The sequence below is a fragment of the Desulfovibrio sp. 6_1_46AFAA genome (assembly GCF_000224635.1).
In the GTDB taxonomy this organism is placed as follows: Bacteria; Desulfobacterota; Desulfovibrionia; order Desulfovibrionales; family Desulfovibrionaceae; genus Desulfovibrio; species Desulfovibrio fairfieldensis.
Map to the genome: position 1 here is coordinate 252,180 of NZ_JH114302.1, position 57,671 is coordinate 309,850.

44 protein-coding genes (2 of these 44 cut by a window edge) are annotated in these 57,671 nt (G+C 62.4%); 27 read left to right on the forward strand and 17 right to left on the reverse strand.

Translation table 11 applies throughout. The features are described from left to right. The 4 genes from cutA to HMPREF1022_RS07880 all read left to right on the forward strand — a co-directional run. Positions 1–303 carry the 3' portion of a divalent-cation tolerance protein CutA gene (cutA, locus tag HMPREF1022_RS07865; RefSeq protein WP_008683299.1) on the forward strand. The gene continues 21 nt to the left of window position 1, outside the view, so 303 of the gene's 324 nt are visible here — the last part of the coding sequence; its start codon lies beyond the left edge, outside the window; the stop codon is at positions 301–303. Positions 304–398: 95 nt separating this feature from the next. Beyond that, entirely contained in the window at positions 399–1,352 is a 954-nt protein-coding gene (locus tag HMPREF1022_RS07870; protein WP_009302695.1) for a carbohydrate kinase family protein, read from the forward strand. A gap of 493 nt (positions 1,353–1,845) precedes the next feature. After that, complete coding sequence (locus HMPREF1022_RS07875) at positions 1,846–2,274, forward strand: DMT family transporter (RefSeq protein ID WP_009302696.1); 429 nt, start codon at positions 1,846–1,848, stop codon at positions 2,272–2,274. A 390-nt stretch (positions 2,275–2,664) separates the two neighbouring features. Further along, on the forward strand, positions 2,665–3,129 hold the full coding sequence (locus HMPREF1022_RS07880) for a YbaK/EbsC family protein (RefSeq protein ID WP_008683307.1): 465 nt from the start codon (positions 2,665–2,667) through the stop codon (positions 3,127–3,129). Between the two features lie 576 nt (positions 3,130–3,705). On the opposite strand, the gene HMPREF1022_RS07885 is transcribed toward HMPREF1022_RS07880, so the two are convergent. From HMPREF1022_RS07885 to HMPREF1022_RS07895, 3 genes are all read right to left on the reverse strand, one after another. After that, positions 3,706–5,310: an NFACT RNA binding domain-containing protein gene (locus tag HMPREF1022_RS07885; protein WP_009302698.1), complete on the reverse strand. Its 1,605-nt coding sequence runs from the start codon at positions 5,308–5,310 to the stop codon at positions 3,706–3,708. A 298-nt stretch (positions 5,311–5,608) separates the two neighbouring features. Then, the gene (gene dksA, locus HMPREF1022_RS07890; protein ID WP_008683311.1) at positions 5,609–5,971 is read right to left on the reverse strand and encodes an RNA polymerase-binding protein DksA; all 363 of its coding nucleotides are present in this window, start codon (positions 5,969–5,971) and stop codon (positions 5,609–5,611) included. A 158-nt stretch (positions 5,972–6,129) separates the two neighbouring features. Beyond that, entirely contained in the window at positions 6,130–7,227 is a 1,098-nt protein-coding gene (locus tag HMPREF1022_RS07895) for a hypothetical protein (protein WP_009302699.1), read from the reverse strand. 357 nt (positions 7,228–7,584) lie between these two features. On the opposite strand from HMPREF1022_RS07895, the gene recA reads away from it, so the two are divergent. The 3 genes from recA to ahbC all read left to right on the forward strand — a co-directional run bounded on the left by recA (position 7,585) and on the right by ahbC (position 12,767). Continuing rightward, positions 7,585–8,682, forward strand: coding sequence for a recombinase RecA (gene recA / locus HMPREF1022_RS07900; RefSeq protein ID WP_008683313.1), 1,098 nt, complete (start codon positions 7,585–7,587; stop codon positions 8,680–8,682). Between the two features lie 213 nt (positions 8,683–8,895). Continuing rightward, on the forward strand, positions 8,896–11,574 hold the full coding sequence (alaS, locus tag HMPREF1022_RS07905) for an alanine--tRNA ligase (protein WP_008683314.1): 2,679 nt from the start codon (positions 8,896–8,898) through the stop codon (positions 11,572–11,574). An 11-nt stretch (positions 11,575–11,585) separates the two neighbouring features. Then, positions 11,586–12,767, forward strand: coding sequence for a 12,18-didecarboxysiroheme deacetylase (gene ahbC, locus HMPREF1022_RS07910; RefSeq protein ID WP_008683315.1), 1,182 nt, complete (start codon positions 11,586–11,588; stop codon positions 12,765–12,767). A gap of 126 nt (positions 12,768–12,893) precedes the next feature. On the opposite strand, the gene HMPREF1022_RS07915 is transcribed toward ahbC, so the two are convergent. Further along, positions 12,894–14,264 carry a DUF6056 family protein gene (locus HMPREF1022_RS07915; protein WP_009302700.1) on the reverse strand — a complete coding sequence of 457 codons (1,371 nt, stop codon included), beginning with the start codon at positions 14,262–14,264 and terminating at the stop codon, positions 12,894–12,896. 546 nt (positions 14,265–14,810) lie between these two features. On the opposite strand from HMPREF1022_RS07915, the gene hemB reads away from it, so the two are divergent. The 7 genes from hemB to HMPREF1022_RS07950 all read left to right on the forward strand — a co-directional run bounded on the left by hemB (position 14,811) and on the right by HMPREF1022_RS07950 (position 22,839). Further along, on the forward strand, positions 14,811–15,800 hold the full coding sequence (gene hemB, locus HMPREF1022_RS07920) for a porphobilinogen synthase (protein WP_008683317.1): 990 nt from the start codon (positions 14,811–14,813) through the stop codon (positions 15,798–15,800). Beyond that, the gene (ahbD, locus tag HMPREF1022_RS07925; RefSeq protein ID WP_008683318.1) at positions 15,800–16,975 is read left to right on the forward strand and encodes a heme b synthase; all 1,176 of its coding nucleotides are present in this window, start codon (positions 15,800–15,802) and stop codon (positions 16,973–16,975) included. Before hemB ends, ahbD begins: the two co-directional genes overlap by 1 nt. 41 nt (positions 16,976–17,016) lie before the next feature. After that, positions 17,017–17,517 carry a siroheme decarboxylase subunit alpha gene (ahbA, locus tag HMPREF1022_RS07930; RefSeq protein WP_008683319.1) on the forward strand — a complete coding sequence of 167 codons (501 nt, stop codon included), beginning with the start codon at positions 17,017–17,019 and terminating at the stop codon, positions 17,515–17,517. Between the two features lie 231 nt (positions 17,518–17,748). Next, positions 17,749–19,170: a D-serine/D-alanine/glycine transporter gene (gene cycA, locus HMPREF1022_RS07935; protein WP_008683320.1), complete on the forward strand. Its 1,422-nt coding sequence runs from the start codon at positions 17,749–17,751 to the stop codon at positions 19,168–19,170. A 516-nt stretch (positions 19,171–19,686) separates the two neighbouring features. Beyond that, complete coding sequence (locus tag HMPREF1022_RS07940; protein WP_009302701.1) at positions 19,687–20,376, forward strand: phosphatase domain-containing putative toxin; 690 nt, start codon at positions 19,687–19,689, stop codon at positions 20,374–20,376. Next, entirely contained in the window at positions 20,363–21,796 is a 1,434-nt protein-coding gene (aldA, locus tag HMPREF1022_RS07945; RefSeq protein ID WP_009302702.1) for an aldehyde dehydrogenase, read from the forward strand. The genes HMPREF1022_RS07940 and aldA overlap by 14 nt, the downstream gene beginning before the upstream one ends. Positions 21,797–22,020: 224 nt before the next feature. Beyond that, on the forward strand, positions 22,021–22,839 hold the full coding sequence (locus HMPREF1022_RS07950; protein WP_008683323.1) for a hypothetical protein: 819 nt from the start codon (positions 22,021–22,023) through the stop codon (positions 22,837–22,839). A gap of 90 nt (positions 22,840–22,929) precedes the next feature. Here HMPREF1022_RS07950 and HMPREF1022_RS07955 read toward each other — a convergent pair whose 3' ends face one another. After that, on the reverse strand, positions 22,930–23,280 hold the full coding sequence (locus HMPREF1022_RS07955; RefSeq protein WP_008683325.1) for a cupin domain-containing protein: 351 nt from the start codon (positions 23,278–23,280) through the stop codon (positions 22,930–22,932). After that, positions 23,280–25,997 (reverse strand): mechanosensitive ion channel family protein, encoded by a 2,718-nt coding sequence (locus HMPREF1022_RS07960; protein WP_009302703.1) that lies wholly within the window; start codon positions 25,995–25,997, stop codon positions 23,280–23,282. The genes HMPREF1022_RS07955 and HMPREF1022_RS07960 overlap by 1 nt, the downstream gene beginning before the upstream one ends. A gap of 160 nt (positions 25,998–26,157) precedes the next feature. Between HMPREF1022_RS07960 and HMPREF1022_RS07965 the strand changes: the two genes are divergently transcribed. After that, a complete protein-coding gene (locus tag HMPREF1022_RS07965) occupies positions 26,158–27,144 on the forward strand; it encodes a DUF362 domain-containing protein (RefSeq protein WP_009302704.1) in 987 nt (328 codons plus the stop codon). Between the two features lie 136 nt (positions 27,145–27,280). After that, positions 27,281–27,928 (forward strand): thiamine phosphate synthase, encoded by a 648-nt coding sequence (thiE, locus tag HMPREF1022_RS07970; RefSeq protein WP_009302705.1) that lies wholly within the window; start codon positions 27,281–27,283, stop codon positions 27,926–27,928. A gap of 7 nt (positions 27,929–27,935) precedes the next feature. Here thiE and HMPREF1022_RS16600 read toward each other — a convergent pair whose 3' ends face one another. The 9 genes from HMPREF1022_RS16600 to HMPREF1022_RS08015 form a co-directional block, all read right to left on the reverse strand. Further along, on the reverse strand, positions 27,936–29,114 hold the full coding sequence (locus HMPREF1022_RS16600; protein WP_009302706.1) for a diguanylate cyclase domain-containing protein: 1,179 nt from the start codon (positions 29,112–29,114) through the stop codon (positions 27,936–27,938). Next, a complete protein-coding gene (locus HMPREF1022_RS07980) occupies positions 29,111–29,902 on the reverse strand; it encodes an amino acid ABC transporter substrate-binding protein (RefSeq protein ID WP_232221576.1) in 792 nt (263 codons plus the stop codon). The genes HMPREF1022_RS16600 and HMPREF1022_RS07980 overlap by 4 nt, the downstream gene beginning before the upstream one ends. Before the next feature lie 253 nt (positions 29,903–30,155). Beyond that, a complete protein-coding gene (locus HMPREF1022_RS07985; RefSeq protein WP_008683339.1) occupies positions 30,156–30,479 on the reverse strand; it encodes a hypothetical protein in 324 nt (107 codons plus the stop codon). 83 nt (positions 30,480–30,562) lie between these two features. After that, positions 30,563–31,168, reverse strand: a complete 606-nt coding sequence (locus HMPREF1022_RS07990; protein ID WP_008683340.1) for a hypothetical protein — start codon at positions 31,166–31,168, stop codon at positions 30,563–30,565. A gap of 101 nt (positions 31,169–31,269) precedes the next feature. Then, complete coding sequence (locus tag HMPREF1022_RS07995) at positions 31,270–32,937, reverse strand: glycosyltransferase family 9 protein (protein ID WP_009302707.1); 1,668 nt, start codon at positions 32,935–32,937, stop codon at positions 31,270–31,272. A gap of 19 nt (positions 32,938–32,956) precedes the next feature. Then, positions 32,957–34,102 (reverse strand): hypothetical protein, encoded by a 1,146-nt coding sequence (locus HMPREF1022_RS08000; protein WP_009302708.1) that lies wholly within the window; start codon positions 34,100–34,102, stop codon positions 32,957–32,959. A 226-nt stretch (positions 34,103–34,328) separates the two neighbouring features. Continuing rightward, a complete protein-coding gene (locus tag HMPREF1022_RS08005) occupies positions 34,329–36,470 on the reverse strand; it encodes a methyl-accepting chemotaxis protein (protein WP_009302709.1) in 2,142 nt (713 codons plus the stop codon). Positions 36,471–36,704: 234 nt separating this feature from the next. Next, positions 36,705–37,349 carry a complement resistance protein TraT gene (traT, locus tag HMPREF1022_RS08010; protein WP_008683350.1) on the reverse strand — a complete coding sequence of 215 codons (645 nt, stop codon included), beginning with the start codon at positions 37,347–37,349 and terminating at the stop codon, positions 36,705–36,707. A gap of 169 nt (positions 37,350–37,518) precedes the next feature. Then, positions 37,519–38,235 (reverse strand): hypothetical protein, encoded by a 717-nt coding sequence (locus HMPREF1022_RS08015; RefSeq protein ID WP_009302710.1) that lies wholly within the window; start codon positions 38,233–38,235, stop codon positions 37,519–37,521. Positions 38,236–38,476: 241 nt separating this feature from the next. Here HMPREF1022_RS08015 and topA point away from each other — a divergent pair, with 241 nt between their 5' ends. The 6 genes from topA (at position 38,477) to HMPREF1022_RS08045 (ending at position 49,230) form a co-directional block, all read left to right on the forward strand. Then, the gene (gene topA, locus HMPREF1022_RS08020; RefSeq protein WP_009302711.1) at positions 38,477–40,717 is read left to right on the forward strand and encodes a type I DNA topoisomerase; all 2,241 of its coding nucleotides are present in this window, start codon (positions 38,477–38,479) and stop codon (positions 40,715–40,717) included. Continuing rightward, a complete protein-coding gene (locus tag HMPREF1022_RS08025; RefSeq protein WP_009302712.1) occupies positions 40,710–41,882 on the forward strand; it encodes an XdhC family protein in 1,173 nt (390 codons plus the stop codon). The genes topA and HMPREF1022_RS08025 overlap by 8 nt, the downstream gene beginning before the upstream one ends. Before the next feature lie 75 nt (positions 41,883–41,957). After that, entirely contained in the window at positions 41,958–42,584 is a 627-nt protein-coding gene (locus HMPREF1022_RS08030) for a hypothetical protein (RefSeq protein ID WP_008683359.1), read from the forward strand. A 767-nt stretch (positions 42,585–43,351) separates the two neighbouring features. Continuing rightward, positions 43,352–44,470, forward strand: a complete 1,119-nt coding sequence (locus HMPREF1022_RS08035; protein WP_008683361.1) for an efflux RND transporter periplasmic adaptor subunit — start codon at positions 43,352–43,354, stop codon at positions 44,468–44,470. A 6-nt stretch (positions 44,471–44,476) separates the two neighbouring features. Beyond that, positions 44,477–47,680, forward strand: coding sequence for an efflux RND transporter permease subunit (locus tag HMPREF1022_RS08040; RefSeq protein ID WP_008683362.1), 3,204 nt, complete (start codon positions 44,477–44,479; stop codon positions 47,678–47,680). Continuing rightward, entirely contained in the window at positions 47,677–49,230 is a 1,554-nt protein-coding gene (locus HMPREF1022_RS08045; protein WP_009302713.1) for an efflux transporter outer membrane subunit, read from the forward strand. Before HMPREF1022_RS08040 ends, HMPREF1022_RS08045 begins: the two co-directional genes overlap by 4 nt. A 180-nt stretch (positions 49,231–49,410) precedes the next feature. Here HMPREF1022_RS08045 and HMPREF1022_RS08050 read toward each other — a convergent pair whose 3' ends face one another. Continuing rightward, a complete protein-coding gene (locus HMPREF1022_RS08050; RefSeq protein ID WP_009302714.1) occupies positions 49,411–51,531 on the reverse strand; it encodes a HAMP domain-containing methyl-accepting chemotaxis protein in 2,121 nt (706 codons plus the stop codon). Between the two features lie 550 nt (positions 51,532–52,081). On the opposite strand from HMPREF1022_RS08050, the gene HMPREF1022_RS08055 reads away from it, so the two are divergent. From HMPREF1022_RS08055 to HMPREF1022_RS08070, 4 genes are all read left to right on the forward strand, one after another. Beyond that, on the forward strand, positions 52,082–52,756 hold the full coding sequence (locus HMPREF1022_RS08055) for a hypothetical protein (protein WP_147568377.1): 675 nt from the start codon (positions 52,082–52,084) through the stop codon (positions 52,754–52,756). A gap of 380 nt (positions 52,757–53,136) precedes the next feature. After that, positions 53,137–53,931, forward strand: a complete 795-nt coding sequence (locus HMPREF1022_RS08060; protein ID WP_008683366.1) for a helix-turn-helix transcriptional regulator — start codon at positions 53,137–53,139, stop codon at positions 53,929–53,931. Between the two features lie 317 nt (positions 53,932–54,248). Then, positions 54,249–55,778, forward strand: coding sequence for an aldehyde dehydrogenase family protein (locus HMPREF1022_RS08065; protein ID WP_008683368.1), 1,530 nt, complete (start codon positions 54,249–54,251; stop codon positions 55,776–55,778). Positions 55,779–55,849: 71 nt separating this feature from the next. Then, positions 55,850–56,932 carry an ABC transporter substrate-binding protein gene (locus HMPREF1022_RS08070; protein WP_009302716.1) on the forward strand — a complete coding sequence of 361 codons (1,083 nt, stop codon included), beginning with the start codon at positions 55,850–55,852 and terminating at the stop codon, positions 56,930–56,932. A gap of 76 nt (positions 56,933–57,008) precedes the next feature. On the opposite strand, the gene HMPREF1022_RS08075 is transcribed toward HMPREF1022_RS08070, so the two are convergent. Next, complete coding sequence (locus tag HMPREF1022_RS08075; protein WP_009302717.1) at positions 57,009–57,203, reverse strand: hypothetical protein; 195 nt, start codon at positions 57,201–57,203, stop codon at positions 57,009–57,011. 345 nt (positions 57,204–57,548) lie between these two features. On the opposite strand from HMPREF1022_RS08075, the gene HMPREF1022_RS08080 reads away from it, so the two are divergent. Next, positions 57,549–57,671: the 5' portion of an amidase gene (locus HMPREF1022_RS08080; RefSeq protein ID WP_009302718.1), read on the forward strand. It continues 1,473 nt past the right edge of the window; only the first 123 of its 1,596 coding nucleotides appear in the window; its start codon is at positions 57,549–57,551; its stop codon lies beyond the right edge, outside the window.

Here is a 57,671-nt window from a genome sequence, read left to right on the forward strand (position 1 = left end):
ACCGTGCCCCATGAGCGGGAAGCCCTGGACCTGGCCCGTATGCTGGTGGAAGCCCGGTTGGCGGCGGGCGTCAACGTGTTGCCCGGCGCACGGTCGGTCTACCGCTGGCAAGGCGAGGTGCGCGAGGCCGGGGAATGCCTGCTGCTGGCCCAGGTCAGCCGCGCGGCTTTTGAGGATTTTTGCGCGGCTGTGCGCCGCGCGCACAGCTACGAAGTGCCCTGTATTGTGGCCCTGCCCCTGGAGGCCGGGCACCAGCCATTTTTGCTCTGGATTGAGGAAAACAGCCTGCCGTCCGTGGGGTAGAGCATTTCAACGTTGATCTGCTTTAAACCGTTTCTCAAGTGAGCGACAGCCCCGAAGCGGTTGAGGCGGCATATATCCGCAACAGTGAGGCGACCATGTCCATCTATGTTTCCGGTTCCCTGGCCTTTGACCGCATCATGACTTTTCCCGGCAATTTTCAGGATCACATCCTGATGGACAAGCTGCACATGATCAACGTCAGCTTCATGGTGGACGGCATGGACGAGCGGCGCGGCGGTTGCGCGGGCAATATCGCCTATTCCCTGGCCCTGCTCGACGAAAAACCGGTCATCGTGGCCGCCGCCGGACGCGACTTCGTGCCCTACGCCGAAGCCCTGAACACGCTGGGCCTGCCCCTGGACGGCATCCGGCGCGACGCGGATATCTTCACCGCGCTCTGCTACATCACCACGGACATGAACAGCAACCAGATCACCGGCTTCTACCCCGGCGCCATGACCCTGCCCGCCCAGTACTCTTTCCCCGATCTGGACCCGGATACGGACATCGCCATCGTTTCGCCCGGCAATGTGGAGGACATGCGCCGCCTGCCCGCCTTCTATAAGGAAAAGGGCGTGCCGTATATTTACGATCCCGGCCAGCAGCTGCCCGTGCTTTCCGGCGCGGACCTGCTGTCGGCCATTGAGGGCTCGCTGGCCTGCATTACCAACGACTACGAACTGAATATGATCTGCAAGGCCACGGGCAAGAGCGAGGACGAGCTGCTGGGCCGCACCCTCTGGCTGGTGACCACCTTGGGGGCGGAAGGCGCGCTGGTGCGCGGGGCCGACGGCACGGAAGTGCGCATTGCGCCGGTGCCGCCCACGGGCGTGGTGGACCCCACGGGCGCGGGCGACGCCCACCGCGCGGGCCTGCTCAAGGGCCTGACCCACGGCCTGCCCATGCCCGAGGCCGCCAAACTGGGTTCGGTGAGCGCCAGCTTCGCCCTGGAAAAAATGGGCACCCAGGAGCACATCTATACCCCGGCCCGGTTCCGGGAGCGCTATGAGGCGGTATTTGGGGCGCTGCCCGAGGGCCTGCTGCCGTAGCAGGGGCTCCTCGAAAAGCGCCTTTTGCCTCCTGGGCCGCGTCAACCGGCGATCGCAGCCCAAGGCTGTACCATAAAAGTACCAGAGCAGATTAACTTTGAAATTTGCAAATTTCAAAGTTGGCATTCCGCCGAAAAACGTGGTTATCGTTGCTGTCGATCCCCGTATGGTTCCGTTGTCGCCAACGTGGACAGCCCTTCGGGTCGGTCTTCGCGGCGCGCCGCACGGTGTGCGGCGTTAGAGCATTTCAAAGTTGAAATGTTCTAACCTTGTTCTGCGATCGCCGGTTTCCATGCCGGGTAACAAAATCCATCTTTTTAGAGCGTTTTGATATTGAAAATATCTCAACGCTCTGTGCGGATTTTCCGTGAAAATCCGCACCGCGAAATTATCGCAAGGCGAATTTAGTTCGCCGTTAAGCGATAATTTCAAGCGCAACATGCTCTGGAGACAGCCCCTGAAGCGGGTGCGCCTCGCAAAGGACGGAACCGCTATGTTGTATATTCTGCTGATGCTGCTGGCCGGTTGCATGATCGCCATGCAGTCGCCCATCAACGCGGCCCTGAGCCGCACGGTGGGCGTGCTGGAAAGCAGCCTGATTTCTTTTGCGGTCGGCACGCTCTTTCTGGCTCTGGCGGTGTTCTTTTTCGGCCGTGGCCAGCTGTTGCGCGTGACGGAAACGCCGCCCTGGCAGTGGGTCGGCGGCATCCTGGGCGCGGTCATGGTGCTCAACACCATTATCGCCGTGCCGCGCATCGGCGTGCTGACCACCGTGCTGGCCATGATTTTCGGCAATCTGGTCATGGCGGCGGTTATCGACAATTTCGGCTGGTTCGGCCTGCCGGTGACGCCCTTCGGCTGGCGGCGGCTGGCGGGTTTTGCCCTGGTGCTGGCGGGGCTGCTGCTGGTATTCCGGCGCTAGGCTCAGCCCTTGTTAAAGCGCCTGCTGCAAAGCCGCCTTTTTCCGTACAGCGGCGTTGCCAAAAGAAGTTGACCTCGCGGTATGTTCAATACAGCTTCGTCCGATTTCTCTTTTGCGCCTTGCTGCCCGAAAAAAATCAGCTTTTCGCGGACGGCGTGTTAATGAGGGCTAAACCTAGAGGGTATCGTTATGGGCGTTTTTTCGGTTATCTCCGCGTCAGGTTCCGCCCGTTTTTTCAGTCGGGTGCCAAAAGAGTACACTCCTTCAAAGCGGGCCCGCCTTTCTCGCTGGAAAGGCAAAACTTCCTGATTCGGAAACAGTCCCTGGAAGGTTTCAATAACGTTGCAATGTGAGACGGCGGGTCGGCCATATCCGCCGGGAGGAAAAAACATGCGGGTGGATGCGGTACGGGAATTTCTGGAGCGGCACGGGCTGGGCGCGGCCTACCGTCAGTTCGAGGTTTCCAGCGCCACGGTGGATCTGGCGGCTGCCGCCGTGGGCTGCGAGCCTGGGCGCATCGCCAAGACTCTCTCCCTGCTGGGCAAGGACGGCCCGCTGGTACTGGTGGTCATGGGCACGGCCAGGCTGGACAACCGCAAGTTCAAGGACGTTTTTCACCAGAAGGCCCATTTCATCAAGGCCGAGGACGTGGAAAGCCTGGTGGGGCATCCCATGGGCGGGGTCTGCCCCTTTGCCCTGCCCGAGGGCGTGCCCGTGTACCTGGACGCAAGTCTGAAGAACTTCGACCCGGTCTATCCGGCGGCGGGCGCGCCCAATAACGCCGTGGAAATCTCCCTGGCGGACCTGGAGCGCGTCACCGGCGGCGTCTGGGTGGACGTCTGCAAGGCGGAGTGACGGCGGCCCGTACAGCTTGCGGCACTTCCCCCAGAGGGTGTCGTCATGAGTGTCTTTTCGGTTATCTCCGCGTCGAAATTCGTCTTTTATTCCGGTCGCGCTAGCTGTTCACAGCTCTGCTGTGTTACGGATAGCGACAGTGATTTCGATGAGAGGGGTTTTGTGTAACTCGTTGCTGTCTTTATCCGTACGGCTCACAAGTTCGCCTACGGCTAAAGCTCCTTCGTCGCAACGGCTGAAGCGAGTACCATAAGAGTACACTTCCTCCATGCTTTAGCCGTTATGCGAGGAACGAGCATTACGGATAAAGACAGCAGTGCTAAAAGGCTCTTTCTCCTTGATATAACACGAAAATCCATCTCATGACGCCACTCTCTAGAGCGGATTAACTTTGAAATGCTGCCCATTCCAAAGTTAAAGGCACGCTTATTCTGCCGCTTAGCTATGCTGTCCTCGCCCGTAAAGCTCGAAGACTCGCTAACGGGAGAGGCAACAGCGCAAATAAATTGCGCTTACGGCTTCGTGGCGCGAGGCTGCTCTCGCAGCCTCGTTAGAGCATTTCAAGGTCGAAATGCTCTATGCGTCGGGCAGCAGGCGCGTTTCCAGCTCGTGGTCCACGGGCACCTCGCGGGAGGCGAATACCTTGTCTATCCGCACGGTGCCCGCCGAGGCGTTGCGCAGGGGCTTCACATGGCGCATTTCGGCATAGATGATGCGCGCGACGGCCGCGTCGCGCTGCCAGCTCTTGCAGGCCGCCAGGCCTCCGGCTTGGTCCAGGGTGCGCTCGGGCACAGGCTGGCCGCCATGGGCCCGCCGGATGATCACATGCGAGCCGGGGCCGTTGTCGGCGTGCAGCCAGATATCATGGGGCGCCGCCAGCTTGCGCGCCGCCAGATTGCCCTTGGCGTCGCGGCCCCGCAGCAGGGCGAAGCCGTCCTCGCTGATAAAGAGCTGCACGTTTTTGGGCAGGCCGCCGGGCAGGGGGCGGCGCATGGCTTCTCCTGAACCGGCGGCTGAAGCCGCCTCGCCCGCATCATCGCCTGATATGCCCGCCAGACTTTCCCGGCGCGCGCGTTCTAGGGCCGCGGCCTCGGCTTCCAGAGCGGCGCGGCGTTGGGCCAGATGCTCCAGGCCGCGCTGCCCGCGCCGGGCGGTGTGAAAAAGCCGTTCCATGGCTTCGCGCACTGTATAGCGCGGGTCCAGCCTGATATCTCTCGCCGGGCCGTGTTCCGTTTCCGGCAGATTGACAAGGGGCGCGCGTAAATCCGCAGGCCAGCGCCAGAGGTTTTCCCGCAGGGCCAGGGCGTCGGTCCGGGCCGCGCGCATGGCTGTGAGCCGGGCTTCTTCCTCCCGCAGTTTGTCCAGCAGGCGATCCAGCTTGCGGCCGCGTCGGGTCAGAGGCAGGGCGGCGGCCACGGCCTTGTCCTTGGCCAGACGCTCGAGCACCAGACTTTGCCCGGCCCGCTCCAGCAGGGACAGGACGTCCGGGCCGCTTTCCTCCTTCAAATCCCCGCGCAGGCCAGGCGGCAGGGGCCAGGCCGTGGCGGAGCGGACGCCCCCGCAACTGTCCCGAAGCCGGTCAGATCCCCCCGCGCTGTAGAGAAAAACATCGCCCCCGCCCCCGCGCAGATCTTCCAGCAGGGCCCACTGTTCGGGTTCTTCCATCCGCTCCAGGCTGCGGCGCAGGGAGGGCGTGAGCACGGGCCACTGCCGCCAGTCGCTGCGGGCTCGGGCCAGTTCGGCTGGCGCGGGCCAGCGCGCGTCTTCCGTCTCCGGCCCGTCCTGGGCGTCCAGGAAATGCAGGGATGCGCCCTCGCGCAGGTCCAGCAACAGCCATGTCAGGCTTGTGCCCGGCGCGGGCTCGGCCGCTCCGCCCAGCAACAGCCAGAGCCTGCGCTGCCAGAACTGCGCCACGCAGGCGGCCACCCGGCGGTCGGCCGCGTATTTGCGCAGGCGCATAAGCTGCGCCGTGGGCGCGTGCCCCGTGCTGATCCGGCTTTCGGTCAGAAAGCAGAAGGGCTCCTTGCGCCCGAAGCGCAGGCAGAGCTGACGCTTGCGGCCCGAACCGTAAAAAGTCAGGGTCAGGATGCCCGGCGCGGGTTCCTGAAGTTTTTCCAGGCGTGCGCCGGTGAGCAGCGGGAGCAGCAGATCGCAGAAGCGGCGGAAAAGATGGGCGTCCATGCGCGCGAGCCTACAGGGGAACGGGCCGGGCGGCAACAGCGGCGCGTCCCGTTCCCGCCGCGGTATTGACCATGAAAAATCCCGCCTGAACAGCGGGATGAGAATTGCGGGATGAAAATTACAAGGTTACGGAAGCGACCTCTCCGGGACTGGGCGGCCGTGCAAAACGATAGATTTTGTTATCCGGCAAGAAAGCGGACCGGCGTGGCTCGGGGATAGTACAAAACAGTACAGACCCGGGCCACGCCGGTCCGCTGACGCTGTCCAGATGGCAAAAGGCGCGTTTTACGCGGCCGCCTTAATCCCCGCGAAGATGTTCGTCTTCTTCCTGCTTCGCCTTGCAGTTGATGCACAGACGCGTCACCGGCCGGGCTTTGAGACGGGGAATGCTGATTTCATCGCCGCATTCCTCGCAGATGCCGTAGGTGCCGTCGTCGATGCGCTGCCGGGCGGCCTGAATCTTGCGGATCAGACGACGTTCGCGGTCGCGGATGCGCAGGGTAAAGGCGCGGTCGGATTCGGCCGTGGCCCGGTCCGCCGGGTCGGCGAAGACTTCATTGCTGTCGGTCAACTCCTCGATGGTGCTGTCGCCCTTCTGTTGGGCTTCCTCCAGCATGTCGGACAGGAGTTTGCGGAAAAATTCAAGGTCCTTGTGATCCATATATCCTCCGGCCGGGTTGTATCGCATGCGCGATATCGGTTCGGCATATAAACTTCTCTTAGGTTGCAATAGGAATGTATAGCTGCAAAAGGCTCTTTTGTAAAGAGCCGTCGTCTTCAGAGAGGGAAGGTCGTGCCCGCGCGCTCCACCGGCGCGGTTCAGGCCCCGGGGGCGGCACGGGGCGGCATTTCCCGCCTGAGGCGCGCTTCTTCCCGGATTTCGGCCCGCACCTCTTCCCATGAAGGCTCGGACCAGGGCGTGCCCGCGCGTTGCGGCGGGACGGTCAGTTCCATGCCGCCGTTCTTCCAGGAAGCGCGCAGGGCGGTGAGTCCGCCGACGGCCACGGCCTTGGGGGCATATGAGGCGGTCAGGGCGGCGGCCTCCTCCAGCAAGGGACGCGGCCAAGTCGCGCCGTGGCGTGCCAGCCCCAGAGGGCCGGGCAGGCCCGTCAGGCTAAGCAGGGCGTCGTCCGGTCCGGCGGCCGCTGCCAGACGTTTGTTGTCCGTGTTGTTGCGGCCCACGCTGAGCCAGTAGTCGCGCCCGTCGTCCTGCCGCCAGAATTGCCGCCCCAGATTCGCCAGGGCGAAATCCCGCGCCAGGGACGGCGCGGCGTCGGCGCGACGTGTGAGCACGGGCCAGTAGCGCCGGGCGTTTTCCCGCTCGGTCAGGCGGCAGCCGCCGCCGGGCGTGGGAATTTCTTGAAGGCCGAAGCGCTCGGCCAGGGCCAGTTGTTCCCCGCGCCCGCGCCCGGAAATGGACAGCAGGCGCGTGCGGTCCACCAGGCCGCTTTCCTCGGCAGGGATGGGGGCCAGCAGCCGGGCGCAGAGCGGGCGCAGCAGCAGGCCGGTCACGTCCGCGTCGCGCGGGATCACATGCAGGGTGTCGCGGCGTTGGGACATGGGGCGCTGGCCCAGCACCTCGCCCGAGGCCAGCAGGCGCGCCCCCACGGCCTCCATGTACAGGCGGGCGTGGCGCAGCAGCAGGATCTTGCAGTCCACGCAGGGGTTCATGACCTTGCCGAAACCGTGAACGGGGCGGCGGCGCAGCAGGGCCGCGAAATCCTCGCTGACGTCCAGGCTGGCGATGTCCAGATTATGCAGCCGCCGCCAGCGCGGCAACGCGGCTTCATCCCCGAAAAAGGGCGAGACACAGTGCAGGCAGCGCACCTTCAGGCCCTGGTCCTCCAGCAGCTTGGCGGCCAGGATGCTGTCCAGGCCGCCGGAAAAAAGTACGATAACGTCCGGCGTTGCAGTCATGCCCGGCTTTGTACGCGAAGGACGCGCCCAAAGGCAAGGCTTTCGCTCGGAAAAGTCCGGCATTCCAGCTATTGATAATTATCTCTGTTAAGTTAGAATGCGGCAAGCCACAGGGCGGGAGGGGATTTGCCTTGCGCCGGGTGCTTTGTTATTATGGTGCGCTTGAATATCCGGACTGACGGCAAAGGCCGCGTGGCGGCATTTGCGCCGTTTTTCGTCTTCGCAAGTCATGCCGCGTGCGGCACATGATGCCTCTGTGGGGCGCCTTCCGGGCGGAGAGCGAGAGCCTTTTTATGAGTCTTGGTTGCGTCGGCCATGCCGATGCTTGAGATATCTTTTACCTGGAGCAACAGCAGTATGGCCAAAAAACCGGCCTTGAGCCCTGAAGACGCCCGCGCCGAAGCCCTGAGCACAGCGCTGTCCACCATTGAGCGCAAATACGGCAAGGGCGCGGTGATGAAATTATCCGACGACGTGCAGGTGGACATTCCCGTGATTCCCACGGGTTCCATCGGCCTGGATCTGGCCTTGGGCGTGGGCGGCATTCCGCGCGGGCGCGTCACGGAAATTTTCGGGCCCGAATCCTCGGGCAAAACCACGCTCACCCTGCACATCATCGCCGAATGTCAGAAGCTGGGGGGCACCTGCGCCTTTGTGGACGCCGAGCACGCCCTGGATGTGGCCTATGCCCGGCGCCTGGGCGTGAACACCGACGAACTGCTCATCTCCCAGCCGGATTACGGCGAACAGGCCCTGGACATCGCGGACATGCTGGTGCGCTCCGGCGCGGTGGATATGGTGGTCATCGACTCGGTGGCGGCCCTGATTCCCCAGGCCGAGCTGGAAGGCGACATGGGCGAAACCCAGGTGGGCGGCCATGCCCGGCTCATGTCCCACGCCATGCGCCGTCTCACCGGCACCATCCACAAATCGCGCACCTCGGTGATCTTCATCAACCAGATCCGCATGAAGATCGGCGTGCAGGGCTACGGCAGCCCTGAAACCACCACCGGCGGCAACGCGCTCAAGTTCTACTCCTCGGTGCGCATGGACATCCGCCGCATCCAGACCCTCAAGGACAAGGACGAGGCCTTCGGCTCGCGCACCAAGGTCAAGGTGGTCAAGAACAAGGTGGCCCCGCCTTTCCGCATCGCCACCTTTGACATCCTGTACGGCCAGGGCATTTCACGCTCCGGCGAGCTGCTGGATCTGGGCATTGAGGCCAAGATCGTCGAGCAGAGCGGCTCATGGTTCGCTTTCGGTTCCGAAAAGCTGGGCCAGGGCCGGGAAAAGGTGCGCGCCCTGCTGGATGAAAACCTGGATCTGCGCAATCAGATTGAGGCCAAGGTCATCGAATTCCTGGGCATGCATCCCAAGGAGTTCACGCCCAACGCCGAGGATCTGGACGAAGGCGCCGCCCCGTTGGATTCCCCGGCCACGCCGGAATACGAGTAGTTTGAGGCCGGGGGCATCCCCCGGCCAAAGAGCGCTGACAACGTCAACGCGAGCGATTTTCGTGTCTTTCCGCCCGGCGGCTCCGCCGCCGCTGGCGGCGCAAGGGCCGCGAAGCGGACTTTGTCATCAGCCTGGACCCGGGGGCATCCCCCGGCCGTAATCCTTTCCCCGGCCGTTGCAGTTTCGGCCGGGCGCAGCCGCCACGGAGCCCGTATGCTGACTGCCCAAGAAATCCGCCGCCGTTATCTGGACTTTTTTCTGCGCCACCGGCACGAAATCGTGCCTTCCGGGCCGCTGATCCCGCCCAATGATCCCAGCCTTCTGTTCACCAACGCGGGCATGGTCCAGTTTAAAAAGCTCTTTCTGGGCGAGGAAAAGCGCGCCTACACCCGCGCGGCTTCCTGTCAGAAATGCCTGCGCGTGTCCGGCAAGCACAACGACCTGGAAAACGTGGGCCGCACCGCGCGCCACCACACCTTTTTCGAGATGCTGGGCAATTTTTCCTTCGGCGACTACTTCAAGCGCGAGGCCATTGCCTGGGCCTGGCAGTTCGTGACCGAAGAACTGCAACTGCCCAAGGAAAAACTCTGGGTCACGGTCTTCCGCGAGGACGACGAGGCCGCCGAGATCTGGAAGGACGTGGCCGGGCTTACCGACGCGCGCATCATCCGCATGGGTGAGAAGGACAACTTCTGGACCATGGGCGACACCGGCCCCTGCGGCCCCTGTTCCGAAATCTATATCGATCAGGGCGAGGACATGTCCTGCGGGCCGGACTGCGGCATCGGCAAGTGCGATTGCGACCGCTTTCTGGAAATCTGGAACCTGGTCTTCACCCAGTTCGACCAGGCCGCCGACGGCAGCCGCGCCCTGCTGGCCGCGCCCAACATCGACACCGGCATGGGCTTGGAGCGCATCGCCGCGGTCTGCCAGGGCAAGCGCTCCAATTTCGACTGCGACCTCTTTCAGGAAATCATCCAGTACGCTGCCGGGCTGGCGGGCGTGGCCTACAGCTTCAGCGCGCCGGACACCAACGACGTGGACACGGCCCTGCGCGTCATCGCCGACCACAGCCGTTCCGCCGCCTTTCTCATCGCCGAGGGCGTGCTGCCCTCCAATGAAAACCGGGGGTACGTGCTGCGCCGCCTGATCCGCCGGGCCTTGCGCTTCGCCACGCTCATGGGCGTGCATGAACCCTTCATGCACAAGGTGGCCCGCAAGGTCACGGAAGTCATGGGCGAGGCCTATCCCGATCTTCTGGAGAGCGCGGACTTCATCGACCGCGCGGTCTTCGAGGAGGAACAGCGCTTCTCCCTGACCCTGGAAAAGGGCCTGCATCTGCTGGAAGAAGAGCTGCAACGCCTGGAAGCCGCCGGGCAGACTGTCATCCCGGGCGCATTCTGCTTCAAGCTCTACGATACTTACGGTTTCCCCCTGGACATCGTCACGGACGTGGCGGGCAAGCGCGGCTTTACGGCGGACGGGTCGGGCTTTGAGGCCCACATGCGCGAACAGCGCGAACGCGCCCGCGAGCACCAGAAAAAGGGCGGCCTGCTGGGCCAGGGCGCGGGCGAGGGCGACGCGGCCTTCAAAAAGCTGGCCGACGACGGTCTGCGCAGCGTCTTTGTGGGCTATGAAAGCCTTACGGCCGCAAGTCCGGTCACGGCTCTGCTGGACGCCGGGGGCGTGCCCGTGGACCACCTGGGCGAAGGCGAAACAGGCTTTGCCGTCACGGAAAAAACGCCGTTTTACGGCGAATCCGGCGGCCAGGCGGGCGACGCCGGGCTGCTTGCCGTCGTGTCGGGCGAGGCCGGAGTGCTGACCGCCCGCAAGCCCGCGCCGGATCTCATTGTCCATGAAATCGAAGTGTTGCGCGGCGAAGTGCATCTGGGGCAGGAAGCGACTCTCAGCGTGGACGCGGACAGCCGTCAGTCCACTGCCCGCAACCATACCTGCACCCATCTGCTGCACGCGGCCCTGCGCCGGACGCTGGGCACGCACGTCAAGCAGGCCGGTTCCCTGGTGGACAGCCGGCGCCTGCGTTTCGACTTTTCGCATATTGCGGCCCTGACCCCGGAGGAACTGGCCGCCGTGGAACGCGACGTCAACCGCGCCATTATGGCCGATCTGCCGGTGGCCGCGCGCGAAATGCCGCGCGAGGAAGCCCTGGCCGGAGGGGCCATGGCCCTGTTCGGCGAGAAATACGGCGAAACCGTGCGTGTACTTACTGTGGGATGCGAAGGCCGGGAGCCCGAATCCATGGAACTCTGCGGCGGCACCCATCTCAGCCGCACCGGCCAGGCCGGCTCCTTCCTGATCGTGGCTGAAACCGGCGTGGCCGCCGGAACCCGCCGCATTGAGGCTGTCACCGGCTGGAACGCTTACGGCCTGGCTGTGGAACAGCGCGCCGAAGCCGCGGCCCTGGCCGGTCTGCTCAAATCCAAACCCGGTCAGCTGGCCGAGCGCGTACAGACCTTGCAGACGGAAGTCAAGAAAATGCGCAAGGCCTCGGAAAAGGCCGCCGCCGCGCCTGTGACGGGCGCGGACCTGCTGCGCCGGGCCGAGGAGATCAACGGCGTGCGCCTGTTGGCCGCGCGTCTGGAAAACGTGCCGGTCAAGGCCCTGCGCGAGATCATGGACGACGTGCGATCGCGCCTTTCCAGCGCCGGGGTGGCCTGCCTGGCCACGGTGGAAGAGGGCAAGGTGGGCCTGCTGCTCTATGTCTCCAAAGATTTGCACGGCCGCTTCACGGCTCCGGCCCTGATCAAGGAAGTGGCCGCGCCCTGCGGCGGCGCGGGCGGCGGCCGCCCGGATCTGGCCCAGGCGGGCGGCACCAAGCCCGAGGGCATTGACGAGGCCTTTGCCGTACTGAAAACTCTGATTGAAAAATAAGGACATATTCCATGATAGGCATTTCAAAACTGTACTGCGGACAGGTGGAACCTTCGGACGCACTGCGCTACGGCCGTGAATCCGGCAAACTCCCCTCGCATCTGCTGCAATTCTCCAAGGACAAGAAACCGGTCATTGTCTGGAACATGACCCAGCGCTGCAACCTCAAGTGCGTGCACTGTTATGCCCATGCCGTGGAAGTGGACGGCACGGATGATATCAATACCGAACAGGCCAAGGCCATGATCGACGACCTGGCGGCCTTCGGCGCGCCGGTGATGCTTTTTTCCGGCGGCGAACCCCTGGTGCGCAAGGATCTGGTGGAGCTGGCCAGCCATGCGACCGGCAAGGGCATGCGCGCGGTGGTCTCCACCAACGGCACCCTGATCACGCCCCAGAAGGCGCGCGAACTCAAAGAAGTAGGCCTTTCCTACGTGGGCATTTCCCTGGACGGCATGGAAGATGTGCACGACCATTTCCGCTGTGTGCCCGGCGCGTTCAAAAAAGCCCTGCAGGGCATTGCCAACTGCCAGGCCGAAGGCCTCAAGGTAGGCCTGCGCTTCACCATCAACAAACGCAATGTGGCGGAAATTCCCGGCATCTTCCGTCTGCTCAAGGATCTGGAAGTGCCGCGTGCCTGCTTCTACCATCTGGTCTATTCGGGCCGGGGATCGGAACTGATCAAGGAAGACCTGGATCACGCCGAAACCCGCGCCGTGCTGGACCTGATCATGGATGAAACCCGCGCCCTGTTCGACGCGGGCCATCCCAAGGAAATTCTCACCGTGGACAACCATGCCGACGGCCCCTACGTCTGGATGCGCCTGAAGCGTGAAGACCCCAAGCGGGCCGAGGAAGTCTTTGAATTGTTGCAGTATAACGAGGGCAACAATTCAGGCCGGGGCATCGGCTGTATCTCTTGGGACGGCAAGGTGCACGCCGACCAGTTCTGGCGCGAGCACGTCTTCGGCAATGTGCTGGAGCGCCCCTTCTCCCAGATCTGGGACGACCCGGACATCGAACTGCTGCACAAGCTCAAGAACAAAAAGGTCCATGTGGGCGGGCGTTGCGCGAAATGTAAATATCTGAACATCTGCGGCGGCAACTTCCGGGCTCGGGCCGAGGCTTTTTACGGCGACGAATGGGCGCAGGATCCGGCGTGTTATCTCACCGATGAAGAGATCGGCCTGTAAGTAAGGCATTTGCCTGTTGCAAATCGAATGAACTACGACGCTCTGCCCGGTGTAAATTAGGGGGCAGAGCGTCGTTTTGCGCCACAGTGAACGTCTTAAAATTTTTGAGAATGCCAATTCTCAAAGTTAATCTACTCCAATAGGGGAATCCTCATAGCGGATAATGGTTGTCGCTGGCAGGCCATAGTAAGATTTGATCCACGCTTCGATATATGGTCTGTTATCATACGGCATACATTCATGGTAATAACGTGCCGGTAATTTGTAGAAAATGACTTCATGAGGCGGTGTAGGGAGCTCTCCCGCTTTTTTTAAATTCATGTCGTTTGCAATGACAGTTGGATAGTTTAAATAGTATCCATAGATAACATAATATGAATGATGCAGCACTCCCAACATAAGAAGCATTAGTACAAATTTCGTCGCGTATTTTTTCATACTACTGTATTTAGAGACAAGGACAGGAAAAACTCCGCTACAGAATATGGCCAGTAAAAAGCTGGCTGGGAAATAGATTCTGGACGAGATATAACGCAGGCGGATAACGTAGAAAATAGCAAGCGTAGCGGCTGCCATTCCCAAGAAGGGCAGCAGGCGCCGAATGACCGTCCCCCGCAGCAGAAACAGAGCCGCCGCTAGGGAAAGTAGCCAGATCACTGCCCCCGGTGCCCGCAGCATATCCCGGACAAGTTCCCATGTCACTGCGGGCAATTCTGCCAGCGTGTGCATTCCTCCGTCATGCCCGGAAGCAAGCCTTTTGAAATTTCCCGGTGCCGCCAGCATGCAGCATGAGCCCAGCAATGCCGCACACTGCACTGTCAGAAGCGGTTTTTTCAGTATCCTGAACTGGCTGATGGAAGAAGCACTCACAAGAAACAGCGGTGCAAAGCTGATTGCCGCCAAGATGATCTGTTCCTGCGAAAAGCCCGCAAGAAAGAACATCATACCCATCAGAAAAAGGCGCCCACAAGACTGGGCATGCTGAAAATGCCAAGTATAGACAAGGTATATTCCGATCATTAGGGGGCATAACGGCCAGACGTATAGTACGGACGCAGAAGCCCAGAAAAGAGCATTTTTGTATGTGTCCGGATAAAAAAGAAGATAGCTGCCCAGTAGAACGCAAAGAACATATAACCAGTTTTTTTCATGATCGTTGACGACGGTCAGGACTGTTTTATAGGCAAAAAATAACGCCGTTCCCGTAACGAATGCCTGAACAAGCATGAAGCCCTGCATACCGAGCTTCATGCTCAGAATTTGAAAAAAAAAGAAGAGGACACGTCCTCCCCAATTGATATAATGATCCTTGCAAAAGGCCATTATATCAGCAAGTCCGCGACCACTGTATTCCCCTGTCACACCATAAACAAGCGAACCATATCCATAATCATCATGATAAAAACCAATGTATTTACTCTGAAAGTATGTTAGAAGAAGTATAAAGATAAAAACGTAATACATCTCTCTCTCTCTCTCTCTCTCTCTCTCTCTCATTGTTCCTCCCATTTTGATATCACATCAGGCTGTTTTTGTTTGGCGGCAACATTTGCGGACGGGTTGCTGTCCAGAGTTTTTTTTAACATTTTACCTCGCCGTCAAGAGCTCGTCGCAGGCCGGAAGAACGTTAAAGCATTTCATCTTTGAAATGCTCTAACGCCGAACACGGTGAGGCACGCTACGAAGGGGTGTGGATTCCGGCAAAGCGACCGAAGGCAGCCCGAAGGGCTGTCCCCGTTGGCGACAACGGAGCCATACGGGGATCGACAGTAGCGATAACCGCGTTTTTTTGCCGGAATGACACCTTTTAACCGTGTGGCGTTTCAAAGAGAATCAGTTCTGGGAGCGCTGGTTCAGAAGAGCGGGCGGACACGAAAGGGATTTTCCCGATATATCCGGGATACGCCATCATGCTGCCACATCTCTCTGTATGTCAGTAATCGCACGCAACTGGACATGCTTTCCCCTCAAAGAATTTTGCGTTATCCTGAAATGGACGTCAATGACCGTAACTGCGGAAATTTTATACGAGGTATCTACGCCATGTCCCAGACATTTCATCGCGGCCGTCGGCTGCGCTGGACCCCGGAACTCCGCACCTTGGTGCGTGAAACTCCGCCTTTGCTGGTGGAAGACCTGATCATGCCCTACTTTGTGGTGGAAACCGAAGACGCATCCTTCCGCAAAGAAGTGGCTTCCATGCCCGGCCAGTACCAGCTTTCGCCGGCGGAACTGGAAAAGCAGGTGGAAAAGGCCGTGGACGCGGGTCTGATGTCCGTGCTGCTCTTCGGCATTCCGGCCGAAAAGGATGAAAAGGCCAGCTCGGCCTACGCCGAGGACGGCATCGTGCAGCAGGCCGTGCGCCGCCTCAAGGAGCGCTGGCCCAAACTCATCGTCATCACCGACGTCTGCCTCTGCGAATACATGAGCCACGGCCACTGCGGCGTGCTGATGCCCGACGGCGCGGTGCTCAATGATCCCACGTTGCCCCTGCTGGCCAAGACGGCCGTCAGCCACGCGGCCGCCGGGGCGGACATGGTGGCCCCCTCGGACATGATGGACGGGCGCGTGGCGGCTATCCGCGCGGCCCTGGACGAGGGCGGCCTCAAGGAATTGCCCATCATGTCCTATGCCGTGAAGTACGCCTCTGCCTATTACGGTCCTTTCCGCGACGCGGCGGAATCCGCCCCGGCCGCCGGGGACCGCAAGTCCTATCAGATGGACCCCGGCAATGCCCGCGAGGCGCTCATTGAAGCTCGCGCGGATCTGGCCGAAGGCGCGGACGCGCTCATCGTCAAGCCCGCCGGTCCGTACGGGGACATCATCCGCCTGGTGCGCGAGCATGTGGAAGTGCCGCTCTGCGCCTATCAGGTCAGCGGCGAATACGCCATGATCCGCGCGGCCGGGCTCAACGGCTGGATCGACGAGCGCGCGGTCATGCTGGAAAGCCTGCTGGGCCTCAAGCGGGCGGGCGCGGACATGATCATCACCTATTTCGCCGAGGAAATCCTGAGGCAAAGGCTGGCGCGCTGATGCACGGACACGAGCAACACGGCGGGCATCCGGGAGCCATGCCTAAAAGCCATCCCGGCGGCCATCCGGGGAGTGAGCCCGGCAATGCGCCGGGCATGCCCGCCCGCGTTCTGGAAGACGGCAGCCCGGTCTGCCGTCTGGTCGCCTGGGAAGTGACCCGTTCCTGCAACCTGGCCTGCAAGCACTGCCGGGCCGAGGCCCACCCAGAGCCGTATCCCGGCGAGCTGTCCACGGACGAGGCCAAGGCGCTCATCGACACGTTTCCCCAGGTGGGCAATCCCATCATCATCTTCACCGGCGGCGATCCCATGATGCGGCCGGACGTCTATGAACTGGTGGCCTATACCCACGCCAAGGGCCTGACCTGCGCCTTTTCGCCCAACGGCACCCTGATCACCCCGGAAAGCGCCCGCCGGATCAAAGAGGCGGGCGTGGAGCGCTGCTCCATTTCCATCGACGGGGCCGACGCGGCCAGTCACGACGCCTTTCGCGGCGTACCCGGCGCGTTTGAGGACAGCATGCGCGGCATCGGCTATCTCAAGGACGTGGGCGTGCCCTTTCAGATCAACACCACGGTGACCCGCAACAACCTGAGCAGCTTCAAGAAGATCTTCGAGCTCTGCGAGCGCATCGGCGCGGCGGCTTGGCATATCTTTCTGCTGGTGCCCATGGGCCGGGCCTCGGGTTTGGCGGATCAGGTCATCACCGCACAGGAATACGAGGACGTGCTGCACTGGTTGTATGATTTCCGCAAGGGCACAAACATGCACCTCAAGGCCACCTGCGCGCCGCACTATTACCGGATCATGCGCCAGCGCGCGCATGAGGAAGGCCTGAGCGTCACGCCGGAAACCTTCGGCATGGACGCCATGACCAGGGGCTGTCTGGGCGGCACGGGTTTCTGCTTCATCAGCCATACCGGCCAGGTGCAGCCCTGCGGGTATCTGGAGCTCAACTGCGGCAATGTGCGCGAAACGCCCTTCCCGGAGATCTGGCGCAAGAGCGAATACTTTCGTCAGTTCCGCGACCAGTCCTGTTACACGGGCAAATGCGGCGTCTGCGAGTTTCACAAGGTTTGCGGCGGCTGCCGGGCCCGCGCCCAGAGCATGAGCGGCGACCATATGGGTCCTGAGCCCCTGTGCACCTACGTGCCCTCGAAAATGAAGACACGCTGAATCCGGACAACAAGATAACAGTCAAACCGCAGGATCGCAGCATGGATAAGCAGAGCCGCGGCATCACGGACAATGCAGCCGGTCAGATGGACAGCGTGGACAGACAGCTGCTGGACATCATCCAGACGAACTTTCCACTCGCATCCCGGCCGTATGCCGAGCTGGGGCAACGCCTGGGCATCCCCGAGGAGGAAGCTCTGGAGCGGGTGCGGGCTTTGCGCAGCCGCAAGATCATCCGCCGGCTGGGGGCCAATTTCCAGTCCGCCAAACTGGGCTTCGTGTCCACGCTCTGCGCGTCCAAGGTGCCCGAGGACAAGCTGGACGCCTTTATTGCCGAGGTCAACGCCCAGCCCGGCGTGACCCATAATTATCTGCGCGAGCACAGCTACAATGTCTGGTTCACCCTGATCAGCCCTTCGCGCGAGGAGAGCCAGGCCATTCTGGACGGCATCAGCGCGCGCACCGGCGTGAGCATCCTCAATCTGCCGGCCACCAAGCTGTACAAGATCCGCGTGGATTTTCGCATGGGGGACGAGGCGTAGCCGCTGTGACTCAGCGAAAATTGAGAGCATAACGTGCTCGAAATCTTTGCAATCAGACACTAGTCCAGAGCCCGGAGCCACAATCGCATTCCGGCGGAGGGACGTTTCCCGTCACGGTGTTGACGGAAAGCGTGCTTCCGCCGGATTCTTTTTTCTCGACCTATGTCCGGCAGTTTGGCATGCTCAGGACGGGAGGGTGACAACCGATTGCCGCCATTGAGGAAAAACAGAATGAGCGAGCATCATGTCAACCCCGACGGGCAGGATCCACCGCACGCGCTCAAGCGCGGTTTGAGCCAGAGGCATATCCAACTTATTGCCATCGGCGGCGCCATCGGCACCGGCCTTTTCATGGGCTCGGGCAAAACCATCAATCTCGCCGGGCCGTCCATCGTTTTTGTCTACATGATCATCGGCGCGTTTATCTACCTGGCCATGCGCGCCATGGGCGAACTGCTGCTTTCCAACCTGCGCTACAAATCCTTCATGGACATGGCCGAGGACATCATCGGCCCGTGGGCGGGTTTTTTCGTCGGATGGACGTACTGGTTCTGCTGGGTGGTGACAGGCACGGCGGACGTCATCGCCATCGCCTCATACTTCCATTTCTGGTTTCCGGCCATCTCCGTCTGGGTTCCGTCGATTCTGGTGGTGCTCCTGATCATGGGCCTGAACCTCGTTTCCGTGAACCTGTTTGGTGAAATGGAGTTCTGGTTCGCTTCCATCAAGGTAATGGCCATCCTGGCTATTATCGCTGTGGGCGTGTACATGGTGCTCACGGGCTTCACCTCTTCCGTTTCCGGGCATACGGCATCCGTGGCGAACCTGTGGGCGTATGGGGGGTGGTTCCCCAAGGGCGTTTTCGGATTTTTCGCCGGTTTCCAGATCGCTTTGTTCGCCTTTGTCGGCATTGAGCTTATCGGTACCACCGCCGCGGAAGCCAAGGACCCTGAAACCAGCCTGCCCAGAGCCATCAACACCATTCCCTACCGTATCGTCTTTTTCTATGTCTTTGCGCTGCTTGCCATCATGTGCATCACGCCCTGGTCGGACATCGACAGCCAGAGCAGCCCCTTTGTGAACACCTTTGTGGCCGTGGGCATTCCGGCCGCGGCCAGCATCATCAACTTTGTGGTGCTGACGTCCGCGGCGTCCTCGGCAAACAGCGGCATCTATTCCACAAGCCGCATGCTTTACGGCCTGGGGCTGGTAGGGGTGGCTCCACGAAGATTCGGCAGGCTTTCATCCCGCCGGGTGCCCGCCGACGGGCTGCTGTTTTCCTGTATCTGCCTGTTGCTCGGCGCGTCCATGCTGATCATCATGCCCACCATCATGTCCGCATTCACGATTATGACGTCGGTTTCGTCAGTGTGCTTTGTTTTCATCTGGTCAATGATCATGGCGGCCTATTATGTGTATCGCAAGAAGCATCCCGAGCGCCATGCGGCATCCAGGTTCAAGCTGCCCGGCGGCCTGTTTTCCTGCGGGGCTGTCCTGGCGTTCTTTATCGGCATCCTTGTCCTGATGGCGCTTGAGCACGACACCAGAATGGCGCTGTTGGCCACGCCTCTCTGGTTTATCGTCCTGGGCGTCGGCTATTATTGCAGTCGCAAGAACCACATCAGCTACAGGAAGGAAAATACCCGGCCATAGAGCGGAGTAACGTTAAGAATTGACACGTTCGAAGTTGCCGCAGGACCGGACTGTGATAATTCTCCGGTTTCGTGTTCCGTCTTCTGCCCGTCTGACAAGCGGCGAACCACGGAATCACGGAATCACGGAACTACGGAACCGGGGATTGGGGTGTCGTTTGAGGGGGGTCGCGCTCTTTACGGCTTTGCCGCTATGGAGGTATGTTTGCAAATAAGGTGGGACCACGCTCCCGCCGCAGCTTGAGGGTCGCGTATGCTTTGAACCCGGACCTAGGTTCAGCCCTCATTAAAGCGCCTGCTGCAAAGCCGTCTTTTTCCGTACAGCGGCGTTGCAAAAAAGAAATTGGCCTCACGGTATGTTCAATACGGCTTCGCCCAATTTTTTCTTTGCGCCTTGCTGCCCGAAAAAATTCAGCTTTTCGCGGGCGGCGTTTTAATGAGGACTGAGCCTAATTTCAAAGCGTATCTGCCTCGGAATCGAAATGCGGGCCGGGCGCGAGCCCGGCGGGAGAGATAGATGCGAGTTTTGGCAAAAGCGGTTTTATTGTCGCTGCTGTTGGCGGCGATCGTTGGATACGCGCTGCACGCCGTAAACACGCCTGATCCCCGTGCCGAGGCCGTTCAGAGGGACAGCCGATGGGCCGAGCCCGTGCGGGCGGAAGGGCTCCCCAATCTTTACCGGGTGGATTCCGAAGTCTATCGCTCCGGCCAGCCCGAGGGAGAGGGCCTGCGCAGCGCGGAAAACCTGGGCATCAAAACCGTCCTGTCCCTGCGCTCCCCCAACAGGGATGACGCCTTGGACAAAAGCGGGGACCTGCTGCTCAGAAATGTGCCCATGCACTCCTGGAACACCCATGATGAGGATATCATCAGCGCATTGCGCATCATCCACGACGCGCCCAAGCCCATCCTGGTGCACTGTCGGCACGGTGCGGACAGGACGGGCCTGATCATGGCCATGTACCGGGTGGTTTTTCAGGGCTGGACAAAGGAACAGGCCAAGAAGGAAATGCTTGAGGGCGGCTACGGTTTTCATGCCGTCTGGGTCAATATCACGCGGAGAATAGACAAGGCGGACATCGCGGCCATCCGGGCCAGAATTTTCAGGGAGCAAGGCGCGGCCGCCGCCGTTTCGGCGCTCCAACGGGGTGCCGTCCTCTTTCATATCGAAAACCTTTTCAAGGAGAACACCCATGCGCACGTATAAACAATTCATCAACGGCGAACTGGTCAGCAGGCCCGGCGAGGGCATGATTGATGTGGAAAATCCTTCCAGCGGCCAAATCATGGCCCAGGTGCCGGACGGCGGGGCGGAAGACGCCCAGGCCGCGCTGGAGGCCGCGCGCGCCGCGCAGGACGCCTGGGCCGCGCTGCCCGTGCCCACACGCGCCACAGCGCTGAAAAAACTGGCCGAGGGCATTCGCGGTCGGCGGACCGAACTGGCCGCCATCCTGGCCGAGGAACAGGCCAAAACCCTGCCCCTGGCCCAGGTGGAAGTGGATTTCACCGCTGAGTATTTCGACTACTACGCGGGTTGGGCCCGGATCTACGAAGGCGAGATCATCCAGAGCGACCGCCCGCGCGAAAACATTTTGCTTTACCGCCAGCCCATCGGCGTGGTGGCGGGCATCTGCCCCTGGAATTTCCCGCTCTTCGTCACGGCCCGCAAGGTGGCCCCGTCCCTGCTGGCCGGGTGTGCCGTGGTGGTCAAACCCAGCAGCGTGGCCCCGGTCACGGTCATGGAATTCGCCAAGATCGCCGCCGGGCTTGATCTGCCCAGGGGCATCCTCAACGTGGTTACCGGCGGCGGGGCGCGCCTGGGCGAGGCCCTGGCCAAAAGCCCGTTGACCGACATGGTTTCCCTCACCGGCAGCGTGGAGGCCGGGCAGCGCATCATCACGGCCGGCGCGGCCAATATCACCAAGGTTTCGTTGGAACTGGGCGGCAAGGCCCCGGCCATCGTCTGCGCGGACGCGGACCTGGACTTGGCGGCCAAGGCCGTCACGGCCTCGCGGGTGATCTTCAGCGGCCAGGTCTGCAATTGCGCCGAGCGGGTCTATGTGCACGAGAGCATTGCCGACGCCTTTGCGGAAAAACTGGTCAGGGCTTTTGAGGCCGTGCGCCTGGGCGATCCCTTTGACGAACCCGCGCCGGACATGTGCAGCCAGATCAATGCCGAGCAATTGGCGAAAATTGAGGGCATGGTCCGCCGGGCCAGGGCCGACGGCGCGGAGGCGGTCACGGGCGGCGCGCCCGCGGACAGGAAGACGGGCTATTTCTACATGCCCACGCTCTTGCGCAATTGCCGCCAGGATATGGAAATCGTGCGCAAGGAGATCTTCGGGCCGGTGCTGCCCATGCTGACCTTCCGCGATTTCGACGAGGCCATTGCCCTGGCCAACGACTGCGAATACGGTCTGACTTCATCCATCTACACGCGCAATGTTTCCCTGGCCATGGAGGCCGTCAACCGTCTCAAGTTCGGCGAGACCTACGTCAACCGCGAAAACTTCGAAGGCATGCAGGGCTTCCATGCGGGCTGGCGCAAGTCCGGCATCGGCGGCGCTGATGGCAAGCACGGCCTTCTGGAATACTTGCAGACGCACGTGGCGTATATCCAGTATTAGAGCAAGTTAACTTTGAAATTTGTAAAATTTCAGAGTTAATCTGCTCTAAAGACCCGCTGACACGCGCTCGGCGCGGATGTTCCGGAACATCCCCGTCGGGCGCGTGTTGGAAGACGAACGGGCCGCGCCGTAACGCGGCGGGTTCAATGTGCGAAGCAGTGCCGCTGCCCAACGGCGGAGAGTGACTCACGCGTGCCCTTATTACCGGAAAAGGAAAAACCGTCATGAAGAAAATTCTGTTCGCCTGCGCCGTCTGCCTGTTGCTGGCCGTGACCACGCGCGCGGCAAGCCTGGACATCGGGGGCGAGAGCATCAGTTACACTGTGCCGCAAGGCTATCTGCCAGGCGACAAGGAGCCCTATCTCAGTGTGCGCGGATTCCTGGCCGGGATTTCGCCCAAGACCATGCGGATCCTGGCGCTTTACGTGGACGAGGAAAGCCACAAAAAATTCGTGGACCCCAACGGGCAGCGCCTGGAAAAATATTTCATCATTTCCACGTTGCGGCCGCTTGCGGACAAAAATCTGAGCATAAAGGATTTCGCCGAGGTGAAAAAAGGCATCACCAAGGCGCAGGAGCAGTTGAAGACAACGCTTAAAAAGAAGATCAACAGCGTGCTGGGCAAGACCGGCGACGGCAGCATGAGCATCGGCGACATTGACACGCTGGGCGTTTTCGACAGCAGCGACACCAGCCTTTCCTTCATGGCGGTCATGGACCAGGTAAGCCGCGCGGGCGGGCAGCGGGAAGTGGACAAGCAGGCCGTGATTTCAAGCTATCTGCTGGCTCAGGGGAAGCTGGTCATCGTCAACCAGTACCAGATTCTCAACCCGGCCGAGAACGTGGCCGAGCAACTGGGCGAGGCCAAAGCCCATGCCCGGGAAATCCTCAAGGAGCTGAACATCGACCACAGCGTGCCCTGGGCGTCGTACCTGGATTCCTTCGCGGGCAAGCTGGTGCTGGCCGCGCTGATCGGCGGCCTGATCGGCGGGGTCATCGGCTGGGTGGTCAACCGGAAAAAGAAGAAGGCCGGAAGCGCTTGAGCGATTTAATTTTGAAAGTTGACCGTGCTGCAAGGCGTTGCCGCGAAATGGAGGGGGCGGCCCTGGGCCGCCCCCTCCATTTCGCGGCTGTCATTTTTCGGAATAGAGAATCAGGGCGATCATTTCCAGGTCGCCCGGGCCGTTGTTAAGCAGGGCGTGCTCCTCGTCGTGGCGGCAGACGGTCACATCCCCGGCCCTGACCGTGGCTTCGCACCCGTTGTCGTCATAGAGGCCTTCGCCCTTGAGGATGAAAAAAACCTCAAAGTCGCCGTTGTGGCGGTGCTTGCCCACGGCGTCGCCGGGACGGAGCAGGACGTGGTTGTACAGCCGTCCTTTGCCCTCGAATTCCGTTTCGTTCAGGAGCTTGGTGAAATGGGCCATACCCGGCCCGCCGAACATGGTCTTGTCACACGTTTCACGTTCCTGGGCGCGGCGGATCATTACAGCCTCCTTTGCCGGTTGCGGGTGGGGGACAGCCCTCGGAGCACGTTGACATCCAAGATGCCGACAGGATCGAAATGCGTCAGGCGGTCTGCGGCACGTCCTTTTCCTTGGTTTCTTTTTCCGTTTGCACGCTTTTTCCGGCGGTCATTTTTCCCGGCGGGCGCGGCTGTGGCCGGACGACGGCGCGGCCGCCGCGCGGGCAGTGCCGCACGGACGCGGGCCTGGGCCTGCGGGGCCCTGAAGCGCGGCGGCATGTCCTTGATGTGCACGTCCAGCTGCGGGAAGGCCACCTCAATACGGTGCTGGCGGAACTGTTTTTCGATTTCCAGGCGCATGTCCGAGGAAGTGGACACACCCACGTCATAATCCTTGACCCAGAAGCGCAGCACGAAATCCAGGGTGCTGGCCCCGAAATCATTGAAGGTGACCGTGGGCGTGGGGTACTTGAGCACGTTTTCGTGCCCGTTGGCTATGGACAGCAAGAGCTTCATGACCAGAGCCGTATCCGAGCCGTAGGCCACGCCCACCGTGATTTCGCGCCGTACCGTGCGGCTGTTGCGCGTCCAGTTGATCAGGCGGCTGGCCACGAATTCGGAGTTGGGCACGTAGATGAGGGCATTGTCGAATGTTTCCACCATGGTGGCGCGCACGCTGATTTTGCGTACCCGGCCCGTGGTGCCTCCCACTTCCACCACGTCCCCGGCCTGGAGCGTGCGGCTGAAGATCAGGATCAGGCCGGAGAGGAAGTTGTTCACAATGGTCTGCATGCCGAAGCCGATGCCCACGGAAAGACCGCCGGCCACCATGGCCAGATTGCTCAGCTCCATGCCCAGGGCCCGCAGCACGAACAGGCCGAAGATGGCCCACACCGCGTAGGTGAAGGCTGTCTGCATGGGCGGAATCAGGGTCGAATCAATCTGCAAACCCTGCTTGGGCAGTTTGGCCAGAAAGCGCGAGCCCATGGCCACGGCCGTGCGCGTGAGGTAGAACACGCTGATGATCAGCAGGATCTGGACGATGTTGAACTGGGTGGCCCCCACGTTCACGCCCTTGAGCACGTATTCGCTCAGCAGGTACATGCCGCCGGGCAGAGTGCCCACCCAGAGCAGCACGCCCACCACGGCCACCACCAGCACCACGGGCGCGGCCAGGGCCACCAGCAGGCGGGCCAGGGCGGCGCGCGCGCCTTCCTTGGGCAGATGCTCGTTAATATTGCTGATCAGGGCCATGCCGCCCAGGCTGAGTTCCAGAGCCAGGGAGCAGGAGACAAAGAGCAGATAGAGGGCCATGCTGTAGATATGCAGGCCGGAGATAGCCAGCAGCAGGCAGAGCCAGAGCACGATGGAGTCGCCGTCCAGCACGCTGGATTCCAGTTGCAGGGAGCCGTAGTCGCCCTTGGTCCAACGCCGCCGCCAGAACAGGGAGGCCACGACCAGACTCATCCAGATCATCAGGACCAGTGGCTTGGTCAGCGGCAGGTAAAGCAGGGCATAGGCGCAGAGGGTCAGGGGCATCAGCCGTCGGAAGGGCGCGGGCTGTTGTTCCACGTCCGGGTATTTCAGCAGGCGCAGGTCCCAGGCCAGGAAAACCTGGCCCAGAATGATGGAAAGATTGCCCAGCGCCAGGAAGAGCCGGTAAAATTCGCCCGTGGCGGACAGGGAACTGCCCAGCAGGGAGAGCCCCAGGCAGAGCCAGGGCAGGCTGACCCGGAAAATGTGGCGGCTGACGGGATTGGAATTCTGGTTGATCCAACGGCGGTAGAACAGCAGGCTGATCGCGCCGGTGAACAGCAGGCAGATGATGAAGCGCAGGGCCGCCGCGCTCCACTGATTGACGGTGACCGGCATCTCCACGGGCAGGCGCAGCATCATGCCCTGGTAGGAATAAATCATCTGTTGGCCGAAATTGGCCCAGGCCTCGGGGCTGAAGTAGGGCACCGGGCTTTGCAGATAATAATCTTTCCAGAGCGCGGGCAGTTGGGCGCTGATGTCCTTCCGGGTTTGCTCCAGGCGCTTGATCAGGGCCAGGGAGGGAGCCAGGGCCGAATTATACTGCGCCAGCACGGCGGTGAGGCGCAGCCGGGCCTGGCCGATGTCCTGAATGTAGCTCCGCATTTCCGCGCTCAGTCGCCCGTCGTGCAAATCCTCGGGCAGGCTGTCGGCCATGTAATTGACCTGCTCTAGCAGGCCCTGGGCCTCGGAGCGGGCCAGCAGGATGGGCTCCAGCACCTGGTTTACCTGGTTGACCGTGACCGTGATGCGGCGGCTCACGGCCTCCATGGGATTGGGCCAGTTCTTGAAAGTATTGGTCAACACCAGCAGGCGGCGGGCCTCTTCTTCGAAGGGCTGGGCCTTTTCCGTGAGATGGGCCGCCTCATCGGCGAAACCGTCGCTGAGCTTGGAGGCGATTTGCTTGATTTGATTAAGCCTGTCGTGCTGGCCGGCCCAAACCATTTCCCATGGGTCGTGCTCCGGGAGCAGGGGCTTTTCCTCGGCCTTGGCGTCGTCAGCTTTCTGGTCCGGCGCGGCGTCGGCGGCTTTATCCTTGCCCGTATCCTCGGCTTTGGCTGCCTTGTCAGCCTTGTCCTTCTTGGGGGCTGTGGCCTGGGGCGCGGCCCCCAGAGCCGGGCCCACGACCGGGTTCGGCAGGCCGGGCAGTGCAGGCAGAGCCAGCAGACAGAACGAAAGTATGAGCAAAAAACAATAATGGCGCATAGTGTATTATATCCTTATGGCCCGCGCTTCACGCGGTTGTCTGTTTCTACGCCAAGAGGGGCGGCTTGAAAAGAGCGCCCCCGGCGGCGGGAGGGCGGCCGGAGCTGTGCGGCTGGACGATTGTCTTTACAAATCGGGCCCCTGACGGCATAGTCGCCGCATGACCGACATTCCGTTTGCCGTGCCCCGCGTCCCTGTGGAGCGCGGTCTGCCCGTGGCTCTGCTGGCCTGTCCGGACTATGCCGCGCCGCGTCTCCGGCAGGCCGTGTTTCAGGCCCTGGAGAGCGCCGGGCCGCGCGTGGGCGTGGGCCTGCGCGTGCTGGTCAAGCCCAATCTGCTCACTGCCCGGCCCCTGGCCTGCGCCGCTCCCGAAGTGACGGCCGCTGCCTGCGCCTGGCTGCTGGAGCGGGGGGCCAGGGTGGAGGTGGCTGATTCGCCGGGTTTCGGCCGCGCCGATGCCGTGGCCCGCAAGATCGGCCTGGAAGCGACCCTGCGGCCCCTGAAGCTCAAGGTGCGCGCCCTGGACCGGCCAGTGCCCGTGCGCCTGCCCCTGCCGGAAGCTCCTGAAGGGCGCGGCGCGCGCTTCATGGTGGCCCGGCGGGCCCTGGAGTGTGACCTGATTCTCTCCGTGCCCAGGGTCAAGGCCCACAGCCAGATGCTGCTGACCCTGGCGGTGAAAAACTGTTTCGGCTGCGTCAGCGGCCTGCGCAAAGCCCTGGTCCACACCTGCGAAGGGCGCGACCCCGACTATTTCGCGGATTGCCTGGCCGCGCTCTGGGCGGCCCTGCCGCCGGTGGCCGCGCTGGCCGACGGCGTGCGGGCCATGCACGTCACCGGCCCCAGCCGGGGGCGACCCTTCGCCCTGGGGCTCATCGGCGCGAGCCCGTCCGCCGTGGCCCTGGACGAAGCCCTCTGCGCCGTGCTGGGCCTGGAGCCCGGCCGGACGCCTCTGGGCGCGGCCCTGGAGCGGCGCAAGGCCGAAGGCTGCGCCACAGCCGGTTGGCGCGCGGAATACCCGTTGCTGCGGCCTGAAGATTTCGACGCGCGCGGCTTTGAACTGCCGCGCAAACTGGCCCATACCTCATTTCACCCGGCACGCTTTGTGAAAAGTTGTATCCGCCGCCTCTGGGCGGCGTGCAAACCCTAGAGCAGTTCACGCATGAAATGCGTGAACTGCTCTGCAAGGAGTTGTAGACAAATCCTTGCCACGAAAGACGAGTAGGCGAGCTTTGCTCGCCGTAAACGAGTATTTCAAGTGTTAAATCTTCTAAAAGGAGACCGCCATGCCCGCCATTCTGCCCGGCCGGACCGACCTCTACGCCCTGACCGATTCGCGCCTTTCCCTGGGCCGTCCCCTGGCCGTGGTGGCCGGAGCCCTGCTGGAATCCGGGGTGCGCATTCTGCAATACCGGGAAAAAAAGCTCAAAGCCGGCAAGATGCTTGAGGAATGCCGCCTGCTGCGCCGCCTGACCGAAAGGGCCGGGGCCTGTTTCATTGTCAACGACCACATCGACATCGCCATGCTGGTGGGGGCCGACGGCGTGCACATCGGCCAGGAAGACCTGCCCGTGCCCGAGGTGCGCCGCCTGGTGGGGCCGGACATGCTCATCGGCCTGTCCACCCATACGCCGGAGCAGGCCGTGGCCGCCGTGAACGCGGGCGCGGACTACATCGGGGTGGGGCCCATCTTCGCCACCCAGACCAAGGAAGACGTGGTGGACCCGGTGGGCTTCGAGTATCTGGAGTGGGTGGCGCGCAACATTGAGCTGCCTTTTGTGGCCATCGGCGGCATCAAGGAACATAATATCGCGGACGTGGCCCGCCACGGCGCGCGCTGCTGCGCCCTGGTCTCGGAACTGGTGGGCGCGCAGGACATCCACGCCAAGGTGGAAGCGGTGCGCCGGGCCATGCGGGAAGGGCTCGGTGTCTAGCGACGCGTCAGCGACCTGCCTTGCGCGTAGTTTTTTGGGCGTACATGGCTTGGTCGGCGCGGGTTAGCAGGGTGTCGCAGCTTTCATCTCCGCCGTCGAATGCCGTATAGCCTACGCTGGCTCCCACGGCCACGGACCTGCCTTCGTATTCCAGCGGACGGGAAAGGGCGGAACGGACTCTTTCCGCAAGTTCATCCGCGTCGTCTTGGGGGGTGCGGGCTTCAATAATGAGCACGAACTCGTCGCCGCCCAGACGGATGACAGCGTCCTCTTCCCGCACGATGTCCCGAAGGCGGCGGGCCGTGTTCTGCAGAACGAAGTCTCCTGCGGCGTGGCCGAGCACGTCATTGATTGGTTTGAAGTTGTCCAGGTCGATAAGCAGTATGTAGCCGCGTCCCATATGGCGGCGGGCGCGGGTCTTGGCCGCGTTGAGGCGTTCCTCCAACATAAGGCGATTGCCCAGGCCGGTCAGGGGATCTACGCGGGCCTGGCGCTCAAGGGCCATGCGCTGGCTGTCTATAGTATCCATGAGCCGATCATACGCCTTGATCACGTCGGTCAGCTCATCACTTCTGTGGGTGGTGAGCCGTGTGTGGAGGGCGTCGTCCTTGCGGCTGGTGGCGGAACCGCCAATGATTCGCTGAAAGGCCGTAAGCGGCTGGCTGATCAGCGTGCGGAAAATCCGCAGGGCGACCACCGCCATGCAGAGGGCCATGGCTGCGGTAATCAACAGATAAGCCGAGAGCGAATCCGTGGCACTCTGCATGATGCTTACGGGCTTGAAGGCCATGCTCATACTTCCCACTGTGAAACGGCGTCCTGTCTTGTCTGTGTAGACGAGCGTCGTCTCTTCCCCCTGCGTCGTGTCCTGCGTCGTGCCGCTGTGCAGGCGGCTGCTCGTGCAGGCGCTGGTCAGGCTGACGCCACTTACGATGGTATTTTGCAGGGTCGCATCCAGAATGGCCTGGGCGGCTTTGTCGTCGCAGTCCCACAAGGGTTTGAGCAGAGCCTGGGCGTATGCCGTTTCGATGATCCGCTGATGGTTTAGTTGTTCGTTCTGGGCCATTGTGTAGCCCACCAGAATGTTGGCGGCCATGGCTAGGCCCACGGTGAAGAGCATGGGCCAGAATAACTGTCTGATGAATTGGCGGAAGAGAGTGTCGTGGCGTTGGCGTGTGCTGGTCATGAGCCAGGCCTGAAGATAAGTTGACGGTATTCGGGGGGCACCAGAGCGTCGTTGTAGAAAGGATTGCCGATGTCGATGATTCGGCGTGTGGAAAAAATGGCGGCCTCCGGCTCGGCCCGGTAACGCAGCCAGATCTTCATGAATGTCCCGTTTCTGGTGATGGTCGCGAAACCGCGCTTCAGGGCCTCATACAGGGCGTCGGCATCGGGCTTGGGGGAAACCCAGACGAAGCGGAACCATGGATAGCGCACCAGAATGTGCTCATCCGTGGTGAGCTGTGGATAACGCTTGCGGAAATGCGGCAGAAAGAAGGCCAGGGTTTCCTCAAGGCCCAGAGGAAAAAGATCGATGAATCCGGCTTCCATCTGCTCGGCGAATTGGCCCTCGCTCCAGTTGCGCACTTCCTTGGTGGGGATGCCCGCCGCGCGATATATTTCCACATCCATCCAGCCTTCGTTCTGGCCCATGACGAAGGCGCGCAGGTCGCGGGAGGTGTGTGCACCGGCCAGCATGTCCTTATGGCTCTCCAGCAGGATGTTGATGCGGTAGCTGAGGAGGCCTCTGTCCAGCGGTACGGGGATCATGCGCAGTTTGCCCTGGCGCATCAGCTTAAGACGTTGCGGCGTGGCGGGCATCATATCCAGATGGGTTGCGCCGCTGCTGATCTGATATACGTTGCGGCGTTCATTGCCCATAGGGGCATCCGTGAATTCGGCTTTAAAGTCCGCCGCCGCCAGGGCTGCCATGACCAGGGCACGGGCATGCGTCAGGTGCTGCTCGTTCTGCATGACATAAGGCCCAGCCTGAACGGAGGCGCTCCATAAAAAAAGTGCAAGGCTCATCATCAGCAGGAGTGTTTTTTGCGGCATGGGACCTGACTGAATATTCATAATATGTGATTGGGAACTTATAGTATTAGCTAAACGCCATGAATTTGTCCAGCTACCCAACCTTTTACCGGGAAGTTCGGCGCATGACCAAAAGCCCCGGCTTCCGTCTGGAGGCCGGGGCATCGTAGTTCCCGTTGCATGGTGCCGGTTTTTATTGCAGGGCCTGGCCCACCGCCTGATGGTAGCCCCGCATGCGCTGTTTTTCCCGCCGCGAGCGTTGCAGGCTTGCGCGAATGACCTCCTGCGCCTTGGTGGCGAGATCGGCCAGATGCTCCTGGAGCCGGGTGAGTTCGATGAGGCGGTTCCGGTACTGGTCGGTGCTGCCGGATTCCAGCACGTGCCATGCCATGCTGGTGACCTCGTTGCGCCGCTCCGCCAGTTCCACTGCCCTGTCATAGGCTCCGTCCTCCAGCGCCAGCATTTCCTGGCGGGCAAGATCCAAAGCCTCGTCTAACAGGCATAGTCCCTGACTCATGGGCACTCCTTTTTCCCGCCCCTGGGCGGCCGGGCATGTACAGCCCCGGCCCGTTCCGGACGGATTTTTTTGAACATCAGCGTTTATTGCGCGACGCGTTTGACCATCTGTTCATGCAGATGGCCGCTGACTTCCTGCCATTCATCGCACAGGGGCAGGAATTCGTATTCCAGCAGGTCGGCCAGCAGAATCCAGTCTTCGTTTTCCAGCACGTCGCTCATTTCGGAAAGCAGCTCGGCCAGTTTTTCGGCCTTGCGGGTGAATTCCTCATCAGCGCCGCCGAGATAGCGCTCGCGCAGCACGCCGAGCATGCCCATGAAGTCGCGGGTCACGTCCAGCAGGTCCTGGAACAGCTCCAGGGCGTCGGTGTCCGAGGCTTCGCGGAACAGGCGGGCCACATTGCGCGCGCCGCTGCCCATCATCCGGGCCACCTTGCCCATTTCAGCCGACATGTCCACGGCCAGCTCGGCGGCGGGCACGGAGCGCACCTCCACCGAGGTGATGGTGTCGCAGGACACATCCTCGGCCTGGTGGGGATAGATTTCCGAAAAACTTTCATTATTCACGAAAACATCGGTGACCACCCGGTCATCCATTTTTTCGTCGTCCATAAGATTGGTCAGCACTTCTTCCAGGTTGGCGAAGTTGGAAATTTCCTTATCGCTTTTGCAACCGTCAACAATAATCATACAGCCCTCCTTGCTCCCCACGGGGAATTATTTGCCGATATGTTGCGTGCCTTTGATATTGCAAGGCATGTGCCAAATCAGGAATTACAACGGATTACGGTTCAAACCGCCATGCTTGCGGCCCAGCGCCGCAGATGCCCGGCCAGCAGATCCACAAAGCGCAGCAGCTCGTCCATGCGGCCGCCGCGCTCCTGACGCAGCTCGCGCCAGAAATAACCCAGCGAGACCAGGAGCGGGCAGGCGTCCAGAAGATTCTGCAAGCGCTCGCAATTGAGCAGAAAAAGTTGGCCCGCCTTGGACGATTTGCCCGCCAGGCGGCCCTGCTCGGCCAGCATGTCCAGCAGGCGCGCGGCCTGGTCCAGTACCGGGGCCACCCGCGCGACAAAGGCCGGGGAGCAGGGCGGGGCGTCCGGCGTCCGGGCCTCCGCCATCGCCGGGTGGTCGGGCGCGCCTGTCGCGTCCGCCGTGACAGGCGCGCCGTCCGCGGTGTTTTCCAGGTCGTCAAGAATGTGACGCCAGAACAGGCGCTGTTGGCTGAGCCAGAGGCTGCGGTCCTCGCATTCGTGCCCGGAAAGGCTGCGCACGCGGGCGAAGCCGAACTCGTCGGTTTCCGTCAGCCAGACGCGGGCTTCGCGGCAAAGTTCCGGGCTCAGGCCCGCCTGCCAGTCCCCGCTTTCCAGGCGGGCCAGAATCAGATCGCCCGCGCGGTGCGGGTTGATGCGCGTCAGGCAGACTTGTTCGTGCGGACAGGCCTGATTATACGGGCAGGGGTGGCAGGGCAGGGCCGGTTCCAGGCAGCAGCAGCCGGGCAGATAGGGGCCGGTGTCCCAAGGCTGGGCCGTGGCCAGGAAAAAGGCCAGACAGGGCAGGCCCAGGCCGGCGGCCAGATGCATGGTGCCGGTGTCGTTGGTGGCCAGCAGGCGCGTTCTGGTCAGCAGGGCCGCCAGTTGGGGGATATTTGTCCGTCCCACGGCATTGACGAAGGGAGCGCTGGCGCGGGCCGCATATTCCTGAGCCAGCGGGTTTTCGGCGGGCGCGCCCAGCAGCACCGGACAGAGGCCCGCCTCGCGCCAGAGCCGGTCGCCCAGGGCCGCGAAATACGCTGTGGGCCATTGCCGCCGGGCCTCGCTGGCGCCCAGTTGCAGGGCCACAAATCCTTGGATATGGCCACCCGCGGGCGGATTTTCGGGCTCGGCCAGCAGGGCGTCGGCGTGGGCCAGGGCCTCCGCCGGGGGCGTTTGCAGGCTGAAGAGCCCCGGACGCGCGGCAATGCCGGGGGCGCACAGGGGCGCGCCCACCATGCGGAACATGTCCACCAGATTGAAGGGCGCGTTCAGGCGGCGCAGCGTGGCGCCGCTCAGAAACGAGGACCAGATGCCCCGGTTGACGCCGAAACCCTCGGCGTCCAGGCCGAAGCCCAGCACGACCTCCGGCGAGGGGGCCAGCAGTTTTGCCAGCAGGCGGCCCGGCAGGCTGGGCGTCAGGTTGACGACCCGGCTTGGCCGGGCCTCCTCACGGATGCTCCGGGCCAGATCCAGCAGGGTGGCCGCCGCCGTCTGCCAGCGGCGGTCCAGCGCGGCCATGAGCTTTGCGCCGGGCAGGGGCCAGGCCGCGTCCACATGGCGCAGCAGGGGCAGGGCAGCGGCGAAATTGTCCAGGCAGACCAGGCCCACGCGATGCCCGCTGTCGTGTAGGTCCTGAATCAGGGGCTGGCTTTGCAGCAGATCCCCGAAACGGGTCAGGTTGAGAAGCAGAACGTCAGCGCTCATGCCGTACCGCCCCCGCGCCTCAGGCCAGGGCGGTGCGCCCGCCGCCGTCCAGCATGTTCAGGGCCAGGGTCTTTTCCTGCCGGAAGCGGTTATGCACCGCCGCCTGCACCTCGTCGGTGGATGAGCCGAACTGCCCGGCGCGCAGTTTGTAGACGTTGCTGATGAGCTTGCGCTCATAAGCCGGGTCCGTGGGCTTGCCGCTGAGGTCGTCGGCCCGGTCGAAAATGCGGGCCGCGCCCGCCGGGCCGTGCTGCACGGCGGTGCTCCAGATCACTTCCCGCATGGCCGGTGAGAGCTTGTCGGCTTCCAGGCCGGTGCGTTCCGCAATGGCCTCCACGGCGGGTTTGTAATGGCTCTCGCGGATGAAGCCTTCCTGAAGGGCTTCAAAGCGCTCCGGTTGTTCCTTGGCGATGCTGCGCCAGGCGTCGGGCATGCCGCCCCGGCGGCTGCCCGTGTTGGCCGGGCCCGCTTTGCGCAGGCGCTGGGAAATGTCCGGCGCCTCGCCGTCCAGGAATTCCAGGAAATTTTTCATGCTGCCCACGCGCGAGGCGATCTGGTATTTGCCGTAGGACGTGCCGCCGTTGCGGTCATAGCCGATGGCCGCGACGCCGTCGCCGCCGGATTCGAAGCGGGCGGAAAGCTGGCCCAGCCCGTCATGTTCCTGAGTCCGGCCCGCGGCGCGCCGTCCGCGTCCCGCGCCGGACCGGGTATGGATGAAATCGCCCATGCTCAGCCCGTTCAGACGGCCTTCAAAGGTGTTGGTCATGCTGCGCAGATGCCGGGCCATGCCCATGTTGCGGGCCAGATCCAGGGGCGAATCCCCGCCGGAAATGCTTTGCATCATCCCTTCCATGGCCTGGGTCTGGCGCAGATCGGCCTGGGCCTTGGTAAAGGTCTGAGCGCGTATGAGATCGCTGGGCGAGCGTCCGGCCAGGACGGGATTGCGCAATTGCAGGGTGGTACCCGTTTCCTCCGGCCGGGCGGCCACAAGGGCGCTTTTGTCCGCTCCCTTTTTTTCCTGACCGGCCATCAGGGCGGCAAAAGGCGAGGCGCCGCCGCCCGCCGGGGTGGTCGGGGCGGCCGGGGCGCGGCGCTGGGGCGCGACGGAAGCCGGATTTTGCTGCTGCTCGGTCGGGGGCCGGATCAACCATGCGGACTGTGACATGCTCTTCCTCCTGCGGCGGCGAATGAAGACGGGCTTCGGGCCTGCCGCGCGAAAAGAACAAAGCAAGTACAGTGCCAATGCCCGCCAAATGCCGTGGCACGGGCCTTGCGCGGCGGAGGGCCGCGGGGCCGGGACGGCGCGCGACAAATTGCCGACAGGCGGAAGAAAGAAAAAGCCCCGCCGGAAGAGCTCCGGCGGGGCGGGGAAGACAGGGGGCCGTAAGCGCTTAACCCTTCTTCATGGCCTCGATGAGTTCGGTAAGACCCTGGGCCTGGGCGGCCAGGTCGGACACGGCCCTGGCGGCTTCGCCCATGGCCTCGGCGGTCTGCCGGGACATGTCGTTGACCTGGACGATGGACTGGTTGATCTCTTCGGAAGCGGCGGACTGCTCCTCGCTGGCCGTGGCAATGGCGTTGACCTGGTCCGCCGTGATTTCCACGGTTGCCACGATTTCCTGCAGGGCCTCGCCGGAGCGGCCGGCAAGTTCCGTGGCCTCGCCGATGCGTTCCACGGCGTTGTCCACGCCGACCATGCTCTTTGCCGTGCTTTCCTGGATGGCCTTGATGGCATTGCCCACGTCATTGGTGGAGGCCATGGTCTTTTCAGCCAGCTTGCGCACTTCGTCGGCCACCACGGCGAAACCGCGCCCGGCCTCGCCCGCGCGGGCCGCTTCAATGGCCGCGTTGAGCGCCAGCAGGTTGGTCTGGTCCGCAATGTCCGAGATCACGCCCATGATCCGGGTGATGTCCTGGGCGTGCTCATTGAGCTGGGTCATGTCGCCCTTGAGCTCCAGGGACATCTGGTGGACCTGCTCGATGCTGCGCACGGCCTTTTCCACCACCTGAGCCCCGGCCTGGGCCTTTTCCTTGGTGTCGGCGGAGGCGGCGGAGGCCGAGCCCGCGTTTTTGGCCACTTCCTGGACAGTGGCGTTCATTTCGTTCATGGCCGTGGCCGCCTCGGACAGGCGCTGGGCGGACTCGGCCGCGCCCCGGTCGGACTGCTCGATCTGGGCCGACAGCTCGCTGGACGCCGAGGAGACCACATTGCCCACTTCCTCCAGCTTGTCGGCGGCCACCAGCATGGCCTGGGTCTTGCTCTGGGCTTCCTTGCTCGCGGCCTCGGCCTGGGTCATGGCTTCCCGGGCCTTCTGGGATTCCTCCTGCGCGGAAATCGAAAGGGCCTCGGCCTTTTTGATGCCCTCGATCAGGGAGGCGATCATTTTTTTCAGGGAGGTGCTCAGCATCTTCACTTCGCCGCCGAAACGCTCGTCCTCAATGGGCTGTTCCAGGTTGCCGTCCGCAATGATTTCCGCCGTCCTGGCCAGATAGTTGATGGGCTTCACGGAAGAGCGGATCAGCAGGAAGATCACTACCAACAGCACTACCAGGGTGGCGACGCACAGGGCGACGGTCATCCGGCTGATGGCATTGGCCTGGGCCAGCACCTCGTCCATGGGCGCGATGACGGCCAGATACCAGTGCTGGCTGCTGCCCCGGACGGGAATGGGCTGATAATAGCGGAAGACCCGGCCTTCCTTGGTGTCCACCTCTTCCACGTAGGGTTTGCCGGAGGCGAAAGCCTCCCTGACCTTTTCGGGATTATTGAACCTGTTGATCTCGAACAGGTTTTTCTTCTCAAGGCTTTTGTCCTTGTGGGCCACCACCAGGCCCTGGTCGTTGAGCAGGCCCGCGTAGCCGCTCTCGTAGACGGCAATATTTGTGATCAGCTTGTCCAGTTTTTCCAGGGACATGTCCACCACTGCCACGCCGCGGAACACGTTGTCCACGATGACGGGATAGGCGGCCGTGGACATGTCGACTTCCTTGCCCTCCACCGGGAAGGGGTAGGGATTGGAAAGATAGGGGGCCATCGTCTTTTTGGGCACGGTATAATAGCTCTGCACGAGCTGATCGTTCAGATCCGTGACATCCGCGCCCGTGGAACTGTAGGACAAAAAGCGGCCTTCGGCATTGCTGCCGGGGACGCCCTTGTATTCCGCGTCCTTGCCGTCAAACGCATTGGGCTCCCACATGATGCCGCAGCCGAAAATGTCGGGGTTGCCCATGTGCACGCCTTCTTCCATGGCGATCAGGGTTTCCCGCGACGGGGGCACGCCCTTTTTCAGGGTCTGCTCCAGGCCGTCGGCCAGGGCCGCGGCCGCGCTGAGAGCCGTGTTCAGGTAGCTTCTGACATAGTTGCCGTTTTGCGCGCCCAAGGCCGCCAGTTCGCGTTTAGCCACGTCCTCGATAGCCTGAGAGCTCTTGGACTGGATCTGCCAGGTGAGAAAGCCCAAGATCACCACCAGCAGGACAGTGACGGGCAGAACGATTTTGGGCGTCATGCGCAAACGACGGTACCAGGCAAGCATAGCATCTCCTTTGACAGTTGGGGGAACGCCTCTACGGCCGGACAACATAGCCGTATGTGAACGTCGGAACTCATGGAGGACCGGCGTGGCTGGACATGTTATCTATTCTTTACGGATGAGTCAGCTTTTGTCTTAGGGAACCGTAAGGTTTTTTAGCCGGGATGCCGAAAAGCAAACGGCCCCCGCCGCTGTGGCGGGGGCCGCGTCACGCTGACCTGATGGCCTTGCGCGCGTTCAGCGCGGGGTGGCGGGCGCGGATGCGTCGGCTTCGCCGTCGGCAGCGCTGATGGCCGTGCTCAGTTCCCGGGCCAGCACGTCCGCGAAATAGGGGGGGAGCCCGGCTTTCAGCCGGATGTCATGGCGCACCAGCAGGCCCAGACGCATCTGGCTGCTGGCTACGGCATTGCGGTTGGAAATATTTTTCAGGTTCGCCCGGCTGGGACGGCGGGCGCTGGGCACGCGCCGCTGCACAAGCAGCACGTCGGCCAGCAGGGCGGTGCCGCCCGTGCCGGAAAATTTGGAGGGGCCGTCATATCCGGCGTCCACCACCGCGCGCAGGCTGTCCGGGTCCACCGGGCCCGCCGCGAGCACGGAAATCTGCACAATATACCCGGCCTGGCTGGGATTGTCGGTCACGGTGAAGCCCTTGCGGCCCAGCCAGGCTTCAGCCTGGGAACCGAGATGGAAAACGCGGTTGCTCATGTCGCGCACGTTCACGTAGGCCACATTGGGGATGTCCTCGTCCCCGGCCCTATTCAACGCGCCGGAGCGCAATACCTCCACCTCTCCGGCGTCGCCGTCGCGCTGACGGACGCAGGCGTTGAGCGGAATCAGGCTCAGACCCAGAAGCAGCAGAAGAAACAATCGCGCTATGGGCATATGGCTCCTTGCATGCGACGGGCCGTTCTGTTCACGGCCCGTCGGAAAAGTACGGTTTGCGGCTTGCCGGAGGCAATCCGCCCTTCCAAACGCATATCGTCCGGCGCGGGTGTCCGAGAACGCCGCGTCGCAAAGCCGTCGCGGCGGGGGACGATGTCAGGCGACATTTTCAGGGCGTAAGGGCGTTGAGCACCTCAAGGCTCAGCTTGTCTTCCAGGGCGGGCAGGCTGTCCTCGCGGCCCATGTCGGCTCCCTCGGCGCTGACGGCCACCTGGCGCATGTCGGCTTCGGCGGGTTCGCGCCCGTCGGGACTGATGCCGACCCTGGCCCGCATGCCCCAGACCTTGCTTTTGCCGTGGCTGTCCAGCAGGGCCACGCCCAGGCCCAGCAACGCGCCGCCGCCCGCGCCCCAACCCGCGCCGCTGCGGCCGTTGACGTTCACGGCGCCGCCCAGCAGCATGCCGAGCATGGCCCCGGTGGCCGCCCCGCCCAGGGCTTTGCCAGCGCTGACCGGCTCATTTTTGGAGCCCAGGGGGTAAATATCCTCAATGCGCACGCGCACCAGGATGTCGGCGTCTTTGGCCGCGTCGGCCGGGGCCAGGCCGCGCTCGCTCTGGATGTAAGCCGTGAGCATGGATTGCAGGTCCGCGTTCAGATTGGGCTCGCCGCCGCTGACGGCCACGTGCACGCTCTGTCCGCTCTTGACGGCCACGCGCGGCAACGGATCGAAGGGGCCTTGGGAGCCTTCGGGGGGGTGGGTCGTTGTGCCGTCCGGCATGGTTCCCGCGTCGCCGGCCTGGCGCCCGGCGCAGGCGGCCAGCAGGCAACAGAGCGCCAACGTCAGGAGGGGCAAAACATGGCGGCATGACTTGCGGAATGCGCGCATACAACATCCTTTCCGGCCGGGGGCGGAAAGATTTCCGGGCCGACCGGTAGTCTCTCATTAGCCCAGATGAACGTCCCTGTCCACCGCGCGGGAAAACAGGGCGGCCGGGGATTCCGTCGGGCCGCCGCACTTGACGCCGCGATCTTTTGTCGTATCTTGCCCCTACAATAACAAATGCAATGAACCCGGAACGCCGGAAGCCCCGTTGCGGGGCCGCCGGACGTCCGGATAAGGACGGCGCATGGGCAAACAGCTGATCATAGTGGAATCTCCGGCCAAGGTGAAAACCATCAAAAAATTCCTGGGGCCGCAGTATGCGGTGCAGGCCAGTGTGGGCCATGTGCGCGATCTGCCTTCCAGTTCCCTGGGCGTGGACGAGGCCAACGATTTCGCGCCCCATTACGAGGTGATCGAGAACAAGAAGAGCGTGGTCAGTGAGCTGCGCGCCGCAGCGGCCAAGGCCGACACGGTCTACCTGGCCCCGGACCCGGACCGCGAGGGTGAAGCCATTGCCTGGCATGTGGCCGAGCTGATCCGCGACAAGGCCAAGGACATCAAGCGCATCCAGTTCAACGAGATCACGGCCAAAGCCGTCAAGGACGCCCTGGAGCACCCGCGCGATCTCAATGTCAATCTTTTCGACGCCCAGCAGGCCCGGCGCGTGCTGGACCGTCTGGTGGGCTACAAGATTTCGCCCCTGCTCTGGAAAACCATCAAGCGCGGCATTTCCGCCGGGCGTGTGCAGTCCGTGGCACTGCGCCTGATCGTGGAGCGCGAGGCCGAGCGCGAAGCCTTCAAGCCCGAGGAATACTGGCTGTTCAAGGCTCTGCTGTCCGCCGACGTGCCGCCGCCGTTCAAGGCGGAGCTGGTCAAGATCAGCGGCAAGAAGGCCGTTGTCGGCAATGCGGAACAGGCGAACACGCTGGAGGCCGCGCTCAAGGGCAAGCCCTTTGTGGTGGAAAGCGTGGAGGAAAAGGAGCGCGAGCGCGCGCCCCAGCCGCCCTTCATCACCTCCACCCTGCAGCAGGCGGCCAACCAGCGTCTTTCCTGCACGGCCAAACGCACCATGAACATCGCCCAGCGCCTCTATGAAGGCGTGGAACTGGGTGACAGGGGCCTTACGGCGCTGATCACCTACATGCGTACCGACTCCACGCGCATCGCGGACGAGGCGCGCCAGGCGGCCCGTGATTTCATCGTTCAGACCTTCGGCCAGGATCATCTGCCCAAAAAGGCCCGCATCTACAAGGCCAAGGGCGGGGCCCAGGACGCCCACGAAGCCATCCGCCCGGTGGACGTGACCGTCACTCCGGAGATGGTCAAGCCACATCTGCCTCCGGAACAGTACAATCTCTACCGTCTGATCTGGTCGCGTTTCGTGGCCTCGCAGATGGCCGGAGCCCGCTTCCACGACACCACGGCCCTGATCGCCTGCGCCCATACCCTCTGGCGGGCCAAGGGCGAACGCCTGCTCTTCCCCGGTTTCCTGGCCGTGCTGCCGCGCGGCAAGGAAGAGGCCGACGCGGAGTTGCCGCCGCTCAAGGCGGGGCAGACCCTGACCCTGGACAAGCTGGAAAAGGAACAGAAATTCACCCAGCCTCCGGCCCGCTACAGCGAAGCCAGCCTGGTGCGCGAGCTGGAAGAGCTGGGCATCGGCCGCCCTTCCACTTACGCGGCCATCATTTCCACTTTGCAGGACCGCGACTACGTGCATCTGGCCGAGCGCCATTTCGTGCCCACGGACCTGGGCCGGGTGGTCTGCCGCCAGCTCACCGAGCACTTCGCCAAGCTCATGGACGTGGGGTTCACGGCCCAGATGGAGGAAGGGCTGGACAAGGTGGCCGAGGGCGGCCGGAACTGGGTGGACCTGATGCGTGCCTTCGCGGCGGATTTCAATCCCACCCTGGACGCGGCGGCCAAGAATATGCAGAGCCTCAAGGGCGGCCTGCCCACGGATCTGCCCTGCCCGGACTGCGGCAAGCCCCTGCTGATCAAGTTCGGCAAGGCGGGCGCGTTTCTGGCCTGTTCCGGCTATCCGGAATGCCGCTACACCAGCAATTTCGCGCGTACCGAGGACGGCAAGGTGGAAGCCGTGGCCCAGGAAAAGCCGCAGTATGAGAAGGTGGGCCAGTGCCCGCGCTGCGGCAAGGATCTGGTGATCAAGAAGTCGCGCACCGGCAGCCGTTTCATCGCCTGCACGGGCTATCCGGCCTGCGATTACGCCGCGCCCTTTTCCACGGGCGTGCCCTGCCCGCGTTGCGGCAAAGGCAGCCTGGTGGAAAAGAGCAGCAAGCGCGGCAAGATCTTCTACTCCTGCGACCAATACCCCCAGTGCGATTTCGCTCTCTGGGACAAGCCCGTGCCCGGACCGTGCCCGCGCTGCGATTCCCCCTATCTGGTGGAGAAAAAGAGCCGGGACGGGGTCAAGATCATTTGCCCGGTCAAGGGCTGCGGCTATGTGAAGGAGGACGGCGATGCGTAAAAGTTCCAAAAAGGAAACGCCGCCTGATCCGGCCCCGGAAACGCCGCGCGGCGGCGTTCCGGAAAATGTCCCGTCCCCGGCGGGCGAGGACTGCCTGGAAGAGCGCTTGGCCGTTCTGTTGGCCGCCGGGATTCCCACGGTATTGCTGACCATCATCAGCAGCCGGGGTTCGGCCCCGCGCCACGCCGGTACCCGCGCCCTGCTCACGGCGGCCGGTCTGGAGGGCACGGTGGGCGGAGGTGCGTTGGAGGCCCGCGCCGTGGAGGCGGCCCGCCAAAGCCTGGAGAGCGGCATTTCCGCCCGCGTCGCCTGCGATCTCACCGGCCTGAACCCGGCCAGCGACATGATCTGCGGCGGCAGCATGGAGGTGCTCTGCGAAGCGCTCGGGCCGGAACAGGACCGGCTGTTCGCCCTGGCCGGGCAGGTGCTGCGCGAGGGCGGCCGGGGCGCCTGGATCGTGGATGTGAGCCGCGAGAGCCTGCCGCAGCGCCGCCTGCACCTGGCGGCCCTGCCGGAAACATCGCCGGAGGATCCGGAGGGCTGGGCGGCCTTGGCCGCCTCCGGCGCGGTGCGCACGGACCTGGACGCGGCAATCCCCCTGCTGGAAGAAATTAAAAACAAGGCCGGGCTGATCAGCCTCGGGGAGCGCTCCGTTTATGTGGAACCCTTGGACGCGCCGCCCGTGCTCCTGCTCTGCGGCGGCGGGCACGTTTCGCTGGAGGTGGCGGCCCTGGCCCATGCCTGCGGCTTTGTGGTGGACGTGGTTGACGACCGTCCGGAATTTTCCGATCCGGCGCGTTTTCCCATGGCCCGGCGTTGCCTGACCCTGCCCGGTTTTGAAAACCTGGTGGAGGCCTGCGGCATCGGGCGGCGGCATTACGTGGCCATTGTCACGCGCGGCCACAGCTTCGACCGCGAGGCTCTGGCCCAGGCCCTGACCAGCCACGCCGCCTACATCGGCATGATCGGCAGCAAATCCAAGCGCGAGCAGGTCTATGCCTTTTTGCGCGCCCAGGGCGTGCCCGACGCGGAACTGGCGGCGGTACGCTGTCCCATCGGCCTGTCCATCGGCGCGGAGACGCCGGGGCAGATCGCCGTGTCCGTGGTGGCCGAACTGCTGGCCGCGCGCGCCGGAACGTTGCAGCGCCTGCGTTTTGAGGATTGAGAACACGCAATGCACCCTCCCGCCCTTGACATTTGCTTTCAGACAAGGCTAGGTCGAGATGGGGAGACCGGCCACATGGAATTTACCTTAGGGGCGCTGCTGATCGCCTTTCTGCTTTTCCTCTATCTGGAAACCAAGCGCAAGACGGCACGTCTGCAGCGCCTGATCGCCGAGGAAAAAAGCGGCATTGCCGACGCGTCGCGCATGACGGCCAGCATCGGCGTCTTTTACCCGGATTCGCAAACCACGGTGATCATCGGGGCTTCCGAGGAATTCGGGGCCTTTTATTACCGCATGTTGCGCCAGAGCAAGGTGATCAACCGCAGCAAGATCAATCTGGCCAATATCGCCCGGGTGGACCTGCTGATCAACAGCCGCCCGCACGAGTTTGAATGCGACTCGGAGCAGGCTACCACCTCGCTCCGGGCTACGGAACTTTCCGGCAGGGTCCTGAGCCGCTTCTCGCCCGAGGAGCTCAAAACCATCCAGCGCGCGGCCCTGCGGATTACCTTTTTCAGCGAAACCGGCAGCGAAAAAAATCTGGACATCACCGCCCTGCGCACCGGTGACGAGCGCCACCGTTTTCAGCGCGTCCAACTGCTGAAAAACGCCATCTGGTGGGCCGCCTTTCTGGGTATCGCCAGCCGCCAGGCCCGGCATCTGCGCACCCGCCTGGAAGAGGGCGCCGCAGAGCCGGAATAGAACCTGCGGCCGTGGCTTCAGCCGTTGCCTGCGTTCCACGCCGGGGTCGCTGCCGCACTACGGGGAAAGATGCACCGTTGCGGCGGGACGCCCGGGGCGGTGCTTCCTTATTGCGCGGGTCGCGTTTCGGCAAGGGGACAGCCATTTTTTTTGAAAAAAATTTACTTGTTATTTCAATAGGTTACAAAATGAGGACGCGGGTGGTTAACGCAGTGAAATAACAGGAAATTCATCAGCATAGCTTTTCTCCCCCCTCTTGGCCCGTTTCTTGCTTTTTCCCTTGAAATATGCTTTCTAAAAGGCTGTTTGAGTCCCTTTTACAGGGTCTGCGCCCGGATGTCCGTTCGGGCGCAGTTTGTTCGCCGATGCGTTTGCGTCGCGGCGAAGCCGCGCCGGCCCTGCGGCCGACGGGTTGATCCGGAGCATGGCGGCTTTGAAACGTTGCCGTGTTCCGGAGGCTGCGAGAGTGGATGCCCGCGCCGTGAAACGGCCGGGTTCCACCGGAACCGCAATTTTCGTTTTTCGGCTGAATGAATCTCTGAAACCGCAGAGCGGTTCATAGGCAATTTGCCTTGGGAGCGTCCCGGATTTCTCACGCCCGGAGAGGCAGCCCGCCGCAACTCGTCCGCCGGGCGGCAAGAGCGCTTCACGGAGCTGACCTTCAAAAGGCCTGCCCGCAACGGGCCCACGTATTCAACGCGGAGCGGCTCCGCGTCAAAAAAGGCTTTTTCGGCGCGCGCACAGCGTCGCGCGCAACGGAGTAGTGCATGACCATGAGATCGCTGATTTCCTTTTCCCTTGTAGTGGGCCTCTGCCTGGCCCTCGTCGCCTGCAACGACGACAAAAAAGCCCAGCAAAGCATGTTGCCCCCGGTGGCCGTCTTTGACGTGACGGTGGCCGACGTACCCTGGTCCGCCGAGTATCAGGCCCAGGCCTCGGGCTCGCGCGCCGTGGAAGTACGCGCGCGTGTGGAGGCCATTATTGAAAAACGCCTGTATGAGGAAGGCGATTTTGTGAAGCAGGGTCAGCTCCTGTTCCAGCTGGAGCGCGACCAGTACGAAGCCAAGGTCCAGCAGGCCCAGGCGCAGTTCAACAACGCCGAACGCGAATGGAAGCGCATCCGGCCGCTTTACGAAAAGAACGCCGTTTCCCAGAAGGAGCGCGACAACGCCCGCGCCGCCTATGAAAGCGCCAAGGCCGAATTGCGCCAGGCCAGGATCAATCTGGATTACTGCCAGGTGACGGCGCCGGTTTCCGGCTACAGCAGCAAGGAAAACTTCACCCCCGGCAACTTGGTGGGCAATAATTCCCTGCTGACCTACGTGAACCAGACCGACCCCATGTACATCGACTTTTCCATTGCCGCGCCCGAGCGCATGCGCCGCCAGCAGCTGGCCGCCGCCGGGCGGCTGCGTTTCCCGGACGACGGGCATTACAAGGCGCAGCTGCGCCTGCTGGACGGCAGCATGTACAAGGGCGAGGGCGAAGTCACGTTCATCGACAGCCAGGTGCAGCCCAGCACGGGCGTCATCAAGGCCCGCGCGGTCTTCGCCAATGCCGACGGCCACATCATGCCCGGCCAGTATGTGCGCCTGTTCATGGAAGGCGACGTGCTCACCAACGCCGTGCTTATTCCCCAGAAGTGCGTCCTGCTGACCCAGAAGGGGGCGCTGGTCATGGCTCTGGACAAGGACAACAAGGTATTCCCCGTTCCCGTCACCCTCAGCGTGGCCGTGGGCGACCGCTACCTGGTGGATTCCGGCCTCAAGGGCGGCGAGAGGATCATCAGCGAGGGGCTGGTCAAGGCCCGGCCCGGAACCCAGGTGCGCGTGCAGGAACCCGCCGCCCAACAGCAGCAGGCTCAGACTCCCGCCGCTCAAAAGTAGGTACATATGGCCGCTTCCGCTAAGCCGAATCTCTTTTTGCGCCGGCCGGTCCTTTCGGCCGTCATATCCATCCTGATCACCCTGGTGGGCGCGCTGGCCATGAAGGCCCTGCCCATCGCCCAGTATCCGGACCTGGTGCCGCCCACGGTCAACGTGAGCGTGTCCTACCCCGGCGCCTCGGCCGAGACCATCGCGGCCACGGTGCTGGCGCCTCTGGAAGTGAACATCAACGGCGTGGAAAACATGCTTTACATGACTTCCACCGCCGCTTCCGGCTCCGGTTCGGGCAGTATCAACGTCTACTTCTCCCTGGGCACCAACCCGGACATGGCCTTGGTCAACGTCAACAACAAGGTCAACCTGGCCCAGACCCTGCTGCCCGAAGAGGTGCGCCGCCAGGGCGTGACCGTGGTCAAGCGCTCCCCGGCCATGTTGCAGGCCTTCGCCTATTACTCGCCTGACGGCCGCTACGACGAGGTCTATATCCACAACTGGATGCAGATCAACGTGGTGGACGAGCTCAAGCGCGTGCCCGGCGTGGGCGACTGTTCCGTGTTCGGTTCCATGAGCTACTCCATGCGTATCTGGCTCCAGCCGGACAAGCTGGCCAAATACGGTTTGACGGTCGGCGAGGTGGCCCGGGCCATTCAGGACCAGAACTCGCAGTACGCTCCCGGCCGCCTGGGCGACATGCCCTCGCCGTCCTCCACCCAGCTCACCTGGCAGATCGACACGGAGGGACGCCTGGTCACGCCCGAGCAGTTCGGCGAGATCATCGTCCGCACCGGCGAGGACAGCGCCATGCTGCGCCTCAAGGATGTGGCCCGCATTGAGCTGGGCGGCCAGGATTACAGCGTCGGTTCCCGCTACAACGGCATGGTGGCGCGCATGGGCGCGGTCTATCTGCTGCCCGGCGCCAACGCCATCGCCACCGGCGATCTGGTCCTGGCCCGCCTGGAAGAGATCGCCAAAACCCTGCCCGACGGCATGGCTTACAAAGTCGTGGTGGACACCAACGACTTTGTTATGGAATCCATCAAAGAGGTGATCAGCACCCTGGTGGAGGCCATGATTCTGGTGTTCATCGTGGTCTATGTCTTCCTGCAGAACTGGCGGGCCACCCTGATTCCCTGCATCGCCGTGCCGGTGTCCATCATCGGTACCTTCGCGGGCATGTACGCCCTGGGCTATTCCATCAACACCCTGACTCTCTTCGGCATGGTGCTGGCCATCGGCATCGTGGTGGACGACGCCATCGTGGTGCTGGAAAACGTGGAGCGCATCATGAGCTCCGAGCATCTGCCGCCCAAGGAGGCCACGGCCAAGGCCATGAACGAGGTCACGGCCCCGGTTATCGCCATTGTGCTGGTGCTCTGCGCGGTGTTCATTCCGGTGTCCTTCATGGGCGGTCTGGCGGGCCAGATGTATAAGCAGTTCGCCATCACCATTTCGGTATCCGTGGTGCTCTCGGGCATTGTGGCGCTGACGCTCACGCCGTCGCTCTGCGCCCTGCTGCTCAAGCCCCACGCCCATGACTACAAGCCGCCGCGCGCCTTTACCTGGTTCAACTACGCCTTCGGGCGGGTGACGCACCGTTACCTGCGCGCCGTGCGCTTCATCAAGGACTCGGGCCTGCGCGCCATGATCCTGTTCGGCGTGATGCTGGTCGCCATTGTCTGGCTGCTCAAGGTGGTGCCCGGCGGCCTGGTGCCCAACGAGGACCAGGGCTACATCCTGGGCATGGCCATCCTGGCCGACGGCGCGTCCCAGCACCGGACCACGGCGGTCACCGATACCCTGACCGACTTTGTGCTCAAGGACCCTTCCGTGGACGGCATCGCCACCATCAACGGCCTGGACATCACCTCCATGGCGGTCAAGAGCAACTACGGCACCTTCTTCGCCACCCTCAAGCCCTGGGATCAGCGCAAGGGGCCGGGAATGTCCGCCGACGACCTGACCAAGAAGGTCATGGCCGTGACCATGATGCAGCCGGAAGCCGTGGTGCTGGGCTTTTCGCCGCCGCCCATCAGCGGCATGAGCACCACGGGCGGTTTTGAAGGCTATATCCAGATGCGCGGCGACGGCACCATCTACGACCTGGAAAAGGAGGCCAACGCGGTGGTGGCCGAGGCCACAGCCAAAAAGGCCGACGGCACGCCCAAGTATCCGGCCATCGGCAGCGTGCAGAACCTCTTCTCCACCGGCGCGCCCCAGCTCTACGCCAATCTGGACCGCGAGCGCTGCAAGGACATGGGCGTGAGCGTCAGCGACGTGTTCACGGCCATGGGCGCCACCTTCGGCACGACCTATGTAAACGACTTCAATTACATGGGCCGTACCTTCCAGGTGCGCATGCAGTCCGAGGCGGCCTATCGCATGCTGCCGGAGTCGCTCAATGACGTCTTTGTGCGCAATGACAAGGGCGAGATGATTCCGCTCACCGCCGTCATGACTCTGGAGCGCCGCACGGCCCCCCAGGTCATGGAACGCTACAACGTGTTCCCGGCCGCGCACATCATGGGCAACCCGGCCGACGGCTATTCCTCGGGCCAGGCCTTGGACGCCATGGAGCAGGCCGCCAACGCGGTGCTGCCCAACGACTTCAGCCTGGGCTGGGTGGGCTCGGCCCTGCAGGAAAAGCTGGCCAGCGCCGACACCACCATCATCTTCGTGCTGGCTCTGGTCATGGTCTTCCTGATCCTGGCCGCCCAGTATGAATCCTGGTCTCTGCCCCTGGCCGTGCTCACCGCCGTGCCCTTCGGCGTGTTCGGCGCGCTGGTCGCCACCTGGATGCGGGACCTGTCCAACGACGTGTACTTCCAGGTGGCTCTAGTCACCCTGGTGGGCTTGGCGGCCAAAAACGCCATCTTGATTGTGGAATTTGCCGTGGAATCCTGGCGCGACGGCCGTAGCCTGGACGTGGCCGCCATGCAGGCCGCGCGCCTGCGTTTCAGGCCCATCGTGATGACCTCCCTGGCCTTCATCCTGGGCTGCGTGCCGCTGGCCATCAGCTCCGGCGCGGGCGCCAACAGCCGCCACGCCATCGGCACGGCGGTCATCGGCGGCATGCTGGCGGCCACCTGCATCGCCACGCTCTTTGTGCCGTACTTCTTTAAGGCCATCATGCAGCTTTCGCTGAAATTGCAGGGCAAGAAAGACCCCAATGAAGGCAAGAGCCGTTTTGATGACGATCCGGAGGATATATGAGCGCCCCCTATAAAGCCCGACGGGCTCCGGCCTTTGCCGCAGCCCGCGCGCTGGCGCTGGCGATGACGCTGGCCCTGCTGCTTTCCGCCTGCTCGCTGGCGCCGCGTTATGAGCGGCCCGGGCAGGACATCCCCGAGCAATGGCGCAAGGTGGATCTGGGTTCCACGCCGTTGAACACCGACTGGTGGACCCGCTTCAACGACCCCGTGCTCACGGCCATGGTCGAGGAAGCCCTGAAAAACAACCAGGATCTGGCCGAATCCCTGGCAAAGATTGACTCCGCGGCTGCCCAGGTGGGCATTGCCACCTCCCAGCTGCTGCCCTCGGTCAGCGGCGACGCGGCGGCCACTTCGCAGAGTTCGTCCACCAAGATCGCCAACTACAGCACTCTGGCCGACCGCTCCAACACCAATTACCAGGGTTCGCTCAACGCTTCCTGGGAACTGGATTTCTGGGGCAAGTACCGCAACAATTACACGGCCCTTTCCGACGTCTTGATGAACACCGTGGTGGGGCACGAGGCCTTGCGCCTTTCCGTGGCCGGGCAGACGGCCCAGGGCTATTTCGCCCTGCTGGCCCTGGACATGCAGCTGGACACGGCGCGGCGCACGCTGAAGAGCCGCGAGGATGCCTTCGGCATCTACACCAGCCGCTACAAGCAGGGCGACATCACCGAGCTTGACTGGCAGCGGGCCAGGGCCGAGGTGGAAACCGCCCGCGCCCAGGTGCACACCAGCACCGTGTCCGTGGACCAGGCCGAGGCCGCCCTGGCCGTGCTGCTGGGCCGCTCGCCGCGCGACATCATTAACCGCGCCATGCCGCGCGGGCAGGCCATCGGCATGCTGCCTTCGCCGCCGGTGCTGCCCGAGGGCCTGCCGTCCGAACTGCTGGAGCGGCGGCCGGACGTGCGCGCCGCCGAATACATGATCATGGCCTACAATGCCAATATCGGCGTGGCCCGCGCCCAGTTCTTCCCGTCCATCTCCCTGACGGGCATGCTGGGCACGCTCAGCGCGGCGGTGGGCAATCTGTTCACCGGTCCGGCCGGAGCCTGGAGCTACGGGGCCACTGGAACTCTGCCGATCCTGGACTTCGGCCGCAACTGGTATAATCTGAAGGACGCGGAAGCCCAGAAAAAGGCCGCCATCGCGGTGTATCGCAAGACAGTGCAGACGGCTTTCAAAGACATCCGCACCTCGCTCACCTCGCAGCGCGAGGCGGACGCCATTGTGCGCAGCATGCAGATTCAGGTGGAAAGCCTGCGCCGCTCGGTGGACATCGCCCGCTTGCAGTATGACAACGGCTACACCGACTATCTGACGGTGCTGGACGCCGAGCGCCAGCTCTTTGCCGCCGAGCTGCAACTGGCCTCGGCCCTGCGCGACCGTCTTGACGCGGTGGTCAGCGTCTGCATGGCCCTGGGCGGCGGCTGGGAGGACCCCGGCAAGAGCCCGAGTTTCCCGGTGGTCAATACCGAACGCCTGCTGCAGGAGGAAACCGCCGCAGGCAAGACGACGCCCGTGGCCGCGCCCGCGACGCAAGCTAACTAACCGGCTGACATAAATCCGTCTTGACGCCCCGGCCGGACGGACAGCGAGCCCTTCGGGCCGGAGCTGCCCATCCGACCGGGGCTTTTCACGACAAAAAGCCAAGGCTGGTGTAAGAAGCCGACTTTCTCTCCGATACGCGGAGGAAAGTCGGCTTCTCTTGTGCGGACGGGGAAGGAGCTGTTAGCTCTGCTTCATTTCCTGGATGAGCGCCGTGAGCCTTTGGGCCTGCGAGGCCAGATCGGACACGGCCTTGGAGGCCTCGGCCATGGTGTCGGCGGTCTGTCTGGACATGTCGTTGACCTGGACGATGGTCTGGTTGATTTCCTCGCTGGCTGCGGACTGCTCCTCGCTGGCCGTGGCAATGGCATTGACCTGGTCGGCCGTGACTTCCGCGGTGTTCACGATCTCCCGCAGGGCCCGGCCGGACCGGCTGGCCAGTTCGTCGACCTGGGCGATGCGTTCCACAGCCTGATCCACGCCGGTCATGCTCTTTGCCGTGCTCTCCTGGATGGCCTTGATGGCGTTGCCCACGTCGTTGGTGGAGGCCATGGTTTTTTCGGCCAGCTTGCGCACCTCATCGGCCACCACGGCGAAGCCGCGCCCGGCCTCGCCGGCGCGAGCCGCTTCAATGGCCGCGTTGAGCGCCAGCAGATTGGTCTGGTCCGCAATGTCGGAAATCACGTTCATGATCCGGGTGATGTCCTGAGCGTGTTCATTCAGTTGCCCCATATCGTCCTTGAGTACCAGAGACATCTGATGCACCTGCTCAATGCCCTGCACGGCCTGCTCCACAATATGGGAACCGGTGGAGGCTCTTTCCTTGGTTTCAGTCGACGCGGACGAAGCGGAACTGGCGTTTTTAGACACTTCCTGGACAGTGGCGTTCATTTCGTTCATGGCGGTGGCCGCCTCGCCCAACCTCTGGGAGGACTCGCCCGCGCCCCGGTCGGACTGCTCAATCTGGGCCGAAAGCTGGGTGGAGGCCGAGGAGACCACAGAGGCCACTTCTTCCAGCCTGTCGGCGGCTGTCAACATGGCTTCAGTTTTAGCCTTGGCCTCCTTGCCGGCGGCTTCAGCCTTTTCCATGGCGGCCGTGGCTTCGTCGCTCTTGACCTGGGCTTTTGCGGATTCGGTGTTGGCTTCTTCGATTTTTTCGTTCAGCGAGTCCACCATGCTGTCCAGGGCCGTGGAAAGCTGGCCGAACTCGTCCCGCTGCTCAAGATGCAGCCTTTTGTTTAACTCCCCGGCCGCCACGGACTGAGCGAATCCAAGGGTTTTGGCCATGGGCGAGGTGATGGCGCGCGTCAGGAGAATGCCGATCAGAAGGCCGAGCAACAACACTACCGCGCAGACGCCGAAAGTCAACTTCACGCTGGCGGTGGCAGCCTGTGAAACTTTCGCGACGACAGTGCGCTGGAGGTGAGAGGTCTGTTCCGCGATTTTGCCCATGACGCCCAGGACCTGTTCACGCGCTTCCTCGCGCTGCTTGTTCAGCGCTTCTTTCTTGTTCCACAGCTCGAGCATGTCGCGCTGTTTGCCATGAAACAATTCGACATTCTTGCGTATTTCGCCGAGTAGCTCGCGGTATGCGGGGTTTTTGAGGTCGGCCGCCACGATGTCCATCTGGGCGAAAAGCCTGGGGAAAAGCACTTTGAGGTTTTCCTTGATGTCATCCTGCTGCTGCGCGGCCAGGCTGCGCAGCATTCTGCCTCGGATATCCGCGAAGATGGAGGACACTGCGTCGATGCTTTCAAGGCGTTGCAGGCGCAGGGCCATTTCCGTGAGGTCGCCCTGAGCATGCGCCTCCTTGAAGTTTTTGAGCATTTCGGTCTTGTAAGAAACTATTTTTTTATTGATCTTGAGGCCGATGGGGATCATGGACACTCGGTTTACAATGAAGGCTTCGTTGGTTGCATAAACGTTGCGCAGGTTCGTTTCAAACAGCTTGAACTTGTCCACCAGCTCTTTGCCCAGCTCCGTGTCGATTTCCGAGTAGGTCTTGGCGGCCTTGTTCAGTTCGCCTATCAGCCCTTGCACCTTGACCATCTCCGCTTGCGTGGACCCCCAGAGGGATTTCTGGCCCGTAAGCAGATACGTGTTCATGGTGGCGGGCACATCCTTGAGGGTGTTCTGCGCCTCGGCGGCCAGCTCAGCCAGCGGCAGGTATTTTTTCTCAATGGACGTCATGCCGTCATCAATGCCTGTGAGCGACTTGATGGAGTATACGCCGTTCAAGAATACCAGCAGGAGGATAATGCCTATCCCCAGTGCCATTTTTATTCCGATTTTCAGGTTTTTCATCTACTCCTCCTGGAGAGCCTGAAGTTCCGCAGCCGCGGCGGCCAGCCGCCACGCCAGCGCGGTAACATGTTACGTGTTGCTTGTATGGGCACGGTCCCGTCCCTGCCTCGGATCACGATTTTTCTCCCCCCCCTCTGGACCGCGGTGTTTAAAGAAAGCATTCCCTTCTCTGTCTGTAAAAAACCGGAGTGCCTCCAGTTAATGGAAGCACACCGGTTTTTTACCGAAGGAAGTAAATTTTTCAGGAAATTATTTTGGCCGGAAGGTATTTACGTAAAAAGATATTCATACTTACTTACATACGTATGTTTTTTTAATAGATGAAATTAGAGTATTTTTATTTGATTATTGCATTCTGGATATCATGCACAGTTATGATATATAATTCTTATTTCTGTGCATTTCAATAATTCTTTAGAGCAATTAAATAGTTCGGTTGTTTTTTGTTTCGCGCGGAACGGCCGGGATGTTCCCGGCCGTTTGAAACACGGGCCCGGAGGAAAGCCGGTCCGGGCTTTACAGAGGCGCGCTGGTTGAAGTAAGAAAAAATATGATGAACAGATGGATGATGTTTTTCATCACCTTTGCGACCCTGGTCTGTGGTTCGCCTTGGCCCGCGGCCTCGCTCGCGGCGACGGAACAGCGCGCCGCGCCGCAAGCTGCCGGATCGCGCCACGCGACGGGCAAGCACCCGGTCGGAGCCGTTTCCGGGCAAAGCCGTTCGGGACCGGGCGCACTCAAAGCCGACGCCGGGAAAAAGAAATCCCTGCACGGCAGTGCCTGGGCCTTCGGCCAGTCGGATGACCGCGACGCCGCCATCTGGCGGCAGGGCACTCCCGTGCGGCATCTGCACGAGCGCGCCGTGAAAGACGCCGGGCTCAAGAAGAAGGCCATGAATACCACGCCGGGCATCGACAGCGCCCTTGATGAGGCGGCCGGAAAGAAAAAGAAGAAAAAGAGCGGACTGGGCGTCAGTGTGGAGAATGAAACCGCCACCTGGCGGGAGCGCCTGCCTACGGAAAGCGCGCGGCCGGATGAAAGCCTGCCCCTGGAAAGCCGTCATGTGGTGCGGGCCTTTGCCGATGTGGACGCCGGAGAGGATCTGAGCATCAGCGTGGGCCCGGAGCTGATTCTCAAGGACGAGCAGAACCGGGATCACAGCGCCAACAACAGCCAGCCGGATTCGGCGCTGGGGCTTGGCATGCAGTTCAAGCTGGACTTTTAGAGACAGTCGTCACGAGCGTCTTTTCGGTTATCTCCGCGTCGAACATCGCCTTTTATTTCGGTCGCGCTAGCCGCTCACAGCTCTGCTGTGTTACGGATAGCGATAGTGATTTCGATGAAAGGAATTTTGTGTAACTCATTGCTGTCTTCATCCGTAGCTTCCTTCGTCGCAACGGATAAAGCGAGTACCAGAAGAGTACACTCCCTGCATAAAAGGCTCGTTCTCCTTGATATAACACGAAAATCCATCTCGTGGCGACAGTCTCTAGAGCAGATTAGCTTTGAAATTCTACAAATTTCAAAGTGAAATTGCTCTGGGGAAGCGCCGAAGGGCCATGCAACAGGCTCCTTTTTATTCGGATTTGCTTTTGCGGGGCGTCCATGGAACCACTGGAAGCCAAAAGCTATCTCGCGCCCTATGATCCGGCCGCCAGGCCGGTAGTCTGGTTTAATGACGACTTCCCACCCGATACCTGGAGCAAGCCCCATGTGCATCCCTGGGGCGAGCTGGCCTACACCGGGCACGGCTGCATGGTCATGTGCACGGAGCAGGGCAACTGGCTGGCCCCGCCCCAGCGGGCCGTCTGGGTGCCCGCCGGTTGCCGTCATGAATGGTATGTGCCTTGCGAAGCCAGGGATTGCAGCCTCTGGATCGACCAGCGCGTTCTGCTGGGGGTGGAGCGTTTCGCCCGCTGCCACGTGATGGAGATCACGCCCCTGGTGCGCGAATTGCTGCTGCATCTCACGCCGCAGCCCTATTCCTACGGTGCGGATGCCCGGGGCCGTCTGGTGGCCGTGCTGCTGGACCTGCTTCTGGAATCGCCGGAAGAGGCGCAGCCGCTGGCCATGCCCAGCGACCACCGCCTGGTGGAGCTGTGCACGGCCCTGCTCACCACGCCCGGCGTGTCCACTTCCCTGGCCCAGTGGGCCGAGCGCCTGGGCATGTCCGAGCGCAATCTGGCCCGGCTTTTCCGCCGGGAGACCGGCACTTCCTTCCGCACCTGGCGGCAGCGCCAGCGCATGCAGGCCGCCTACAGCCGTCTGAAACAGGGCGAGAGCGTCACCTCCGTGGCCCTGGACAGCGGCTATTCCTCGATTTCAGCCTTTATCGCCACCTTCAAGCAGGCCTTCGGGCGCACGCCGGGCTGCGTTTTCCGGGCGCGCGGCGACAATTAAAGCATCCAGCACTTGAAATGCTTCAACTGCCTTAAGCCTGAACGCGTGGCTCCTCCCTCCATGCCTTCGCATGCGTCAGTCGTTTTTTTATGGCCTTTTTTGTCCGATTGCCGACAGATTTTGTCAGATTTTCGCAAGCAGTCTGTGCGCGAAAGACGCTATCTGAGAATTGAGGAAAAGAATCAGCCGGACTTCCCGGAGCGGATGCGTTTTGAAATCGCAGCCATGTGAACATGCTCCGGTTCCAGCCCAATGAGCAAGCCATGTCAGGATAACACGTTCTAGTAACAGACCAGTATCCACGCGGAGGGTACGCCATGTCGGACATCAGGATCAAAAATTTCATCAACGGCGAATGGCAGGAAGAGGCTGGCGGCAAGCGCGTGCCGCTCTACAACCCCTCCACCGGCGAGGAAATCGGCAGCGTGCCCATTTCCGGCCCGGCCACGGCTGAGGCGGCCATCGCCACGGCCCATGCGGCCTACAGGCCCTGGCGCAATCTCTCCATCGGCAAGCGCATGGCCTATATCTACAAAATCCATGACTGCATGGTGCGGGACCTGGAAAAACTGGCCCAGGCCATTGCTCTGGACCAGGCCAAGCATATTTCCGAAGCGCGCGGCGAAGTGCAGCGGGTGATCGAGATTCTGGAATCCGCCGCAGCCACGCCGTCCACGATCCAGGGCGACACCTTGGATTACATCTCCACCAATATCTCGGCCAAGGTGGTACGCCAGCCCCTGGGCGTGTTCGGCGGGGTGGCTCCCTTCAACTTCCCGGCCCTGGTCTTCGGCTGGTTCATTCCCTACGCCATCGCCGTGGGCAATACCTTCATCTTCAAACCCTCCACCCAGTCACCCTATTTCATGCAGCTCATCTGCGAGATCTTCATGGAAATCGGGCTGCCCGCGGGCGTGGTCAACGTGGTGCACGGCAACCGCGACATTCCCGGTTCCTGGTATGAGGACCCGCGCATGGCGGGCGTCTGCCTGGTGGGCTCCACGCCCACGGCCAAAGCCATGGCCGCGGGCTGCGCCAAGGGGGCCAAGCGTTCCATGCTGCTGGGCGGGGCCAAGAACCTGCTTCTGGTCATGGAAGACAGCAATATGGACGTCTTCATCAACAACTTCCTCAATTCCTGCTACGGCTCCGCCGGGCAGCGCTGTTTGGCCGGGTCCATCGTGGCCGCCGTGCCGGAAGTTTACGAGGAAGTGCTGGAGCGCATGATTGAGGCCTCCAAGACCGTCAAGGTGGGCGACGCCTTTGACCCCGACGTCTACATGGGGCCGCTGATTTCCCGCAAGGCCGCGGACAATGTACTCAATTACGTGGATATCGCCCTCAGGCACGGCCAGGGCTGCAAGCTGGTTCTGGATCGCCGCCGGGTGGACCTGCCGGAAAAGAACAAGAACGGTTTCTTTGTCGGCCCCTGCATCATCCGCGACGTGACGCCCTGCAACCCCCTGTTCACCACCGAGGTGTTCGGTCCTCTGGTGGCCACCATCAAGGTGGCGGACATTCACGACGCCATCGAGCTGGTCAACAGTTCGGAATACGGCAACGGGGCCTGCATTTTCACCCAGAACATGCATTACGCGGAAGTGTTCAGCCGCGATACGGATGTGGGCATGGTGGGCGTCAACGTGGGCATCTGCGCGCCGCATCCCTATGTGCCCTTCGGCGGCATCAAGGGCTCCCTGCTCGGCACGGACAAGGTGCAGGGCAAGGGCGGCATAGACTTCTTCACCCAGCACAAGGTCACCACGACGCGCACCTATGATCCCAAGGGCAAGGCCGGTCAGGCCGCCCCGGTCGCGCCGCGCGTGCGCTCCTGCGTGGCTTCGTAGCGCATCAGGCTTCGCGGGGCGCGGCATGCCCGCGTCCCGCCCCGACACCCTCTCACCCTGGAGGCATGAGGATGAAACTGCGCAATCTTTTGGGTCCGGCCCTCGCGGCCGTGCTTTTCCTGGCCGCCGCGCCCGTGCTGCAGGCCAAGGAATTGGTCAAGGTTCCCATGGGCTGGATGAACGAAAACGAAACCTTCGCCGCCTGGCTGGCCCATGAGCGCGGCTGGGACAAGGAAGAAGGCCTGGATTTCGAAGTCAATTATTTCAATTCCGGTATGGACATCGTCAACGCCACGCCCTCCGGTTCCTGGGTGGTGGCGGGCAACGGCGCGGTGCCCGGCGTCTGGGGCGGCCTGCGCTACGACACCTATGTGATCGCCATCGGCAATGACGAATCCTACACCAACGGCGTGCTGGTCCGCCCGGACAGCCCCATCGCCAAGGTCAAGGGCTGGAACAAGGACTTCCCCGACGTATTGGGCAGCCCGGAAACCGTGCGTGGCAAGACCTTCCTCTGCACCACCATGTCCTCGCCGCACATGGCCCTTTCCTCCTGGCTCAAGGTGCTGGGCCTCACGGACAAGGACGTGGTCATCAAGAACATGGATCAGCCCCAGGCCCTGGGCGCGTTTGAAAACGGCACCGGCGACGGCGTGGCCCTCTGGGCGCCGCACCTCTACGTAGGCGAAGCCAAGGGCTGGAGGCTGGCGGGCAACATCAAAAATTGCGGCCAGACCCTGCCCATTGTGATCCAGGCCGACAAAAAGTATGCCGACGCCCATCCGGAAGTCATCACCGGCTTCCTGCGCGCCTATATGCGCGGCATCCATATGCTCAAGAACGAGCCCGCCGAATCCCTGGTGCCCCTGTACCGCCGTTTCTTCATGGACTGGGCGGGCCAGCAGTACACCCCGGAAGTGGCTCTCAAGGATATCAAAACCCACCCTGTCTTCAACTATGAGGAGCAGCTCAGGCTGCTGGACAATTCCAAGGGCATGAGCGAGGCGCAGCAGTGGCAGCGGTATCTGGCCGCCTTCTTTACCCAGTTGGGCCGCCTCACCCCTGAGGAATATGAAAGGGTCAAGAACGCCGACTACGTGACCGACAAGTTCATGAAGATGGTCAAGACGCCCATTCCGCCGTATACCAAGTAGCCTTGCGGGCGCTGTCCTCGCTTGAACGGCGGTGAACCCGGCCCCGCGCGCTCTGGGCGCGCGGGGCCTTTTACATTCAGGGGCGGGATGAGCCCAGGGCGAAGCGTTTCCAGTCCACCCGCAGCAGTACCCACAGAAGCATGGCGCACTGGACGAGCTGGGAGGCGACCATGGCCCAATAGACTCCGGCGGAAGAGCGCAGCACCACGTGCCCCAGCCACCACGAAAGCGGCAGGCGCACTCCCCATACGGCAAGCGCGTAACTCCACATGGGAGGATCAGATATATCTCCGCGCGTCCCGACAACGGGGCCTGCCCCCGCTGTTGGACTTCTCCACGGCCTTTGACGGCATCCGGATGCGGGCCCGGATCTGTAACATATCCCTCCTGAATTGAAAAAGCTCCCAACTATGATTATAGAATAAGGAACGCGTATTCCCGGTTATCGCTGCCGGGGCGGGCGCCGCGCATCCGGACGGCCCGGAAGGCGGCTCCTCGGGCGAAAGGCGCGGGCAAACAAGCCGCCCGTGGGCCCTGCTGTGCGGCGCCGCTGTTGCGGCCGCGTTGCGGAAACGGCAGAGCGCTTGCGGCGGCATAGACATACAAGGAACTGATTATGATTTCTGTTATAAAACGGCGCGACTTTCTCCGTTTGAGCGCCATTGCGGCCATTGAAGCCGGGCTTTTCTCCATCGGCTTCCCTCGTTCCTCCCTGGCCGGGGCTCCGGCGAAAGAGGGC

Coding starts and splice junctions, on each gene's coding strand:
- HMPREF1022_RS08065 (WP_008683368.1), top strand. CDS start 54,249: ATGTCGGACATCAGGATCAAAAATTTCATCAACGGCGAATGGCAGGAA.
- HMPREF1022_RS07995 (WP_009302707.1), bottom strand. CDS start 32,937: ATGAGCGCTGACGTTCTGCTTCTCAACCTGACCCGTTTCGGGGATCTG.
- HMPREF1022_RS08040 (WP_008683362.1), top strand. CDS start 44,477: ATGGCCGCTTCCGCTAAGCCGAATCTCTTTTTGCGCCGGCCGGTCCTT.
- HMPREF1022_RS07875 (WP_009302696.1), top strand. CDS start 1,846: ATGTTGTATATTCTGCTGATGCTGCTGGCCGGTTGCATGATCGCCATG.
- traT (WP_008683350.1), bottom strand. CDS start 37,349: ATGCCCATAGCGCGATTGTTTCTTCTGCTGCTTCTGGGTCTGAGCCTG.
- aldA (WP_009302702.1), top strand. CDS start 20,363: ATGCGCACGTATAAACAATTCATCAACGGCGAACTGGTCAGCAGGCCC.
- HMPREF1022_RS08045 (WP_009302713.1), top strand. CDS start 47,677: ATGAGCGCCCCCTATAAAGCCCGACGGGCTCCGGCCTTTGCCGCAGCC.
- thiE (WP_009302705.1), top strand. CDS start 27,281: ATGCCCGCCATTCTGCCCGGCCGGACCGACCTCTACGCCCTGACCGAT.
- HMPREF1022_RS07980 (WP_232221576.1), bottom strand. CDS start 29,902: ATGCAGAACGAGCAGCACCTGACGCATGCCCGTGCCCTGGTCATGGCA.
- ahbA (WP_008683319.1), top strand. CDS start 17,017: ATGGATAAGCAGAGCCGCGGCATCACGGACAATGCAGCCGGTCAGATG.
- ahbC (WP_008683315.1), top strand. CDS start 11,586: ATGATAGGCATTTCAAAACTGTACTGCGGACAGGTGGAACCTTCGGAC.
- HMPREF1022_RS08070 (WP_009302716.1), top strand. CDS start 55,850: ATGAAACTGCGCAATCTTTTGGGTCCGGCCCTCGCGGCCGTGCTTTTC.
- HMPREF1022_RS07915 (WP_009302700.1), bottom strand. CDS start 14,264: ATGAGAGAGAGAGAGAGAGAGAGAGAGAGAGAGATGTATTACGTTTTT.
- HMPREF1022_RS08050 (WP_009302714.1), bottom strand. CDS start 51,531: ATGAAAAACCTGAAAATCGGAATAAAAATGGCACTGGGGATAGGCATT.
- HMPREF1022_RS08060 (WP_008683366.1), top strand. CDS start 53,137: ATGGAACCACTGGAAGCCAAAAGCTATCTCGCGCCCTATGATCCGGCC.
- alaS (WP_008683314.1), top strand. CDS start 8,896: ATGCTGACTGCCCAAGAAATCCGCCGCCGTTATCTGGACTTTTTTCTG.
- HMPREF1022_RS08035 (WP_008683361.1), top strand. CDS start 43,352: ATGACCATGAGATCGCTGATTTCCTTTTCCCTTGTAGTGGGCCTCTGC.
- cycA (WP_008683320.1), top strand. CDS start 17,749: ATGAGCGAGCATCATGTCAACCCCGACGGGCAGGATCCACCGCACGCG.
- HMPREF1022_RS07870 (WP_009302695.1), top strand. CDS start 399: ATGTCCATCTATGTTTCCGGTTCCCTGGCCTTTGACCGCATCATGACT.
- HMPREF1022_RS08030 (WP_008683359.1), top strand. CDS start 41,958: ATGGAATTTACCTTAGGGGCGCTGCTGATCGCCTTTCTGCTTTTCCTC.
- HMPREF1022_RS08075 (WP_009302717.1), bottom strand. CDS start 57,203: ATGTGGAGTTACGCGCTTGCCGTATGGGGAGTGCGCCTGCCGCTTTCG.
- hemB (WP_008683317.1), top strand. CDS start 14,811: ATGTCCCAGACATTTCATCGCGGCCGTCGGCTGCGCTGGACCCCGGAA.
- ahbD (WP_008683318.1), top strand. CDS start 15,800: ATGCACGGACACGAGCAACACGGCGGGCATCCGGGAGCCATGCCTAAA.
- HMPREF1022_RS07985 (WP_008683339.1), bottom strand. CDS start 30,479: ATGAGTCAGGGACTATGCCTGTTAGACGAGGCTTTGGATCTTGCCCGC.
- HMPREF1022_RS07990 (WP_008683340.1), bottom strand. CDS start 31,168: ATGATTATTGTTGACGGTTGCAAAAGCGATAAGGAAATTTCCAACTTC.
- HMPREF1022_RS16600 (WP_009302706.1), bottom strand. CDS start 29,114: ATGACCAGCACACGCCAACGCCACGACACTCTCTTCCGCCAATTCATC.
- HMPREF1022_RS07880 (WP_008683307.1), top strand. CDS start 2,665: ATGCGGGTGGATGCGGTACGGGAATTTCTGGAGCGGCACGGGCTGGGC.
- topA (WP_009302711.1), top strand. CDS start 38,477: ATGGGCAAACAGCTGATCATAGTGGAATCTCCGGCCAAGGTGAAAACC.
- HMPREF1022_RS07955 (WP_008683325.1), bottom strand. CDS start 23,280: ATGATCCGCCGCGCCCAGGAACGTGAAACGTGTGACAAGACCATGTTC.
- HMPREF1022_RS07965 (WP_009302704.1), top strand. CDS start 26,158: ATGACCGACATTCCGTTTGCCGTGCCCCGCGTCCCTGTGGAGCGCGGT.
- HMPREF1022_RS07895 (WP_009302699.1), bottom strand. CDS start 7,227: ATGACTGCAACGCCGGACGTTATCGTACTTTTTTCCGGCGGCCTGGAC.
- HMPREF1022_RS08025 (WP_009302712.1), top strand. CDS start 40,710: ATGCGTAAAAGTTCCAAAAAGGAAACGCCGCCTGATCCGGCCCCGGAA.
- HMPREF1022_RS07940 (WP_009302701.1), top strand. CDS start 19,687: ATGCGAGTTTTGGCAAAAGCGGTTTTATTGTCGCTGCTGTTGGCGGCG.
- dksA (WP_008683311.1), bottom strand. CDS start 5,971: ATGGATCACAAGGACCTTGAATTTTTCCGCAAACTCCTGTCCGACATG.
- HMPREF1022_RS07885 (WP_009302698.1), bottom strand. CDS start 5,310: ATGGACGCCCATCTTTTCCGCCGCTTCTGCGATCTGCTGCTCCCGCTG.
- recA (WP_008683313.1), top strand. CDS start 7,585: ATGGCCAAAAAACCGGCCTTGAGCCCTGAAGACGCCCGCGCCGAAGCC.
- HMPREF1022_RS08055 (WP_147568377.1), top strand. CDS start 52,082: ATGATGAACAGATGGATGATGTTTTTCATCACCTTTGCGACCCTGGTC.
- HMPREF1022_RS07950 (WP_008683323.1), top strand. CDS start 22,021: ATGAAGAAAATTCTGTTCGCCTGCGCCGTCTGCCTGTTGCTGGCCGTG.
- HMPREF1022_RS08005 (WP_009302709.1), bottom strand. CDS start 36,470: ATGCTTGCCTGGTACCGTCGTTTGCGCATGACGCCCAAAATCGTTCTG.
- HMPREF1022_RS08000 (WP_009302708.1), bottom strand. CDS start 34,102: ATGTCACAGTCCGCATGGTTGATCCGGCCCCCGACCGAGCAGCAGCAA.
- HMPREF1022_RS07960 (WP_009302703.1), bottom strand. CDS start 25,997: ATGCGCCATTATTGTTTTTTGCTCATACTTTCGTTCTGTCTGCTGGCT.
- HMPREF1022_RS08015 (WP_009302710.1), bottom strand. CDS start 38,235: ATGCGCGCATTCCGCAAGTCATGCCGCCATGTTTTGCCCCTCCTGACG.